At 61.1% G+C, this 57671-nt stretch carries 55 protein-coding genes (2 of these 55 cut by a window edge); 6 read left to right on the forward strand and 49 right to left on the reverse strand.

Annotated features, from left to right (window positions below; translation table 11 throughout):
• The 8 genes from H7C18_RS05355 to pdhA form a co-directional block, all read right to left on the reverse strand.
• Positions 1–450: the start of a glutamate synthase subunit beta gene (locus tag H7C18_RS05355; protein WP_185127992.1), read on the reverse strand. Its footprint begins 1041 nt before the window's first position; the window shows 450 of its 1491 coding nt (coding positions 1–450); it begins with the start codon at positions 448–450; its stop codon lies beyond the left edge, outside the window.
• A 179-nt stretch (positions 451–629) separates the two neighbouring features.
• A complete protein-coding gene (locus H7C18_RS05360; protein ID WP_185127993.1) occupies positions 630–1121 on the reverse strand; it encodes a dihydrofolate reductase in 492 nt (163 codons plus the stop codon).
• 126 nt (positions 1122–1247) lie between these two features.
• Positions 1248–2042, reverse strand: a complete 795-nt coding sequence (gene thyA, locus H7C18_RS05365) for a thymidylate synthase (protein WP_185127994.1) — start codon at positions 2040–2042, stop codon at positions 1248–1250.
• Between the two features lie 54 nt (positions 2043–2096).
• A complete protein-coding gene (locus H7C18_RS05370; RefSeq protein WP_185127995.1) occupies positions 2097–2582 on the reverse strand; it encodes an acyl-CoA thioesterase in 486 nt (161 codons plus the stop codon).
• An 89-nt stretch (positions 2583–2671) separates the two neighbouring features.
• On the reverse strand, positions 2672–4093 hold the full coding sequence (lpdA, locus tag H7C18_RS05375; RefSeq protein ID WP_185127996.1) for a dihydrolipoyl dehydrogenase: 1422 nt from the start codon (positions 4091–4093) through the stop codon (positions 2672–2674).
• A gap of 3 nt (positions 4094–4096) precedes the next feature.
• Positions 4097–5422: a 2-oxo acid dehydrogenase subunit E2 gene (locus H7C18_RS05380; protein ID WP_185127997.1), complete on the reverse strand. Its 1326-nt coding sequence runs from the start codon at positions 5420–5422 to the stop codon at positions 4097–4099.
• An 18-nt stretch (positions 5423–5440) separates the two neighbouring features.
• Entirely contained in the window at positions 5441–6418 is a 978-nt protein-coding gene (locus tag H7C18_RS05385) for an alpha-ketoacid dehydrogenase subunit beta (RefSeq protein ID WP_185127998.1), read from the reverse strand.
• Positions 6419–6535: 117 nt separating this feature from the next.
• On the reverse strand, positions 6536–7639 hold the full coding sequence (pdhA, locus tag H7C18_RS05390; RefSeq protein WP_185127999.1) for a pyruvate dehydrogenase (acetyl-transferring) E1 component subunit alpha: 1104 nt from the start codon (positions 7637–7639) through the stop codon (positions 6536–6538).
• A 360-nt stretch (positions 7640–7999) separates the two neighbouring features.
• Here pdhA and H7C18_RS05395 point away from each other — a divergent pair, with 360 nt between their 5' ends.
• Positions 8000–8746, forward strand: coding sequence for an alpha/beta hydrolase (locus H7C18_RS05395; protein WP_185128000.1), 747 nt, complete (start codon positions 8000–8002; stop codon positions 8744–8746).
• A gap of 81 nt (positions 8747–8827) precedes the next feature.
• Here the strand turns inward: H7C18_RS05395 and H7C18_RS05400 are convergent, their stop codons facing one another.
• Genes H7C18_RS05400 through H7C18_RS05410 form a run of 3 tightly spaced genes read right to left on the reverse strand, consistent with a single transcriptional unit; the run spans position 8828 to position 10938 of the window.
• Positions 8828–9802, reverse strand: a complete 975-nt coding sequence (locus H7C18_RS05400) for a phosphotransferase family protein (RefSeq protein WP_185128001.1) — start codon at positions 9800–9802, stop codon at positions 8828–8830.
• Positions 9803–9825: 23 nt separating this feature from the next.
• On the reverse strand, positions 9826–10293 hold the full coding sequence (locus tag H7C18_RS05405; RefSeq protein ID WP_185128002.1) for a low molecular weight protein-tyrosine-phosphatase: 468 nt from the start codon (positions 10291–10293) through the stop codon (positions 9826–9828).
• 3 nt (positions 10294–10296) lie between these two features.
• Entirely contained in the window at positions 10297–10938 is a 642-nt protein-coding gene (locus tag H7C18_RS05410; protein ID WP_420481838.1) for a trimeric intracellular cation channel family protein, read from the reverse strand.
• A 145-nt stretch (positions 10939–11083) separates the two neighbouring features.
• On the opposite strand from H7C18_RS05410, the gene H7C18_RS05415 reads away from it, so the two are divergent.
• Positions 11084–11743 (forward strand): thiamine diphosphokinase, encoded by a 660-nt coding sequence (locus H7C18_RS05415; RefSeq protein WP_185128003.1) that lies wholly within the window; start codon positions 11084–11086, stop codon positions 11741–11743.
• Between the two features lie 46 nt (positions 11744–11789).
• On the opposite strand, the gene H7C18_RS05420 is transcribed toward H7C18_RS05415, so the two are convergent.
• The 18 genes from H7C18_RS05420 to H7C18_RS05505 form a co-directional block, all read right to left on the reverse strand.
• A complete protein-coding gene (locus tag H7C18_RS05420; RefSeq protein WP_185128004.1) occupies positions 11790–12563 on the reverse strand; it encodes an MBL fold metallo-hydrolase in 774 nt (257 codons plus the stop codon).
• A gap of 10 nt (positions 12564–12573) precedes the next feature.
• Positions 12574–13248 carry a GNAT family N-acetyltransferase gene (locus tag H7C18_RS05425; RefSeq protein WP_185128215.1) on the reverse strand — a complete coding sequence of 225 codons (675 nt, stop codon included), beginning with the start codon at positions 13246–13248 and terminating at the stop codon, positions 12574–12576.
• Between the two features lie 35 nt (positions 13249–13283).
• Positions 13284–13940 carry a GNAT family N-acetyltransferase gene (locus H7C18_RS05430; protein ID WP_185128005.1) on the reverse strand — a complete coding sequence of 219 codons (657 nt, stop codon included), beginning with the start codon at positions 13938–13940 and terminating at the stop codon, positions 13284–13286.
• A gap of 28 nt (positions 13941–13968) precedes the next feature.
• Complete coding sequence (locus H7C18_RS05435) at positions 13969–14829, reverse strand: carbon-nitrogen hydrolase family protein (protein WP_185128006.1); 861 nt, start codon at positions 14827–14829, stop codon at positions 13969–13971.
• Between the two features lie 57 nt (positions 14830–14886).
• Entirely contained in the window at positions 14887–16248 is a 1362-nt protein-coding gene (locus H7C18_RS05440) for a sensor histidine kinase (protein WP_185128007.1), read from the reverse strand.
• Positions 16245–16940, reverse strand: coding sequence for a response regulator transcription factor (locus H7C18_RS05445; RefSeq protein ID WP_185128008.1), 696 nt, complete (start codon positions 16938–16940; stop codon positions 16245–16247). Before H7C18_RS05445 ends, H7C18_RS05440 begins: the two co-directional genes overlap by 4 nt.
• A 427-nt stretch (positions 16941–17367) precedes the next feature.
• Positions 17368–18948, reverse strand: coding sequence for a serine/threonine-protein kinase (locus H7C18_RS05450; RefSeq protein ID WP_185128009.1), 1581 nt, complete (start codon positions 18946–18948; stop codon positions 17368–17370).
• A gap of 157 nt (positions 18949–19105) precedes the next feature.
• Positions 19106–20131: a 23S rRNA (cytidine(2498)-2'-O)-methyltransferase RlmM gene (locus tag H7C18_RS05455; protein ID WP_185128010.1), complete on the reverse strand. Its 1026-nt coding sequence runs from the start codon at positions 20129–20131 to the stop codon at positions 19106–19108.
• Positions 20128–20907, reverse strand: coding sequence for an ABC transporter ATP-binding protein (locus tag H7C18_RS05460; protein ID WP_185128011.1), 780 nt, complete (start codon positions 20905–20907; stop codon positions 20128–20130). The genes H7C18_RS05455 and H7C18_RS05460 overlap by 4 nt, the downstream gene beginning before the upstream one ends.
• A 54-nt stretch (positions 20908–20961) precedes the next feature.
• A complete protein-coding gene (locus H7C18_RS05465) occupies positions 20962–21279 on the reverse strand; it encodes a thioredoxin family protein (protein ID WP_185128012.1) in 318 nt (105 codons plus the stop codon).
• Positions 21276–21620: a cyclic-phosphate processing receiver domain-containing protein gene (locus H7C18_RS05470; protein WP_185128013.1), complete on the reverse strand. Its 345-nt coding sequence runs from the start codon at positions 21618–21620 to the stop codon at positions 21276–21278. The genes H7C18_RS05465 and H7C18_RS05470 overlap by 4 nt, the downstream gene beginning before the upstream one ends.
• Complete coding sequence (locus tag H7C18_RS05475) at positions 21617–22459, reverse strand: deoxyribonuclease IV (protein ID WP_185128014.1); 843 nt, start codon at positions 22457–22459, stop codon at positions 21617–21619. The genes H7C18_RS05470 and H7C18_RS05475 overlap by 4 nt, the downstream gene beginning before the upstream one ends.
• 2 nt (positions 22460–22461) lie before the next feature.
• Positions 22462–23286 (reverse strand): Fpg/Nei family DNA glycosylase, encoded by an 825-nt coding sequence (locus H7C18_RS05480; protein WP_185128015.1) that lies wholly within the window; start codon positions 23284–23286, stop codon positions 22462–22464.
• 35 nt (positions 23287–23321) lie between these two features.
• Positions 23322–24152 (reverse strand): HAD-IIA family hydrolase, encoded by an 831-nt coding sequence (locus tag H7C18_RS05485; RefSeq protein ID WP_185128016.1) that lies wholly within the window; start codon positions 24150–24152, stop codon positions 23322–23324.
• A 368-nt stretch (positions 24153–24520) separates the two neighbouring features.
• Complete coding sequence (locus tag H7C18_RS05490; protein ID WP_185128017.1) at positions 24521–25903, reverse strand: ribonuclease H-like domain-containing protein; 1383 nt, start codon at positions 25901–25903, stop codon at positions 24521–24523.
• Positions 25904–25963: 60 nt separating this feature from the next.
• Positions 25964–28213: a DEAD/DEAH box helicase gene (locus H7C18_RS05495; RefSeq protein ID WP_185128018.1), complete on the reverse strand. Its 2250-nt coding sequence runs from the start codon at positions 28211–28213 to the stop codon at positions 25964–25966.
• Between the two features lie 702 nt (positions 28214–28915).
• Positions 28916–32011: a hypothetical protein gene (locus H7C18_RS05500; protein ID WP_185128019.1), complete on the reverse strand. Its 3096-nt coding sequence runs from the start codon at positions 32009–32011 to the stop codon at positions 28916–28918.
• Between the two features lie 170 nt (positions 32012–32181).
• Positions 32182–33159, reverse strand: coding sequence for a metal-dependent hydrolase (locus H7C18_RS05505; protein ID WP_185128020.1), 978 nt, complete (start codon positions 33157–33159; stop codon positions 32182–32184).
• 179 nt (positions 33160–33338) lie between these two features.
• On the opposite strand from H7C18_RS05505, the gene tlp reads away from it, so the two are divergent.
• Positions 33339–33548, forward strand: coding sequence for a small acid-soluble spore protein Tlp (gene tlp, locus H7C18_RS05510; protein ID WP_185128021.1), 210 nt, complete (start codon positions 33339–33341; stop codon positions 33546–33548).
• A gap of 165 nt (positions 33549–33713) precedes the next feature.
• Here the strand turns inward: tlp and metH are convergent, their stop codons facing one another.
• Positions 33714–37166: a methionine synthase gene (metH, locus tag H7C18_RS05515; protein WP_185128022.1), complete on the reverse strand. Its 3453-nt coding sequence runs from the start codon at positions 37164–37166 to the stop codon at positions 33714–33716.
• A gap of 157 nt (positions 37167–37323) precedes the next feature.
• Here metH and H7C18_RS05520 point away from each other — a divergent pair, with 157 nt between their 5' ends.
• Positions 37324–37863 (forward strand): cupin domain-containing protein, encoded by a 540-nt coding sequence (locus tag H7C18_RS05520; RefSeq protein ID WP_185128023.1) that lies wholly within the window; start codon positions 37324–37326, stop codon positions 37861–37863.
• 76 nt (positions 37864–37939) lie between these two features.
• On the opposite strand, the gene H7C18_RS05525 is transcribed toward H7C18_RS05520, so the two are convergent.
• The 4 genes from H7C18_RS05525 to H7C18_RS05540 form a co-directional block, all read right to left on the reverse strand.
• Positions 37940–38740, reverse strand: a complete 801-nt coding sequence (locus tag H7C18_RS05525; RefSeq protein WP_185128024.1) for an HAD family hydrolase — start codon at positions 38738–38740, stop codon at positions 37940–37942.
• A 31-nt stretch (positions 38741–38771) separates the two neighbouring features.
• On the reverse strand, positions 38772–39290 hold the full coding sequence (locus H7C18_RS05530) for a hypothetical protein (RefSeq protein ID WP_185128025.1): 519 nt from the start codon (positions 39288–39290) through the stop codon (positions 38772–38774).
• Between the two features lie 72 nt (positions 39291–39362).
• The gene (locus H7C18_RS05535) at positions 39363–39548 is read right to left on the reverse strand and encodes a DUF896 domain-containing protein (protein WP_185128026.1); all 186 of its coding nucleotides are present in this window, start codon (positions 39546–39548) and stop codon (positions 39363–39365) included.
• 175 nt (positions 39549–39723) lie between these two features.
• Positions 39724–40146, reverse strand: coding sequence for a LysM peptidoglycan-binding domain-containing protein (locus H7C18_RS05540; RefSeq protein WP_185128027.1), 423 nt, complete (start codon positions 40144–40146; stop codon positions 39724–39726).
• Between the two features lie 169 nt (positions 40147–40315).
• Between H7C18_RS05540 and lexA the strand changes: the two genes are divergently transcribed.
• Together lexA and H7C18_RS05550 are read left to right on the forward strand one after the other, a co-directional pair.
• On the forward strand, positions 40316–40939 hold the full coding sequence (gene lexA / locus H7C18_RS05545) for a transcriptional repressor LexA (RefSeq protein WP_185128028.1): 624 nt from the start codon (positions 40316–40318) through the stop codon (positions 40937–40939).
• Positions 40940–41297: 358 nt separating this feature from the next.
• On the forward strand, positions 41298–41474 hold the full coding sequence (locus H7C18_RS05550) for a hypothetical protein (protein WP_185128029.1): 177 nt from the start codon (positions 41298–41300) through the stop codon (positions 41472–41474).
• A 57-nt stretch (positions 41475–41531) separates the two neighbouring features.
• Here H7C18_RS05550 and glnA read toward each other — a convergent pair whose 3' ends face one another.
• The 15 genes from glnA to mutS form a co-directional block, all read right to left on the reverse strand.
• Positions 41532–42866 carry a type I glutamate--ammonia ligase gene (gene glnA / locus H7C18_RS05555; protein WP_185128030.1) on the reverse strand — a complete coding sequence of 445 codons (1335 nt, stop codon included), beginning with the start codon at positions 42864–42866 and terminating at the stop codon, positions 41532–41534.
• A gap of 34 nt (positions 42867–42900) precedes the next feature.
• A complete protein-coding gene (locus H7C18_RS05560; RefSeq protein WP_185128031.1) occupies positions 42901–43320 on the reverse strand; it encodes a MerR family transcriptional regulator in 420 nt (139 codons plus the stop codon).
• Between the two features lie 110 nt (positions 43321–43430).
• Positions 43431–44684, reverse strand: coding sequence for a methionine gamma-lyase family protein (locus tag H7C18_RS05565; protein ID WP_185128032.1), 1254 nt, complete (start codon positions 44682–44684; stop codon positions 43431–43433).
• Positions 44681–46006 (reverse strand): GTPase HflX, encoded by a 1326-nt coding sequence (gene hflX, locus H7C18_RS05570; RefSeq protein WP_185128033.1) that lies wholly within the window; start codon positions 46004–46006, stop codon positions 44681–44683. Before hflX ends, H7C18_RS05565 begins: the two co-directional genes overlap by 4 nt.
• A 62-nt stretch (positions 46007–46068) precedes the next feature.
• Positions 46069–47091: an AAA family ATPase gene (locus H7C18_RS05575; RefSeq protein ID WP_185128034.1), complete on the reverse strand. Its 1023-nt coding sequence runs from the start codon at positions 47089–47091 to the stop codon at positions 46069–46071.
• Positions 47092–47155: 64 nt separating this feature from the next.
• Complete coding sequence (locus tag H7C18_RS05580; RefSeq protein ID WP_185128035.1) at positions 47156–47776, reverse strand: YdcF family protein; 621 nt, start codon at positions 47774–47776, stop codon at positions 47156–47158.
• Between the two features lie 6 nt (positions 47777–47782).
• On the reverse strand, positions 47783–48343 hold the full coding sequence (locus tag H7C18_RS05585; RefSeq protein WP_185128036.1) for a ribonuclease FAU-1 family protein: 561 nt from the start codon (positions 48341–48343) through the stop codon (positions 47783–47785).
• A gap of 109 nt (positions 48344–48452) precedes the next feature.
• Entirely contained in the window at positions 48453–48893 is a 441-nt protein-coding gene (locus H7C18_RS05590; RefSeq protein WP_185128037.1) for a GNAT family N-acetyltransferase, read from the reverse strand.
• A gap of 128 nt (positions 48894–49021) precedes the next feature.
• Positions 49022–51568 carry a PBP1A family penicillin-binding protein gene (locus H7C18_RS05595; RefSeq protein WP_337912956.1) on the reverse strand — a complete coding sequence of 849 codons (2547 nt, stop codon included), beginning with the start codon at positions 51566–51568 and terminating at the stop codon, positions 49022–49024.
• A gap of 248 nt (positions 51569–51816) precedes the next feature.
• Positions 51817–52059, reverse strand: coding sequence for an RNA chaperone Hfq (gene hfq, locus H7C18_RS05600; RefSeq protein WP_185128039.1), 243 nt, complete (start codon positions 52057–52059; stop codon positions 51817–51819).
• Positions 52060–52085: 26 nt separating this feature from the next.
• Complete coding sequence (miaA, locus tag H7C18_RS05605; RefSeq protein ID WP_185128040.1) at positions 52086–53090, reverse strand: tRNA (adenosine(37)-N6)-dimethylallyltransferase MiaA; 1005 nt, start codon at positions 53088–53090, stop codon at positions 52086–52088.
• Positions 53087–53863 (reverse strand): class I SAM-dependent methyltransferase, encoded by a 777-nt coding sequence (locus H7C18_RS05610; RefSeq protein WP_337913024.1) that lies wholly within the window; start codon positions 53861–53863, stop codon positions 53087–53089. Before H7C18_RS05610 ends, miaA begins: the two co-directional genes overlap by 4 nt.
• Positions 53864–53865: 2 nt before the next feature.
• The gene (gene mutL / locus H7C18_RS05615; RefSeq protein ID WP_185128042.1) at positions 53866–55890 is read right to left on the reverse strand and encodes a DNA mismatch repair endonuclease MutL; all 2025 of its coding nucleotides are present in this window, start codon (positions 55888–55890) and stop codon (positions 53866–53868) included.
• Between the two features lie 28 nt (positions 55891–55918).
• Complete coding sequence (locus H7C18_RS05620; protein WP_238357503.1) at positions 55919–57307, reverse strand: S41 family peptidase; 1389 nt, start codon at positions 57305–57307, stop codon at positions 55919–55921.
• 44 nt (positions 57308–57351) lie between these two features.
• Positions 57352–57671, reverse strand: the final stretch of a protein-coding gene (gene mutS / locus H7C18_RS05625; protein WP_185128044.1) for a DNA mismatch repair protein MutS. It continues 2326 nt past the right edge of the window; the window shows 320 of its 2646 coding nt (coding positions 2327–2646); the start codon falls outside the window, past its right edge; it ends in the stop codon at positions 57352–57354.

Here is a 57671-nt window from a genome sequence, read left to right on the forward strand (position 1 = left end):
TCGCGTCTTCGGCGGCTGCGGCACGACCCAGCCTTCCTGGAAGGCGCGGTCGATGATCGCTTGTTCGATCGTTTTGATCGTGACCGGATCGCCGATCAAGCCGACTGTACAGGACCCTTCGCAAGGTGCCGGACAGACGCGTCCCGTAAATTCGGGAAAGTTATTCGTCTTGGACAGACGCTCGTAAGCTTCCTTCCACAGTCCCCGATAGATCAGGTTGTTCCACTCGGGAATCAGGTTGTTGATCGGGCAGCCGGAGGCGTTCCCCGCCAGCTCGATGCCCGTATGGCAATAAGGCGTGCCGCAGTCCATGCAGCGGGCGCCTTGGGTTCTCAATTGTTCTTCGGAGAACATCCGGTGGAACTCGTTCCAGTCCTTGATGCGCTCCAACGGATCGCGGTCGCTCGGCAGCTCCCGCTGATATTCCATAAATCCCGTAGGCGTCGACATCTTCATTTCCCCCATCTGTCGGTGTTCCGCTCTTGCGGCTTGCAGCATTCCCGGCCGATCTGCTCCGTCCGAGAACGGAAGCCATCGATTTGCACCCTGTTTCAGCGATATTTAGTCATGCTACCAGACTGGACGGCTGTCCAGAATGGATTATCTTCTCAATTGTTTGCACGATTCGTCTACGGACGACGGCGTTCGTACACGCAAAAATAGTAATCGACGTCATTCTTCTCGTCGCGGATACCGGGTTTTCGCGAGACGAGTACCCATTCGCTCTTGCCGAATTCGGGGAAGTACGCGTCGCCCTCGTAAGCCCGTTCGATCTCGGTCAGCAGAATGCGGTCGGCGACCGGCAGCATCAGCGCGTAGATCTCCGCTCCGCCAATGACCATGATCTCTTCGCCCGCCAGCTCCGAGACCGCTTCTTCAGCCGACCGGACGAGCCGGCAGCCTTCCGGCGCTTCCTTCATCGTGCGGGACAAAATCACGTTGGCGCGATCCTTAAGCGGCCGGCTCCCGAACGACTCGAACGTCTTGCGCCCCATCAGCACGGTCTTGCCGATCGTTTGCGCTTTGAAATAAGCCATCTCCGCCGGCAGCTTCCACGGCAACGCGTTGCCGGCGCCGATGACCCCGTTCGCTCCGGCAGCGGCAATAAGCGTAATGGTCATGAATTCGATCCCAACCTTGTCGATTTCGTAGTTCCATCATACCATATCGGGTCAACCGGTGACTACCGAACGATCCGTCTCTTCTTGCTGGAATTGTTCGGAGAATGGCCGTTCGACACCGAATATTCACACGGCGACGGGCGCTTTGATGGACGGATGATGCTCATACCCGACGAAGTCGAAATCTTCGTATCGATAGTCGAAGATCGACTCGGGCCGCCGCTTGATGACAAGCTTCGGAAGCGGCAGCGGATTCCGCGTCAGCTGGAGCTTCACCTGCTCGAGATGATTGCGGTAAATATGGACGTCGCCGCCGGACCAGATGAATTCGCCGGGCTCCAGATCGCACTGCTGCGCCACCATATGGGTGAGCAGCGCGTAGGACGCGATATTGAAGGGCAAGCCGAGGAACGAATCCACCGATCGCATGGTCAGCATGCAGCTCAACTTGCCGCCGGCTACGTAAAATTGAAAGGCATAGTGGCACGGCGGAAGCTTCATCCGCTCGATCTCCGCGACGTTCCATGCGCTGACCAGATGACGCCGGGAATCGGGATTCCGCTTGATCGCTTCGACCACCTGGGCGATCTGGTCGATCGTCCGCCCGTCCGGCGTTTCCCAGGCGCGCCATTGCGAGCCGTAAACCGGGCCAAGATCGCCGTTCTCGTCGGCCCATTCGTCCCAGATCGAGACTCCGTTCTCCTTGAGATAGCGGATATTCGTCTCGCCGCTGAGAAACCACAGCAGCTCATGGACGACGGACTTCAAATGAATCCGCTTCGTCGTCACGAGCGGAAACCCTTCGGACAGATCATATCGAAGCTGCCGTCCGAACACGCTGATCGTGCCGGTACCGGTGCGGTCTTCTTTTTCCATGCCATGATCCAGGATGTCCTGAAGCAAATCCAAATAATTGCGCATCGCGAACACCCCTTTATGTCGTCGGTTTACAAAACATTGTATCATCCGCAAGCTTCATCTGTCGACGAAATAACGCTGAGTCCGCCGCTGCGTCCTCCGTTCGTAGCGTTCCGGAGCGGTCTCGTGCAGCTTGCGCTCCACATCCGTCTCGGGAAGCACGGCAGGCACCGCTCTCGGCTTGCCGTCCGCGCCGACGGCGACGAACGTCACGAAGCAAGTCGTCGCCGTCCGCCGCTCCCCCGTCTCGGGATTTTCGGCGCGCACGACGCAGACGACTTCCATCGAAGTCCGCCGCGTCCAGGTGACGAACGCTTCCAGCTCGATCGTCTCGCCCATTCGGATCGGCGAGATAAAATCAAAGCTGTCCGCCGACGCGGTCACGACTCTGCTGCCGCAGTGGCGCATCGCCGCGACGACGCAGATTTCGTCGATCTGCTTCATCAGGTTGCCGCCGAACATCGTCCCGTGGTAGTTCGTCTCGCCCGGAAATACCAGCATCGTCTGGATCGATCGCGATCGGCTGGCCGGTTTGGCATCCATAAGCTGCGCCCCCTCTCTTTGATGTCCCTCTTAAAAAAAGCATCCTGACCCTAGGGCGGTCAGGATGCCGGAATGCGTTCTGGCGTTGCTTATCTCTTCGGCGCGACAGTGTGGATCGGATGGCCCATGGCCAGCTCCGCCGTATCCATCGCGATCTCGCCGAGCGTCGGATGCGCATGGATCGTCAGCGCGATGTCTTCGATCGTCGCGCCCATCTCGATCGCCAATCCCAGCTCGGCGATCATGTTGGAGGCTTCCACGCCGGCGATTTGAGCTCCGAGCACGAGTCCGTTGTCCGCGTCATGGACGAGCTTCATGAAGCCGTCCGCGCCGTCGAGCGTTACCGCACGGCCGTTGCCGCCGAACGGGAACTTGCTGACCTTGACGTTAAGGCCCTTGTCTTTGGCTTCCTTCTCGGTGTAGCCGACGCTTGCGCATTCCGGATCGGAGAACGCCACGGCCGGGATGCACTTGTAATCGACTTTGGACGGCAGTCCGGCGATCGCTTCGGCGGCCACTTTCGCTTCATAAGAAGCTTTGTGCGCCAGCGCGGCGCCCGGTACGATGTCGCCGATGGCGAAAATGTGCTTGATGTTCGTACGGCATTGTTCGTCCACTTCGATCAGTCCGCGTTCGCCGACTTTGACGCCGATCAGATCGAGTCCGAGCTCGCCGTCCGTGTTCGGACGACGGCCGACCGTCACGAGCAGGTACTCGGCCGTGACCGTCTTCGTCTCGCCGCCCGCTTCATAGGTAACCGTCACGTCTTTGTCCGTCTGCTCGGCGCTCTTGGCCAGCGCGCCGGTAACGATCTCGACGTTGTTCTTCTTCAGCTTCTTCACGACCAGCTGGCTCATATCCTTGTCGAAGCCCGGCAGAATCGTGTCCGCGCCTTCGAGGATCGTCAGTTGGGTGCCGAACTTCGCGTACATCTGGCCGAGCTCGGCGCCGATGTAGCCGCCGCCGATGACGATCAGGCTCTTCGGCACTTCCGGAAGCGACAGCGCTTCGGTCGACGACAGGATGCGGCCGCCGAACGGGAAGGCTTTAAGCTCGATCGGCCGGGAGCCGGTCGCAATGATGCAGTTCTTGAAGCGATAACGCGGCGCTTCCTGATCGTTGAACAGGCGCGCTTCGTTCTCGTTGATGAACATCACTTCGCCGTGGAACATTTCGACTTTGTTCGCCTTCAGCAGCATTTCGACGCCGCCGGTCATCTTGTTCACGACGGAGCCTTTATATTCTTGCACCTTGCCGAAGTCGACAGCCACCTTCTCGGCGGACAGGCCGTACTTGTCGGCATGCAGCATTTCTTCGTAATGATGGGCGGCATTGATCAGCGCCTTGGACGGAATACAGCCGACGTTCAAGCAGACGCCGCCGAATTTGCCTTTGTCCGCGATGATGACCTTCTGGCCGAGCTGAGCCGCGCGGATGGCCGCGACATAACCGCCGGGACCCGCACCGATGACGAGTGTATCAATATCGAGAGAAGCGTCTCCTACGACCATGTCTTATACCTCCATGACGAGCAGCTCGGGATCGGCGAGCAGCTGTTTAATGTAGTTCAAGAAGTTCTGAGCGGTTGCGCCGTCGACGATGCGGTGATCGAAGCTGAGCGACAGAGCCATGACCGAAGCGGCGACGATCTCGCCGTTCTTGACGACCGCCTTCTCGGAGATGCGGCCGGTGCCGAGAATGGCCACTTCCGGGAAGTTAATGAGCGGCGTGAAGAACATGCCGCCGGCGGAGCCGATGTTCGTGATCGAGATCGTGCTGCCCTTGATCTCGTTCGGGGCCAGCTTGCCGTCGCGGCCGCGGGCCGCGAGATCCCGGATCTCGTTCGCGATCGTCCAAATGTTCTTGCGGTCCGCGTCGAACACGACCGGTACGAGCAAGCCGTTGTCGGTGTCGGTGGCGATGCCGATGTTGTAATACTTCTTATACACCAGTTCGTTGGCCGCTTCGTCGATCGTCGCGTTGAGCGCCGGGAATTCGCGGCAGGCCGCGACGAGCGCCTTGACGATGAACGGCAGGTACGTCAGCTTGACGCCCTTCTTCTCCGCGAATGCTTTGGACCGGCTGCGCAGCGCGACGAGCGCGGTTACGTCCACTTCGTCAAGCAGCGTCACGTGCGGAGCGGTGTAAGCCGACTTGACCATCGCGTTCGCGATCGCCTTGCGAATGCCCTTGAACGGCACGCGCTCTTCGACGCCGGGGCCCGCTTGCACGGCCTGCGCCGCCGGCTTGGCAGCGGCTTGAGCTTGTCCGGCGGAAGGCGCCGCATCCGATGCCTCAGCCTTCGCGGGAGCGCCGCCGCCTGCATAAGCAAGCACGTCCTCGCGGGTGATGCGTCCGTTCTTGCCGGTGCCGCTCACTTCGGCGATGGCGACGCCTTTCTCGCGGGCGAACTTGCGCACGCTTGGCGTCGCGAGCACGAGCGCGCCCGGCTTCGCCGATTCGGACGCTGCCGGTGCCGGCGCGGCGGCGGCACCGGATTCAGCCGCCGGAGCCTGCGCGGGCTGGCCTTGCGTATCGGCGCCGCCCGTGGCAGCTCCGCCGTGTGCCGGCTCGGCGTCATGGCCTTCCGGCAGCTCGCCTTCGGCCTCGATGACGGCGACGACTTCGCCTACGCGCATCGTCTGGCCGTCCTTGGCGAGCACTTCCAGCACCTTGCCGTTGACCGGGCAAGGTACTTCCACGATCGCTTTATCGTTCTGGACTTCCATAATGATATCTTCGTCTGTTACCGCCTGACCCGGCGCGATGTGCATTTTGACGATTTCGCCTTCGTGCAGTCCTTCGCCGAGTTCCGGGAACCGATATTCGAATCGAGCCACGTCGAAACCTCCTGTCTATTAGAACTGCATCACTTGATTGACGGTTTTCACGATGCGGGCCGGCGTCGGCAGCCAGGCGTCTTCGATCTGCGCGAACGGGTATACCGTGTCCGGAGCCGCGCAGCGAAGCACCGGCGCTTCCAGGTGCAGAATCGCCTTCTCGTTGATCTGGGCGACGACTTCCGCAGCGGCGCCGGAAGACTTCTGCGCTTCCTGAACGACGATCGCGCGGTTCGTCTTCTGGATCGACGCGACGATCGTGTCGATATCAAGCGGCATGAGCGTGCGCAGGTCGATGACCTCGGCCTTGACGCCGTTCTTCTCCAGCTCGTCCGCCGCTTTGAGCGCGGTGTGAACCATCAGGCCGTAAGCGATAATCGTGACGTCCGTGCCTTCGCGAACGACTTTCGCCTTGCCGATCGGCACGGTGTAGTCCCCTTCGGGCACTTCGTCGCGGAATGCGCGGTATAAGTTCAAATGCTCCATGAAGAAGACCGGGTCGTTGTCGCGGATGGCCGAGATCAGCAGCCCTTTGGCATCGTAAGGGTTGGAAGGAACGATCACCTTGAGGCCCGGCGTCTGCATGGCCAGCCCTTCGAGCGAATCCGTATGAAGCTCCGCCGCCTTGACGCCGCCGCCGAACGGGGTGCGAAAGACGATCGGCGCGTTGTAGCGGCCGCCGGAACGGTAGCGCATCCGGGCCGCTTGAACGAACATCTGGTCGAGCGCTTCGTAGATAAAGCCGACGAATTGGATTTCCGCGATCGGACGGAAGCCTTGCGTGCCGAGACCGACCGCCATGCCGCCGATTGCCGACTCGGCCAGCGGGGTGTCGAATACCCGGTTCGGCCCGAATTCGGCCTGAAGCCCTTCCGTGGCCCGGAACACGCCGCCGGCATGACCGACGTCCTCGCCGAAGATCAGCACGTTCGGATCGCGCTTCAGCTCGGTCCGCATCGCGTCTTTAATGGCTTCGATCATATTCATTTGTGCCATGCTGCTAACTCTCTCCCATCATTGGATTATGAGCGGTAACCGGAGAACTTCCCCGAAGGCTTCCCCGGCAGCGGCCGTAAGTCGCGCAATGGCGAGCTGCCGCTTCGGGGAAAGCTTTTATTGGAAATCGGCTTTTTGTTCTTCCAGATGCGGCGGCGTGTTCTCGAACATGCTGTCGATCAGGCCGGCCACGGTCATTTTCTCGGTTTGTTCGGCTTTCTTGATATGCTCGTTCACGGCCGCCTTCGCTTCTTCCTTGACGCGGGCCGTATCGTCTTCCGTCCAAAGGCCTTTCGATTCCAGGTACTTGCCGAAGCGGACGAGCGGATCCTTGAGGCTCCACTCCTGCTCTTCTTCCTTGGTGCGGTATTTGGACGTGTCGTCCGACATGGAGTGCGGGCGGAACCGGTACGTCAGTCCTTCGATCAGCGTCGCGCCGCCGCCTTCGCGGGCGATCTCCGCCGCTTCGCGGACCGCCGCGATGACGGCGAGCACGTCCATTCCGTCGACTTGAACGCCGCGAACGCCCGCCGCGAGCGCCTTATGAGCGATCGACTGGGCGCCCGTTTGCTTCGCGTAAGGCGTCGTAATGGCATAGCCGTTATTTTGCACGAAATAAATGACCGGCAGCTTGAACGAACCCGCGTAGTTGAGGCTCTCGTAGAAGTCGCCTTCCGAAGAACCGCCGTCGCCCGTATACGTAATCGCGACGCGCTTCTCGTTCTTCAGCTTGAAGCCCATGGCGATGCCCATCGCATGCAGCACTTGGGCGCCGATGATGATCTGCGGCATCAACACGTTGACGCCTTCCGGAATTTGTCCGCCATGCTGGTGGCCGCGCGAATACAGAAAAGCCTGATACAGCGGAAGGCCGTGCCAAACGATCTGCGGCATATCGCGATAACCGGGGCAAACAAAGTCGTCCTTGTTCAGGGCGAATTCGCTGCCGACCATCGTGCCTTCCTGTCCGGATACCGGAGCATAGAAGCCCAGACGGCCCTGGCGCCCGAGATTGATGGCGCGATCGTCCCAGGTGCGGGTATAGACCATGCGGTACATGATTTCCTTAAGCTCGTCGTCGGAAAGTTCCGGCAGCTTCTCGGAATTGACGACTTCTCCTTCCGGAGACAATACTTGCAAAGGTACGACATCTTCCGAGCGCACTTCGTACGGATAAGATTGAACCGGCTTTACCGGAGCGTCCAAAGAACCTTTACTCATTTCGCTCACCTCGTCTGGAATTGTGGAAGAGGGCTTTCTGTTATAGAATTATTATAGCGCTGTATGACTGGATTGGTCAAAGAAAAATAGCTGATTTTCTTGATTTTGCTCCTCATTTTTCTGTTGAATGTTTATAGTACAGCGATTAAAGATATGTAACACACAGTAATACAATCGCCGATGAAAACGCTCCGAATCCGAATCCTGCCAAGGATTTATCCGAACCTTCGGCGCGATCGAACCGGTCTTCGGCGAGATTTGCCGGCGGTCTGCGGGCATGCCCGCTCCGCCCTTCCCTATGGTGTACCCATGAGCTTCGTCCTCCATACCCTACCGATCGGATGAAAGGAAGTCATCGTCATGAGCGAATCTTCATTGTACAAACGCACGATTATCCGTCACGAAGTGCCCAGCCGCCACCTCGCGGAAGGAGTCCGCTCCTTGCGCGTCTATTTGCCGCCGGGCTACGACGAGAGCCGCCGTTACTCCGCTGTATACTGCCAGGACGGCGAAGATTTTTTCAACTTCGGACGGATCGCCACGATCGCCCAGAAGCTCATTCTGGAGCAAAACTGGGAGCCTTTCGTCATCGTCGGCGTCGACGTGGACAAGGCGCACCGGACAGCCGAATATATGCCGGGCGGCGAACGGCACGAAGCGTATGTACGCTTTTTCAATGACGAGATGGTTCCGTTCGTGGAGGCCCGCACCTCCCTCCGGCAGGCGGCGGAAGACCGCCTGCTGGCCGGCGACTCGCTGGGCGGCGCCGTCAGCCTGTCGATCGCGCTGGACCGGCCGGACCGGTTCTCGCGAATCCTCTCGCTGTCGGGCGCGTTCTACGACGGCTCCATCGCCCAAATCCAGGCGGCCAAAGATTTGTCGAGCTTGTCCCTGTGGATGGTTGTCGGCCTTCAGGAGCACGCCTACGAGACCGACCACGGCCGATTCAACTTCGTGCAGTTGAACCGGATGGCGCGCAAGCTTCTGGAAGCCCGCGGCGCTTACGTCGATTACCGGGAGAAGGACGGCGAGCATAAGTGGGGGTTCTGGCAAGGCGAACTGCCGGAAGCGCTCGGCGCGTTTCTCGGTCCGGATGCCCATATGTAACCCGTCAAAACGAGAAGCCCCGCATCCGCCGTTCAAGCGGATACGGGGCTTTTTGATTCCGGGCGTTTTTTCGTCGTTCGGTTACCCCATAGCTTCCTGCTCGAGGCGACGGACCGAAGCCGAGATCAACCGGATCAGATCGGCCTCTTTGTTCGGCTTGCTCTCTTCGTCGCCCAGCATCTGAAGCAAGTTGGCCAGATCGCGAAGAGCTCCTTCTACTTCCCACGAGGGAGGCAGCCGTTCGCCCGAACCTTCTTCGTACCCGGCGGCGAACGCCTTTTTGCTCTCCGCATCGAACAGGTGCGCATAACGAAACAATTGGCCCCAATCCCCGGCCGGATGGCTGGCCATCGCGAACTCCCAATCGATGACGGCGGCGACCCGCCCGTCCCGGACGATCAGGTTCGTCGGCCGAAAATCGCCGTGCACCAGACGGGCGGTTCTCCGGTCCATTCCGTCCAGCAGGGGACGGCAGCTCTCGGCCAGCTTCAAGATCCGCTCGCTCCGCTCGTCTCCCAACCGCTTGCGGGCCCGATCGTTCAAGAACATCGGATACCATTCGCGGAGCGGCGAGATCGGCTCGCTCACGTTCAGCCGTTCGTCGAGAAAACCGTGCCGCTCGAACCGAACGGAATGAATCGCCGCCAACGTTCGTCCCAGCTCGCGGGCCAATGCGGGAACCGGGGCTTGGCCGTCCCGGACGATCCGCTCCAGCAAGGTTTGTCCCTCTACGAACTCATAGATCCCGTAAGCCCGGTCGTCTTTGTCCCCGCGATCGCCTGCCGCAAGCATCCGCTGCATGGGAACCCGATCCTCCAGAAGCTTTCGAAGCGCGGCTTCTTTCCGCCAGCCGTCGTCTCCCGGCACGAACAGCCGCAGCAGCAAAACGGAGCCGCTTCCTCTCAACCGGACCCGGTAGTTCGTGTTCCGCTTTCCTTCGGCCATCGGCACGAGCTCGTCCACCCGCAGCGACCGGTCGATCGCTTCAAGCCGTTCGTTCACTTCGGCTTCCGTCAGGGCCCGGAACGGATAAGTGCGCTCCCAATGCTCGTCCATGGCAAGCTTCCTCCCAATCCGGATCAGCGGACCCGATGCTCGACCTGTTCGGCCAGCCGCTCGCAGCCCGCAGTCACCATCTCGTATACTTCTTCGAAGTTGCCCGTAAAAAAAGGATCCGGAACGTCTTCGACGCCAAGCTCCGGCACGAGCGACAGGAAGCGGATCACCTCGGCGCGGGCGTCCTCCCCGATCACGGCGCGAATATCGCTCTCGTTGCGCCGGTCCATCGCCACGATCAAGTCGAACTTCTCTCCGTCTTCCTCCGTGATGCAGCTTGCGGTTAAGCCGTCCCAAGAGATCTCGTGCCGGTCGAGAATTTTCCGGGTGCCTTCATGAGGCGGCTTGCCGATATGCCAGTTCCCGGTTCCCGCCGACGCGACGCGAACTTGGGATTCCAGCCCCCGTTCGCGAATCTTGGCGCGAAAAACCGCTTCGGCCATCGGCGAACGGCAAATATTGCCCAAACAGACGAACATAACGGAATACATCGATTATTCCTCTCCTTTTTCCGGCCGTCCCTGGTTTGACCTGAGCGAGCGGCGGGGAAGCTTCCACTTGAATTGCACGGACAGCATCCGAAACACCACGATGAACGCGAACAGCGTGAGCAGCTCCCACGTGCTGCCGAAACGGCCGTAGCCGATGGCGAATCCCGCGGCCAGCGCCCACACCGCATAAATCTCGTCGCGAAGGACGAGCGGCTTGCGGCCCGCCATCATGTCGCGGATCATGCCTCCTCCGATGCCGGTCAGCATGGCGGCTACCATAACCGCGTTGAGCGGAAGCTTCGCATCCACCGCGAACAGCGCCCCCTGAATCGCGAACGCGGACAGGCCGATGGCGTCGAAGAACGCCTCGGTTTTTTTCCAATGGTGAATCCAGGCGATCGGCAAAAAGAAGACGACGAGTATCGACACGCTTGCGGTGTTCAAATAGAGGCTCTGACTCCACAGGGTCGTCACCGGCGCCCCGATGAGCAAGTTGCGCACGACGCCGCCCCCGAACGCGGTCACCAGCCCGAGCACGATCACCCCGAGAATGTCGTATTCTTCCTCCATCGCCACGATCGCGCCGCTGACCGCGAACGCGATCGTGCCGATAAGACTGAATAAATGAAACACGTCCAGGTTCAACTCGCCGCCTCCGATTGCTCGCGCTTAAGAAGTTTCAACAAATTATTCCTATTGTAGGGGGGAAAATCGGGGCGCGCAACTGCTTTTTTGAGCTGCGGACGTTATACTTTAGGAAGAACAAGCCGACAGGAGGACATGGGCAAGCATGACGAACGAACAGCGAAAAAGAGCAAGCATCTATACGGGGGGGACGCTCGGCGAATGGGCCCTCCCGCCCGAAGGTGCCGACGATTTCTTTATCGGCGCCGACCGGGGAGCGCTGTTTCTCGTCGAGCACGGCATCGCGCCCGACCTTGCGGTCGGCGATTTCGATTCGATCGAGCCCGGGCAGCTCGGCCTCGTCAAAGCGGCGGCGCGGGAAACGCTGGCGTTCGACGCCGTGGACAAGGATTGGACGGATACCGAGCTCGCGCTGCGAGAAGCGATCGGCCGGGGATTTCATGACATCGTCCTGTATGGCGGACTCGGCACTCGGTTCGATCACAGCCTGGCGAACGTTCACCTGCTGGAACTGGCGGACGCTTCCGGCTGCCGTGCGACGCTGGCGGACGCGCATAACGAGATTCGCCTTCTGACCGGGCCGGCCGTTTGCGCTCTCGAGGCGGACCCTCGTTACCCCTACGTATCGCTGCTTCCTCTGTCGCCGGCCGCATCCGGCATTACGCTGCGAGGCTTCGCCTATCCGCTGACGGACGCCGCCTTGCGCATCGGCATGTCGCTCGGCGTGAGCAATCAACTCTCCGCGAGAGCGGGCGAGATCGAACTGCGCGAAGGAAAGCTGCTTGTCATTCGCAGCCGCGACTAGCCCGGCAAGCCGTAAAGGACAAAGACGTTCGGGCGCCCCCGAACGTCTACAGCTTGACGGTCAATCCCTCTTCCGAGAAACGCACGCCCGCGGGCAGTCCGTAATCCCGCCGCGCATCGATATCGTGAGACAGATGAGTCAGAATCGTCTCTCCGGCTCCGACTTCGGCCGCCAGCAGCAGCCCTTCTTTGACGTCGTAAACCGATCTCGTGTCCATGGGGAAAGGCTCCTCGTAAAAACTCGTGCCGAGCACCAGCAGCCCGACGCCCCGCAGGGGACTCTTCTGCTCTTCGGGCAGGTTGATCGAATCCGAGCAGTACGCCCAGGCGAACCCGTCCCTGCGCCGCTCGAAACGGTACGAGTACGAATAGCCGTTCTTGCCGTGATTCACCCTCCACGGCCGAATGGTCCATTCGCCGTACGCCATGCCCTCGTCGTTCGCTTTCATGGCGAGACGGCTCTCCAGCCAAGGGAATCGGACGCGAATTTCCGCAAGCACCTCGGCCGGCCCGAATACTTCGGCCGTCATGTCCAGCCAGCGGCAGGCGTCCGCCCATTCGGGCATTCCGCCGATATGGTCGAAATGCGCATGCGTGAGCAAACCGCGTTCCACCCGGCGAATGCCCCTCTTCTCCATCTGACGGCGCCAATCCGGCCCGCAATCCAGCAGCAGCGGAGGTTCCCCTTCTTCTTCCAGCCAAAGGGAAGAGCGAAGCCGTGCGTTTCGCCCGCCCGTCCGGGCCTCCTCGCATACCTCGCAACCGCAGTATACCCGCGGCGTTCCCATCGCATCGCCGTTTCCCAGAAACGTAATCTTCATCCCGGACCTCTTAGATCGGAAGCAAAGCGACCGACTCGCGGGCTTCCAGCTTCTTCATCATCTCTTCCCATTCGGCCGGCTTGTTCGGAAGCGCGGCGTAGTACCAACGTAAGAAACCGGCCGGCAGCGACGCCGGCAAAGACGCCGTCTCGTCGTCGGCGGGGCGAAAGCAGAAGTCCAGGCCGCGAACGGCTTTGCCTTCGTGGTCCCACGACGGGTGGACGTAATCGAGATCCAGCTTCCGAAAGCCCAGATGGGACAGCACTTCGCGGCGAACCGCCGGGTGCATCGGAAGAACGCCGCGAACCGAGAGCGAGCCCGCCGCATCCTCCGGGTTGTAGATTTCCGCGAACATGCCGAGCGATTCCGCGCCCGACGCCGCGGCGAGCTCGCGCAGATGCTTCTCCCGCTGCTTCAGCAAGAATCTCCCGATGCCGAGGCCCGAGCGGCCGATAATCGTAAAGTCGGTCATTTCCACCCGAAATTCGGGCACATACCGGTATTCGGTGGCGCCGACCACCGCGCCGTCGCTAACGGCGACAAACACTTGGATGCCCGGGTCGCGCAGAGGCTCTTCCCAAAGCTTGAACGCAAGCACCTCTTCGGGCGGGAAAACCTCCTGCATCAGACGGTGCATTTGCGCAAATAACGGATCTTCGATCGAAGTCAGTTTGCGGTATTCCAGCATTCGAATGCTCCTTCCGAGTTTTTGGGACCGGCTTACGCGAACGGATTGCGCCACTCCATCAGCGCCGCGCAGCCCAACGAATCTTCATCCTCCAGGTAGTTCCGGGCGACGCCGACGGGCACCCTTCCGCACCGCAGCAAGAACGTCAAGACGGGATCGCTCAGCTCTCCCTTCTTCACCTCTTCCAGATAAGCCTCCGGCGTCAACCGGTCGGCATGAGCCTTGTAGCCGGGCATGCGCCCTCCGCCGAGCAGCCTTCGACAGCCCAGGTGCACGACCGTCTCGTACATGGACTGCATGAGCCATTGGCCGAGCCCGAACTTGCGGTATTCGGGACGGACGCAAATATCGACGACATAAACCGTGTCTCCGTCCGGCTCGTGATTGCGTATGTAGCCGCCGTCGGTGACGGTCTCCCAGTCATGCCGCTCCCCTTCGGGAAGCGTCCGTCTCAGGGCGGTCATCGAGCCGGCGATCTTTCCGTCGATCTCCGCGCACAGCGCCCCTTCGGGAAAGCGGGCCACATGCTCGGCCAACTGCCGCTCGTTCCACCAGAGTTCCGGCGGGAAAGGGGGCGGGAAGCTTGCCGCCTGCACCGCGATCAACTCGGCGAAATCCTCCGCCCCGTAATTGCGAATGACCGCCGGGACCATCGTTCTGCCGTCGGTCGCGAACCATCGCTTGTACATCGAAGCCCTCCCCTTCCGGCCGGCAGGATCAGTTCCAGTCCGGGTACAGATCGGTACGCCGGTCTCGCCAAGTGGTGACGGAGCCGGCCCGGCGAACCTCCTCCAGAAGCGACAGGTCGAGGTCGGCCGTGATGAGCATGTCCGCGTTGATCTCTCCTTCGCATACGATGCCGCGCGGAGGGAACGGGATGTCGTTCGGCGCGATCACGGCCGCTTGCCCGTAATTGGCACGCATAAAATCGACGCGCCGCAGAGACCCGACCGCTCCCGTCGTCACGATGTATACCTGATTCTCGACGGCCCTGGCGTGGCAGCAGTAACGAACGCGATAGAAGCCATGGCGGTCGTCCGTGCACGAGGGGCAGAAAATGACGTCCGCTCCTTGGGCCCGCACCATGCGGACGATTTCCGGAAACTCGATATCGTAGCAGGTGAGCAGGGCGATCTTCCCGTATTCGGTCTCGAACACGTTGACACTCTCGCCCGCCGAAACGTTCCATCCTTCCCGTTCGGACGGGGTGATGTGCAGCTTATCCTGGGTGAACCGGCGTCCGTCCGGAGCGAACAAGTACGCGGTGTTGCGCAGCCCGCCGCTCTCCGAGCGGGTGACGTGCGTACCGGCCAGCACGTACATTTCATATTCTCGGGCCAACCCGTCGAATAGCTGCTCGTACGCTTCCGTATAGTCGGCGAGCCGCTCGATCGGCTGCCCCCTTCCGGTCGTGTCTCCGATCGCCAGCAGCGGCGTCGTGACGAACTCCGGCAGCAGCACGAACTTCGCTCCGTATTCCGACGCGTTGCGGACGTAATGGACCGCCTGTTCGCGAAATTCCGCGAAGCTGTCGGCGTCGCGCAGCTCGAACTGCACGGCGGATATCCTCATTTTCATGACCGTCATCGTCCTCCGATCGTTTGGCCGGCCGAAAGCCGCCGAAGCGGCCCGGCGTCAACCGTACTGCAAATTGCGGGGGAATTGGATCGACACCGTCGTTCCGTTGCCCGGCTTGCTGAACACTTCGACCGAGCCTTCGTGAAGGTCGACGATCTTCTTCGCGATCGAGAGCCCGAGACCGCTGCCGCCCGTCGAACGGTGGCGCGCTTCGTCCACCCGGTAAAATCGCTCGAACATAAAAGGAATTTCGCTCTCCGGCACGCCGATCCCGTAGTCGGTTACTTCGATTTTGACGCTGTTCTTCGCCAGCCGAATGCGCACGTCGATCGGCTCCTTGCTGTATTTGATCGCGTTGTCGATCAAAATTTGCAGCAGCTGCCGGATCTTGTCCTTGTCCCCGTACATGGAAACGGTCGACGAAGGGGCGTGGACGCGGATGTCCCGCTGGAACGTCTTGCCCAGCACGGCGGCGAGCTCCTTGACGACCGCCGAGACGTCGAACCGGCTGCGCTGCAGCCAGTTGTCCTGCTCGGCTTCGGCCAGCGTAAGCATCGAGCGGGTCAGCCTCTTGAGCCGCTCGGTCTCCTGGGCGATCGCCTCGACCGCTTCGTCCCTTACCTCCGCGTTGTCGCGCCCCCACCGCTTCAGCATATCCGCATAGCTTCCGATGACGGTAAGCGGCGTTTTCAGCTCATGGGAGGCATCGGCGACGAACTGCTTCTGCGTCTCGATGTTGCGGTCGATCCGCTCGATCATCTGGTTGAACGCCCGGATCAGCTGCTGCAGCTCGACCGACTCCTCGCGCCCCATCTTCAGCCGGTGCAGCACGCCGCTTCGGTCGATCTCCCGCATCGTCTGCACCATCTGCGCGATCGGTCCCGTCAGCCTCGACGTGAACCAATACGTGCCGAAGATCGCGAACACGATCGCGCCGATGCTCGTTACGCTGAGGGCGACCAGAAGAATCTGCAGGTAGCTGTCCAGCACCGTCAGCCGCCTCGCCCCTTCGACGACGCCGATGAGCACATCGTTCTGGTAGATCGGCTTTGACAGGAACAGCGCCCGCTGTCCGCCGATGTGAACGGTCTCGCTCCGGGAGACGTTGGAGACGACGGGCGTAATCGACATCAGGTCCTTGTCGATGCCGACGGTGTTGACGACGGTCATATCCTTCGTGACGACGCGCAGCATCTCGTTCGCGTTGTACAAGTCGCTGAGCAGCTTCGGATCGTCGATGTCCGCCAGCTTGTTTTTGCGAAGGGTGTCCAGGACGAGATCGACTTTGTTGGCGATGATCTGCTCTTCGCCGCGCGTCGTGACGCGGATGACGAAGAAGTAGACGAAGATGTTGTACAGCAGCAAAATAAAAATAAGCCAAAATACGGTAAAAAGCGTGTAGCGGGAGCGAAGCGTCATGCGTCAGGCTCCTTCATCATATATCCGACGCCTCTGACCGTGTGCAGAAGCTTGTGCCGGTATCCCTTGTCCATCTTCTGCCGCAAATAACGGATGTAGACGTCGACGACGTTCGTGTCGCCGATATACTCGTAGCCCCAGACGTCGGAAAGAATCTCGTCCCGCGTCTTCTCTTCGTTCTTGTTGCGGGCCAAATAATAAAGCAGCTCGAATTCGCGGGGAGTCAAGTCGATCGTGTGATCCTTGCGGAACACTTTGCGCGTCATCAGTTCGATCGTCAGATCCCCGATGCGAAGCACGTCCTCGCTCTCGCCTTCGCGCGAAGCCTTGAAAATGCGCAACAGGTTCCGCACCCGCGCCAGCAATTCCTCCATGGCGAATGGCTTCGTCACGTAATCGTTCGCTCCGTGCTCGAAGCCGCTGACCTTGTCCGGAACGGTGTCCCGGGCGGTGAGCAGAATGACGGGAACCGCATGGTCGTTCTGCCGGAGTCTCCTGAGCACTTCGATTCCGTTAAGCCCCGGGAGCATCACGTCCAGGAGCACCAGCCCCCACTCCCCTTCCGTCGCCATCTCCAGCCCGGTGCGGCCGTCGCTCGCGCGGCTGACTTCATAACCCTCGTGCTCCAGCTCCAGCTGCAGAACGCGCGCGATGCCGTCCTCGTCTTCGATAATCAAGATGCGTTCGCTCAACTCTATCACCTCTGGTTCGAAAAGTACGTGCCGCCTCGGCGGCCCGTTCCGTTTATCCGATAACGCGGATTTTCCGCGTTACTTCATCTGTCGGGCGCAACTGCGTCCCATTAACGCGGAGATTCCGCGTTATTCTGCCGTTGGAGCGCCTTAGTTCTCCGTTAACGCTATTCCGTCGACGTGGCGCCTGAACTCCAAGTGAAAGCGGTATTGTCGCTTCACACAGGCAGTCTGGCCGCGCTATCCTGAACGCCCGTACCTGCTTCCAGGCTATTGCAGCCGAATCTATCGCCCTATCGAAGGGGCTCCCAATCTGATTCGTCGAATTCTCTTCCGAGCACTCCGCATCGGATCAAATGAACAGACTCCCGCTCTCCATTGTATCATGACTGGCCGGTTCGTTCGACGGGAACGCCTTCCTCTTGCGCTAGATTTCGGCAGATCGGCTTTTGTTCGCATTTTCCCGCTGCAGAAACCGGCCGATTCGAGCGAGTTCCCCGGCATCCGCCGGCACCGGATCGCCCCGCCAAAGCGCTTCGGCCACCTCGCGAGCAGGCAGGCACGGAAGATGCAGCGCCGGTTTCTCCGGCAGCGCGTTCAGCCAGGCTCCCCGGTCGCGGAACGGCATGTCCCGGTTGGCGATCCAGGCCGCCTGCCCTCCCCGGCCGCGGATCCTTGCGATCAGCTCGGCGCAGGCCCGCTGCCTGCGGACGTTCCACTTCGCCGGCAGGCAATCGACGACGACGTACAGGCTGTCCGCATGCGCGGCGAGCCATTCCGCGACGCCGGGCTCTTCCCAGCGGCTGGAGACGTCCAGCAGCGTCAGGCGCGGCCCCAAGCGGCGAAGCCAGCCGGCGAACGCCGGTTCCGGCGCGCGGCGCGCGGCGGCGGACGGATCCAGCGGATAGACGGCGGCCGATCCGACCCGCCAGACCGGTGCAGCGGGCAGCATGCCGGCAGGATCCGCGAACGCCGCCCGGCGGGGCATGCGGTTCCCGCCATCCCAAGCATCGAACAGCTCCGGATCGCCGCCGGGACATTCCGCCAGCGCATGGTCGGCTCGCTGGGCGGACAGCGCGGCGGAAAACACCGCGGAGGCGAACGATCCCCCGGCTCCCGGATAAGCCGAGGCGACCGCGACAATGCGCGAGCCTTCCCCCGAGGAACCGGAGTTCCTTCCCTCCGCGGCGGAAAGACCGTCTTCGCCCGTCAGGGAGCACAGCTCCGCATAGAGCGCGGAAGCGCTGGCGGGCCGGTCGTCCGGACGGACGGACAGCATCCGTTCGAGCAGCTCCTCGAAGCGGGGAGGAACGTCGGCGCCAAGCCGGACCGCGCGCTCCCGGACGATGGCGAAGCTTCCGCCGGACAGCAGGTAGTAGACGAGCGAGCCGAGGCCGAACAGGTCGGTTCGGGCGTCCGACTGCTCGCCCTTCAGCTGCTCCGGCGCGGCGAAGCCCGGCGTTCCGAGCCGGAGCGTGTCGGAGTCGGCGGCGGGGCGGTAGCGGCGGGCGATGCCGAAGTCGACGAGCACCGCCCGGTCGCGGGTATCGACGATCACGTTCGCCGGCTTCAGATCGCGGAAGACGACGGGAGGTTCCTGCGCATGGAGATAGCGAAGCACGTCGCAGAGCTGCAACATGTAGCGCAGCACGGCGGAGAAAGGGATGCTGCGGCCGTGCCGTTCCCAGCGGGAAGCGAGCGATTCTCCGGCGATGTAGTCCATGACGATGCAGGCCAGTCCGTCCTGTCCCGGAGGATAATAATCGACGATACGCGGCAAATGCGGGTGCTGCAGACCTCCCATCATCCTGGCTTCGGCGATGAACGCTTCCCGCTCTTCGGGCAGCGGCTTCGTGAATTTAAGGGCGCGCAGCATGCCTCCCACCCGCGCATCCTCGGCCAGATAGACGCTGCCCATCCCGCCCCGGCCAATCGCTTCGACGATCCGGTAGCGTCCCTCGAACCAGCTTCCCGGCGTAGGGCTTTGGTATGTATTTTCGCGATCCATACTTGTTCTTCTCCTCCGGGGACAGGCGGTTCCGCCTTCCTATAAATTTCGCAAGCCGTTCCCGGTTTGCGTCGATACGCAGAAAAAAAAGTCCCGCGGACGCAGGAAACAGCCGAATGGCCGAAACCTGCGCCCGCGGGATGCTTTCCCGACCGTTCTAACGGTAGCGCGTTGCCCATATTGTAACTTCTTCGCGGTTATGAAACAACTGCTTCACCCGCCGCACTTCCAAAAATCGACCGTATTCCGCCGTCAAGTCGGCGATCGTCTGCAGCGGCTTGCGGTACATGAGCTTCAACGTCACGATCGCCGAGCCCCCGGGCGCGAGGGCGGGCGCCAGCTCTTCGACGATGCCGCACGTATGCCGCGGGTCCCAGCTCATGTCGCAGACGAGCAGGTCGAACGAATCCGGCTTCAGGTCCAATTCGGCCGCGTTCATCCGCAGATGGCGCAGTCCCGGGCGCCCTTCCAGCGCCGGGCTAAGCTCCGCCGGATCGACCGCCGTCACCTGCACTCCCCGGTCGAGCAGCACGCTCGTCCATCCGCCGGGGGCCGCTCCGAGATCGAGCGCGCGCCGGAAGCGGTCCAGCGGCAGCCCGAACGTCCGCTCCGCTTCCAACAGCTTGAACGCCGCGCGCGAGATCAGCCCTTCCTCGCGCCGGAATCGGACCGCGCCTCCGGGCCAGTCGGACAGGTTGTCGGCAGGATCGGACAAGCCGAGGTACAAGCTGCTTCGGGTCGCATACACCGACAAGATCCAGCGCGCGTCCCGCGCCGTCACTTCCGCTCCCAGTTCTCTCAGCGCCGGCGCGAGCGCGTCGCGTCCTTCGGCGGAGCTGAACGGGAACGGACTGTCCTGGGATTTGCGTACTTGAACCGCGACGGACGCGCCTCGCAAGCGGTCGGCGCAGGCATCGGCGAAACGGACCATTGAGGCGGCGACCGCGTCAGCGTCTCCGGACACCTGCACCTCATTATCCACCGGGAACAGATGCCGGAGGAAGATCGGTTCGTCTTGGCGCAGAAGCTTAATCAGCTCCCGGCCGGACAGCGCGCCGGAGTTCAGTTTGAACGTCTCGCCGGGAGCGAGCCCGGAAAGCTTCATGCCGGGAAAGCGCCGGCGCAGCTCCTCCATCGCGTACGGCGCGAAGCCCGGATTGGAAGTCGCGATAAAATCGGTCATCGGGAGGCTCCTTTTCGCACTTGAATCCAGGGCCGTTCGTCCTGCCATTGAAGGGAGAGCGAAACGTCGAAGGCTTCTTGCAGCAAATCCGGCGTCAGCGTCTCGCGCTTCGGCCCGGCCGCGACGATCCGCCCTTCCGCCATCAGCGCCGCGTGGGTGAAGAGCGGCACGATCTCTTCGATATGGTGCGTGACGTACAGCATCGACAGACGGCGCCCGGCCAGCTCCCGCAGCGCTTCGAGATACGCTTCGCGCTCATATAAGTCGAGACCGGCGCAGGGCTCGTCCAGAATGATCAGCCGGGGATCGGCCATCATCGTGCGGGCGAGCAGCACTTTTTTGCGCTCGCCTTGGGACAGCGTGCCGAACGGCTGGTCGGCCATCGGCCCGAAGCCGATTCGATCCAGCTCGGCGTGCGCGCGCTCGCGAATTTCGGGCGCCGCTTCTTCGTAAATGCGCAGATAGGCGTTCGCCCCGCCCGCGACGATCTCCCATACCGGATCGTAGAGCGTGAATTTCTCGATCAGCGATGCGCCGATGTACCCGATCTGCTTGCGAACTTCACGGATGTCCACCGTCCCGTACCGGTTCCCGAGCACGTCGACGGTTCCGGAGGTCGGGAACATATATCCGGCGATCATCTCCAGCACCGTCGTTTTGCCGCAGCCGTTCCGCCCGAGCAGCACCCAGTGCTCTCCTTCGCCGACCTCCAGGTCGACGCCGCGCAGTATGTCGCGCTGCTCGCGGCGCAGCGTTAAGTTTTGCAAATGAATCATGGCCGTTTATCCTCCTAACGAATAAAGCCGAAACGCGAAAACGAACCGTACCGGTCAGCCTTGCGCCAGCGGAGCCAGAAGCGCGTCGAGCTCCACGACCGAGCCGAACCGGTACGTCTTGCTCCACTCTCCCCGATCGTCCCGGAGCAGCAGGCAAGGAACGCTCTCGATACGAAGCAAAGACGCGAGCGCGGGCGCCAGGTTCAAGTCGACGGAAGCGATCCGCAAAGCCGGGCGGGCCGCTTCGACGACGGCGATCATGCGTTTGGCCAGGGCGCACGTTCCGCACAACGGCGTATGGACGAACAGCGCGGGCTCGAGATCCGGCCGGTTCAACTCGGCCTGCCAATCCGCCGCTTCCAGCTCCCTCATCCGCCGCTCGCCCGCCGCGCCGCTTCCCGCAGCACGTCGTCCGTCATCGGGCCGTCGTGCACGTTCAAGCCGGCGGGAGCCGCCTCGCGAAGCGCGCAGACCATCTGCGCCCGGCCCATCATGCTCGACGAATGCACGTACACCCGCTTCGGAAAGCGGCCGGTCGCGATCAGCCCGTGAACGACCGACAGGCCGTTCGGCATGCCGTAGCCCAGCTCGAAGTCGAGCGACAGCACGTCGACTTCTTCCGCCTCGAACAGCAGCAGGCATTCCTCGGCGGAACGGGCCGCCACGAAGCCTCGCGGGCAAGGGCGCACATCGTCCAGATAAACATTGATCAAGCGAACTCCTCCTCCCCGATCCAATCCCGAAGCAAAGCAAGCTGTCCGGCGTGCGTCCCATCCGTGCCGACAGGCGTCTCCAGCAGCAGCGGCGATTCGCGCAGCTCCGGCGTCGACAGCAAACGCCGAAATCCGTCCGCGCCGATGTGGCCTTCGCCGATTCGCGCATGCCGGTCTTTGCGCGAGCCGGACGGATAACGGGAATCGTTCAAATGCACCGCCGTCAGTCCGTCCCAGAACCGCAGCCGATCCGCGCGTTCGCGGAAATCGTCCCAGTCGCCCCCGCTCCATTGCCCGCTGGCGAACAGATGGCACGTATCCAGCACGAATCCGACGGAGCCGGGCTTCGCGCACAGGGAGCGAATCGAAGTCAGCTCTTCCGGCGTCGTGCCCATCGGGCCGTGGTCGCCCGCCATATTTTCCAGCAGCAGCTTCGCCTCTCCATCCCAATCGGCCAGAACGCGATCCATCCAGCCGATGATGCGGCGGTAAGCTTCCAGCGGATCGCTTCCCCGGTCGTGCCCGAAATGCACGACGACTCCAAGCGAGCCGCACGCTTCGGCAATGGCCAGATCGTTGAGCGTGCAGGCAGCCATCGCATCGGCGATCTCGCCTTCCGCCGCCGGATTGACCGGATACGGCCCGTGGGCGACGGAGACGACGCCGTTGCGGAGGCACCAATCGGCGCAGCGGGCCGCATCCGCGGCGTCGAACGATTTGAGCCTCAGGCTTCTCGGATTTTTCGGAAAATACTGAAATGCGTTCCCCCCGAGCCGAACGGCCTCCCGCGCTGCGCCTTCGTACCCTTTGCGCGTGCTGACGTGACAGCCGATTTTCATGATCAGTGTGCCTTTTGGCAGGACGGGCAGTAGAACATCTTGCGGGAGTTGACGATCTCCAGGCGAATCGCCTCGCCGCAGCGGACGCAGGCTTCCCCTTCCCGGTCATATACCCGGCACTTGTTGTCGTAACCGCCCACGAACGTGTCGTCCGCCGTGAACTTATGGTCCATATAGCCTCCGTTCTCCGCCGCCTCTTCCAGCACTTTGCGCATCGAACGATACAATCTCAGCTTCGTCTCCGGTTCCAGCTCCGGTATCGCCGCGGTCGGCTGCACCTCGGCATCGAAGCAGATCTCGTCCGAGTAGCAGTTGCCGACGCCGCTGATCAGCTTCTGGTCGACGAGCGCGGATTTCAGCCTGCCTCTTCGGGTACCGAGCCGCTTCGCGAACGCTTCCGGCGTCAGCCTGGGATCGAATGGATCGGGACCTAGCGGCTTCAGATGCTCCAGAGCGCTTTTCGCGCTGAGGCGGTGGAGATACCCGAGCCGAAGGCCGCCGAAAAACAGCCGGTTGCCGTCTTCGAACGTCAGAACGACCTGATACGAGCCGCTCTCCTTGCCGGCCTCCGGTTCCGTTCCGTAATACAGCCAACCGCCCAGCATCAAGTGCAGGAGCAGCCGGTTGCCGTCATCCAAATGGAACAACAGATGCTTGCCGCGGCGTTCCACGAACAGCACCGTCCGTCCGATGACGGCGGCCTGAAACTCGGCCGTCGGCTCGTTGATCGTCTTCTCCCGGTTCACTTCCGCCGCGGCGATCGTCCGCCCGCAGACAAGCGGGGAGAGCAGCCTGCGGTAAGTGTCCATCTCCGGCCATTCCGGCATCGTGTCTTCATCCCTTCGTCGGTTCGTCTCGCGCCTTACGCGATGACGCTCTTCACATATTGTTCAAGCTCGGCGAGGCCGCGGCAGACCGCGTCCGGCATCGCCCCCGCGTCGTCGCAGCGTTGCCGCCAATCTTCCGCGGAGCATAGTCCGGTAAGCACGAGTACGGCAGGGCTGCCGATCGCCAAACCGGCGGCGATATCGGTGCGCGGATTGTCGCCCACGACCCATGCGTCCTCCGCGGACACTCCGGCGCGCTTAAGCGCAAAATCCATGAGGATCGGCGACGGCTTGCCGACGATCGTCGGCCGGACGCCGGACGCGGCCTCCAGCGCAGCGGCGATGCTGCCCGCGCCGGGAAGCACCCGGCCCGCCACGGGAAGCTGGCGATCCGGATTCGTCACGACGAACGCCGCGCCGTTCGCCAGATGAAGCTGGGCTTCCGCGAGACGGTCGTACGTCAGCTGCCGGTCGATCCCCTGAACGACCAGCTTCGCCGGTCTGCCTTCTTCCCATTCGAACCCCGCTTCACGCATCGCTTCCCGCAGGCCGTGCTCGCCCATTACGTAAACATTGGCGTTCGGATACCGCTCTCTAGCGTATTCGGCGGTCGCCTGGGCCGACGTCGCCACCTGCTCCGGAGCCGCCGGAATGCCGAGGCTCCGCAGATGCTCCGCCACCTGCAACGGCGTTCGCGTCGAATTGTTCGTCACGAACCAGCAAGGAAGGCCGAGCGCTTCCAGCTCCCGAACGAGGCGTCCCGCGCCGGGGACCGGTTCTTCGCCCCGGTACAGCGTGCCGTCCAGATCGAGCAGCAGCGCCTTCGGCTTGCGGAGCGCAGGCGGGTTATGAGGCCACGTTAACATGATGTCACTCGCCTTCGTTCCATATTACGGCTTTTTGGCCATGGTTCCACAATAACGCGTTTGACCTGCCGAAGGCAAGGTCTGACATCGGCCGACAATCTTCTCGATTTCCCTCCACATTTTTATGCCGACGAGAGGAAATTCTCCCTTGATTTCGCGGCTTAGCCGACCCTTCCGACGAAGAATGGGAAAAGCGCCCGCTATCATCGCGGACGAACCGGATCGACGCCGAAAAGAGGCATGAGAACGACAACTTTTCCCCGTCGCTTCCGGCAAGGAGCCTCTTGGCGAGAAAATATCGGAGAAAGTCCCTTTCGTCGAAGCCGGGCCGGAACGGTCTCCCTTCGGCGCCGGAGCCGCTCAAGGCCTCAGAGCCGCCCAGCCTTGCGCCGCAAGCGCTCCACCCGCCGGCGAAGAGCGTCCCGCTCCTCGCGCTCGCGGGCGGACGCGGGCCGCCGCAGCGCCAGCTCCAGCGCGGCTTCGGCGTAGCGGAGCGCCGCAGCGGGATTCTTCTCGCGATGCTCGTAGAACATCGCCAGCTCGACGTGCGCGTCGACCGGCGGAATCGCGGCCAGCTCGGCTTGTTCGGCCGATCGCTCCCAGAAGCGAACCGCTTGCTCCCACTGGCCGAGCCGCTTATAGCGCAGACCCGCCGGCAGCCACCAGCGGGCGGCGGCCGCGTCGTCTCGCGCGGCCAATGCGGCGAACAGCCGCTCCGCTCGGCGCCGCATGCCGTGCTTGTCCAGCCAAGCCGCCGTCCGGTAAAGCTCCTCCGCCCCTTCCGGCAGTTCGTCCGCCCGCGGATCGTCCTCCTCCTCGCCGGACAGCAAGGCGCCGAAATGCGTCGCCAGCGTCACCAGCGTCAGCACGTCCCGCTCGTTGTGGCGGTAGACGCCATCGAGATGGCCGGCGTCGCCGTCGCTCAAAAACCGGACGTAAAGCTCCGGAGCCAGAGATCCCGGCACGTCCTCGCTCCGCTCGACGCCGAGCCGGTCTTCCTCGATCCGGCTCAGGCGGCACGATGCCAGCGTATTCCGCCATAGCGCCCGCGACGGATGAAGAAAGTCGAGATGCCCCGGTTCGACGCCGCTGCGCCGCCATCCGTTCAGAATGAACCGGTTCGCCAGCACCGGCCAATCGAATGTCCGGCCGTTGTAGGTAACGAGATGCGTCCTACCGGCCATCCGGCCTAGCAAGTAGTGAAGCATCGCTTTCTCTTCCCCGGGATGGCGGATGAGCGTCTGTTCGACGGAGATCCGGCGCCATTCCGGCTCGACGACGGCGAAGCCGATCATAAACGGCACGTTGCCCGCTCCGACGCCGAGTCCCGTCGTCTCCGTATCCAGAAAGATCAGCCGCTCCGCCCGGATGGCGTCCGGATGGCCATCTTGCGGCCGGCCGGTTTTGTTCTGCCTTGCCGCGACGGGCTCCAGCGCCGGCGCGTAGCCGACCAATTCGCCCAGTTCGTACAGGCCGTGCCGGTAATCGAACGGATAGTCGATCCGCCGCAGGAGAAAGCTGCCGTGCTCGTTCTCCATCTGCCGCACGCCGAGCATCCCGAAAGCCGGATGCAGATCCGGCTCCTGCCGTTCCGTATTATCGCGATAATCTCGGCTTTCCGGCTTCCCCGCCGCCGAATCGTCCCTTCCCGCCGTTGCAGCCGATCCCGAACCGTGTTCGCCGCTCCCTGCTTCTTCCCCCTTGGCTTGACCTTTAAGCCGCAGCAGACGTTCCCGCAGTCCTCCGCTCATGCCGGATCCTCCGTTCGTTCGCAAATTCATCGCCCGGCCGCCGGATCGGACCCGGACCGATCAGAGGCCGCTCAAAATTTGAATGCTCTTTTGCTTTCCGTTGATTCCGTTCAATTCCATGCCGATGCAAGAAGGGCATCCATCCTTGCATAAGCATTTGCGAATCAGATTCGCGGCCGCGTCCCTCACTTCGTCGAAGCGCTTGTACACGTCCGCGGCCAGACCGATTCCGCCCGGATAATGGTCATGGATAAAAATCGTCGGAAGCCCCGTATGCGCGGCTTTGATTTGCGGCGTCACATGCACGTCTCCCCTGTCGCACATGACAAGCACCGGAACGATATGCTGCAATACGTTCGCGATTCCGAGCAGCAGCTGTTCCAGCGTCTTGGTTCCGATCTCGGGGCCGACTTCTTTGAGCTCCAGCCAAGCGGCGCTTGTATGCAATTCTTCCTCGGGCAGATGAATGGGCCCGGAGCCGATATTTTCGAACGTGGTCAATTTGATTTTCTTGAAAATGGTAGGGATCATATTGACCGCAACGTCTCCATAATGAACGGCGGCCTGGCCCCGGTCGCGCGTCCGGTCGATCTCCAGCACTTTCAGGTTGACGGCCAGGTTCGCATCCGTGTAATATTCGACGTCCACTTCGCGGACATAAGCCTTCTTATGGTCCCAGTCCAGCTTCTCCACCTGGTATTGAACGCCCTCGTGCAGATAGATCGCTTCGTCGTGCAGCAGGGTCATGGCGCTGAACCGGTCCATCTCCCCGATGATCTTGACGGCGGCGACGTTCGATTGGTCGACGATCACGACGTTCTCCTGGGAAGCCGAACGAAGGCTGATTTCGCTTGCCGGGAACGACTGCGCCGACCAGTAGAACGTATCGCCGTTTTTGTGAAGCACCTTTTCCTCTTGCAAATATTCGAGAATGTCCGCAACGTCCAGGGGACCGAATTCCTCCGTTTCCTTGAACGGAAGCTCATAGGCGGCGCAGCGCAAATGATCCACAAGGATCAGCAGATTCTCGGGATTGATCCGGGCGTACTCCGGCGACCGGTCGAAAAAGTATTCCGGATTTTGAACGATATATTGGTCGATCGGCGTCGAATTGGCGACCATGACGATCAGCGCTTCCCCGTGGCGGCGGCCGGCGCGTCCCGCCTGCTGCCAGGTGCTGGCGATACTGCCCGGGTACCCGGTCATGATGCACACCTGGAGCTGGCCGATATCGACGCCCAGTTCCAACGCGTTCGTGCTGACCACGCCCAGGATTTCGCCTTCGCGCAGCCCGCGTTCGATTTCCCGGCGCTGCTTGGGGAGATAACCGCCCCTGTAGCCCCGGATCGACTTCGAGCCGATATCGCTCTTCACCAATTCCTGAAGGTGGCTCAGGATCAATTCGACCCGGACGCGGCTCCGGGCAAAAACGATGGTCTGAATTTTGTTTTTCAAAAATTGTTTGGCCAGATGGTTGACCTCGACCGTCGAGCTCTTGCGAATGTTCAGCGGAGCGTTCACGATCGGCGGATTGTAGAAAACGAAGTGCTTCCGGCCGCGCGGCGCGCCGTTGTCGTCGACGAGCCGCATGGGGCTGCCCGTCAGCTGCTCGGCCAGTTCCTTAGGGTTGGCGATCGTTGCCGACGTACAGACGAGGATCGGGTTGCTTCCGTAAAAGCGGCAGATTCGCTTCAACCGCCGAAGAACGTTCGCAACGTGACTGCCGAACACCCCCCGGTACGTATGCAGCTCGTCGATGACGATAAACCGCAAGTTTTCAAACAGGCTTACCCATTTCGTATGATGAGGAAGGATCCCGGAATGCAGCATATCCGGGTTCGTGATGACGATGTGACCGGCCAATCTTACGATCTGGCGGATTGCGGGCGACGTATCGCCGTCGTATGTATAGCTTTTGATGTCGATGCCTATCTCTTTGATGATCTCGTTCAATTCGCTCTTCTGGTCCTGCGCCAGCGCCTTCGTCGGAAACAAGTAAAGCGCGCGGCTGGCGTCGTCTTCGGCGATCGCCTGGAGGACGGGCAAGTTGTAGCACAGCGTTTTCCCCGAGGCGGTCGGGGTTACGGCTACGACATTCTCTCCTCTTCGAACCGTCTCGTAGGCGGTATGCTGATGCGAATAGAGCTGTTCGATGCCTCTTTTGGCCAGGGCCGCTTGAATTCGGGGGTCGACGCTCTCCGGCATGGGACTCGTTCTCGCCTCTTGCGGTTCGATCTCCTGCCAGTTCGCTACATTCTCGTTCTTTCTTAACTCTTGGATCAGTTCGGAAAGAATCTTCTTTTTAAACATTCCATCACCCTATAATTAAGAACGGTTGTTCCCTATTATAGACTTCCTATCTAAATAAAAAAAGCCCCCGTAAAGGTACAAAAACAATAGCCGCCGATCATCACGGCCTGATGGAATGCGAACCAAAATAGGCGCGCCCTCATAAATTGGTAGGGGCAATTGACTATTCATGAATACGGAGGCTAATAAATTGGGCTTGCAACCTCAAATGCAAATGATGTCGCACCCCGTTCTTTTGGAGGTTCGGCAAACGGCTCCCAATCAGATTTTGATGATTTACGACAGGCGGACGGAGACGGCCTCCGCGACAAATGTCTCGAATTATTGGATCCGAAGCAACGCGGGAGCCATGGGAATCGCGAGCGCAGGGATGGGCGAGGCCTTGTCGGCTCAAAATTCGCTTCGCTCCGATCAGGCTATGATTACGAATGCCGACAACTCCAGGATGAGATACCTCTTGACATTCAGGGTTAATGCGATGGCCGGCGTTCCTTATATCGTGCTTCCCTGTTTTGTAAATGCCGAGGGAATGACCGGTTACGGAGGAGGAAACTGGGGGCCGACGAGCAGAAACGTGTTGATTGGCAGGTAACGGATCCGCTTGTTCGTCATCCGCCCGGAAAAGAAGAGGCGGGACGAAAGCAATGGCGATGCGGACTTCTTCCGCCGCATCGCCATTGCTTTCATTTCTGTCAGCCAGGATTATAACTCGATGACGATGCAATCCTTGTCGCTTTCGGCGTCCGCAGCCGCGGCGAACATTTCGTTGTCGGCCCCCGCCCAGCTTGGAGACGCCGGACGGACTTGGAACGCGCGGAGCCGGTCGTTCGGCGATTTGTCCGTGTAGGCCTCCGCCTTTCCTTCAAACGTCCATTCGATCTTCTTCACCTTGCTCAGATCGACCCCGGCGTTCAGCGGAAGGTTCGCCGGGTCGACGGAGGGCACGCGAACCGACCATACCGATAACAGCCCGGGCATGATGCGGGAGGAACCGTCCCCGACGACGCCGCCCGATTGGGGCTGGAACTTCTCCGTACCGCCCTTGAACGTCACCTCGTACTCGTAGAAGCCGAGCGTCCGGGAGTGAACGAAATCGTGGCGTTCGGCATATCGGTCAAGGAACGCGGAGCCGCCCGACTGCGCATATTCGACGTGGACTCCGCCCTGGGCGTCGCGAGCGCCGGGCAGATGAATCTGGCAGGCGCCGACCGTCAAATGCGCCTTGCCGGCGATTTTCTCCCGGATGAGGGGGTTGTCCAGCGACAGCGGGAATACCGCGTCCCGATGCTCGCGCAGGGCGGCGAACTGCTCGGGGAACGTCTCCTCGTTCAGGATGAACTTTATGTTTCGGTACGGCTGGGCGGGGCTCTCGGACGCATTGAGAACGTTCGTCAGCTTTACGCTGATGTCCGCATGGATCTTGCTCAGCTCCGCGATGTGAATGTCCCGGATTTTGGGGAAGCGGTCCTGGCCCAACGTCAAATATCGAAACGCCTGATATTCCTGATACAGGAAATCGATCAATTCCAATCTGGCTTGGTTGTACAATTCGAAAATATAGCCGTGGAACAGCGGCAGGCTGGCGTCCGCCTTATCCCCGAGCGCCGCGAGCAGACGCTCGTTCTCCGAACGCAGGCGGGCGATTTCGGCCGTCAGCTTCTCGTCCTCCAGATACGACGCCTTGTAAGCCTGCGCCAGCCGCTGGTACTCCTCCGCCACGTTCATATACTCGTAGAACGCGACTCGGTAGCGCTCGGCGTTTTTCGGTACCTTGTCGTATACCGGCTTCAGCAGCTCTTCGAACTGCTCGCGGGACATCGTCAGCAAGGCCGAGTTGTAGCCGAATGACGACTGAACCTGATTCAGCTGCTTCGTCAGATCGATCAGTCCTCCGCCTTGCTTCCAAAGGGCTTGTCCGGAGGACGCCAGCTTCTTGACGGAGCCCAGCGATTTGGACAGCTCTTCTTCCTTCTTCTTCTTTTCCTTGTCGACCGTCTTCTGCGACTTGAACGTTTCGTCGACGACGATCGTCTTCCCCTCGTTGACCAGATTGCTGACGGCGGAAGCGATGGCGCCGCCCGCCTTCAGCGCCCCGACGACGGGCGCGACGTTGGTCGCGATCGCGACTCCGGTGACGACCAGGTCGAGCGTCGCTTTCATCGTGTCCAACTGCAACTCTTTCCGGAGCGCATCGACGAATTCGCCGGCCGTCTTCTCCAACTGCCGCGCCTTGTTCCCGATGGTCGACAGCATGTCGTCCAAAGCGGATTTCTGCTGCTGCTTCTGCGAGAGAAGCTCCTCTTTGCGCAGCCCCATCCGCTCGATCTTCTTCGCGGCGTCGCCCAGCGCGTTCCGGATCAATTTCGCTTGGCTGTCCTGGCTTGACTTGACGCGCAAATAATCCGCGTACAAGGATTCGGCCTGCTGGGCCGCGACGATAAGGTTGAGGCCCATCGACTGATAACGGTCGAGCGGCATCAGCGGAACCCAGTTCCAGGGATGGCCGAAATAATCGAGCCCTTGGCTGAGCTGCGCCACCAGGACCGCCGCCCTGCCGCGCAGCGCGAGCCATTGAAGGGACTCCGCCAGCATGCGTTCCCGGAATGCCGCGAAGTCGGCGTCCGTGCTCTCGCTTTCCCGCAGCTTCGTGAACCAGGCCGCGTCCGGCGTCGTCCTCAGCAGCCAGTCGAGCAGCACGGCCGCCTCCTCGATCTGCTCCTCGCTGGAAGCCAAATAAGCCACGCCGGCTTTATGCAGGGTCAGCGACTTTTGCTCCAGCGAGCCGACCAGTCTCCTGTCGACGGGAAGAAAGTCGCCGTAGAAATGCCGATCGCTTACGGCAGTAGGACGTCCGTCGCCGTTGTTCCCGCAGGCTCCGGCCCTCCCGTCCATCGATGCGGGAGCCGCATGTCCGTCCAGCCCGTCTTTGCCGTTCTGGCCGCCAGGTTCGCGTTCGTCGCTAAGATAATAAGTATAGCGGCTGACGCGCCCGGCCATCACCGACTTCCCTTTCAGCTTGCGGCCGCCGAGTCCGCCATGGCCTCCATTCTGCCCTTTCCCCGGAGAGGCCGCTTCGCCTGCCTTGCCGGCGCGGCTCTCCATGACAATCAAATTCTCCTTCGCCGGAAGGACGAAGGCCGCCACGATGCTCCCCCCGTTGCCTCCGTCGCCGGATTTTCCGGCATTGCCGCCGTTGCCGCCGTGGCTGGCATTGCCGCCCGCGCCCGCGGGATCGTTCGAGAAAAATCCCCGGTTTGCGTCTTCGCCGTTGATGCCGTCGGCGCCTTTTCCGCCATCGCCGCCGTCCTGTCCGCGTCCTCCGCGGCCGCCGTTCGCGATCAGGCGAAGCGGACCGTTCAGCTCGAATCTTTCGGCGGCGAGCGCGATGTCTCCGGCCGATTGTCCCGGCTGGCCGGGGAGACCGTCCTCCCCGTTCGTCCCGTTCTTGGCGGGCTGCTCGGCCGAAATTCCGCTTTCCGCCTTGGCTCCCGGCTTATAATCCCGTTCGGACGCCGGAGCGGCCCCCGACGTATCGATGCTCGCCTCTCCGTCCGACGAGATGATGCGGGCATGGATCGTCACATTTCTGCCGGGAACGCTCAGCGATCCCGACAGACGGACGGTGTCGGCATGAACGACATAATGGACGGACTTATCCGATAGATAATCCGCCGTAAGGGTTAGATCCGCGGCTGTCAAAAAAACGGTGTCGCCTTTTTTTCCCCGTTGAACGTCTGAATACCGCAGCTTGCCTGCCAGCCATTCCTGTTCCGTCTTTTCCTGAGAGCTAGTTGCCATTCCCCTGCCTCCTTAGGCGCATGCGTTCGCGCGGCATCGGCTTCGATTCTTCCGCCGCCAGGAGAATTTTAACAATTCGCGCTAAAAAAACGCTGAAAAATATTCCAGGAATCGACAATTTCGACGCGGCATGTCGCCTTCTGCGCTTTCCCGGGAAAAGAACGGCACCGTTACACGTAAGGCGGCTCCCACGCTTTTTTGTGCCAACCGAGCTTTTGTTCGATCACGTTCAGCTGGCCGTCCAGCCGCACTTCCGCGCGAAAAGGCCAATCCCGTTCTCTCCAGAAGCGCAGATCGGTCCAGACGACGAGATAGCCGCCGTCCGGCTGCGCCTGCCACTTGAAATAGGCTCGCTTGGCGAAACGCAGCAAAGCCTGGACGTGCGGGACGCGGCGGGAAGCGCCGACGCAGGCATGGGCGGTCTCGACCGGCTCTTGCGGCAGTGTCGCGGCCGGGAGAAGGCGGCGGCCGTCCATTTGCCCCATGTGAAAATCTTTGTTCGTCTGGACGACATAATGCCAGCGGAACCATCGGATATCCGGCAGCACGTGAACGGCTATCCAACTCCGAAACCTTCGCTTGATTCGCCGGACGGCGAGCCCGTGGTATCCGATCCTCCATAACGCGTACATGACGGTCGTTCCCCAGGCGAATCCGCAAAGTAAGGCGGCACGGCTTCCCCCGGCTGCAAGCCAGCCGATCAACGCCCCGGCGTGAACGATCAGCAGGAACGGTTCGGTCAGGCAGAGCGCATCCAGATGAAGCCAGCCTCGCTTGAACGGCAGCAGGCATTGAACGCCGTATGCGTTGGTCAGGTCGAACGCGACGTGCAGCACGACGGCCAGCAGCGTCCAGGCGGTCAAAAGCCAAACCTGAGTCCAGCATCCGAACGCCAAAGCCGTCAACGGCCCGATCGCCAGCGCCCAAAGCGCCAACGCGGGCAGCGAATGACTCCATCTGCGGTGTTGGCGGAAGTAGGCATCCGACCCGCCGAACCGGAATACGACGTCGAAGTCCGGCGCATGCGAACCGATCAGGGCGACGCACAGAATGGCTCCGGATAAAGAAGGATCCGATTGCACGGACGGAATCCAATGAGCGAGTCCGGCGAGCGTGGCGCCGAACAAAAGATGCGACCCCGTGTCCATGTCTTTCCCGCCTTCCTTTCGAAAATTCGTCATGCGCGGCATGATAAGAACCCCGCGAAACCCGGAAACGACCTTCGCGTTTGCGCACGACGGATAGAAACAGCGGCAAGGTGCCATCCTATCGAACGGGAATGCGGCGGCGATCGCTTCCCGATTCGACCCAAAAGGAGCATTCGAACATGGCTAAACCCGACGACCGCTCGGACAACGCGGAACATCTTCGCAACGCCATCCACAATACGGAAGAGAACTTGCAGGAAGCCGAGTCTTATCTGGACGAGCATGCCGACGAGATCGGCTCGGAGGAGTCCGAGACGATCTCCGACAAGAACGCCAGAAGGCGCAACAGCATCAAGCGCTTCAAGCAGGAGATCCAGGACGAGACCTGAGCCTGCCGGACGAGCATAGCCGCATGGGACAACAAACAGCGGGCCGGGGGCCCGCTGTTTGCTTTTGTCGCCGAAGGAACGGCTCTTATTCGAAATGTATGCGGGACGATGCGATTCCATCCCTCCGACCGGATTTCGGCCTTCCGTCGCACTTCTTTAATGTCATTAACTTTTATCCACGTTAAAATACTGCGCTTCCGGATGCGCGAATACCATGGCCGATACCGACGCTTCCGGTTCCATCATAAAGCCTTCCGTCAGCTGAACGCCGATGTCTTCGGGCTTCATCAAGGCGAACAGCGGACCCTGATCCTCCAGATCGGGGCAGGCGGGGTAGCCGAACGATACCCGAATGCCTTGGTAGCGGGCGCCGAACCGCTGCTTCATCGTCATCTCCGCCGGATCGGGGAAGCCCCAGTTGTCGCGCATGATCTGGTGCACCCGCTCCGCCATTCCTTCCGCCACTTCCAGCGCGGTGGACAGCAGCGCATGCGAGCGAAGATAATCCCCCTGCTCTTTCCATCGCTCGGCTTGTTCTCTGGCGCCTTGTCCGGCCGTGACGACGAGGAATCCGACCGAATCCATGATTCCGCTCTCGACGGACTTCAGGAAATCCGCCAAGCAAAGGAAAGGCTCCACGGCTTGCCTCGGGAACGTAAACCGATGAAGCACTCGGGACCGGTCCTCCGGGTCGTAGATCAGAATGTCGTCGCCTTCCGACTGTGCCGGGAAAAACCGGTACATCGCCTGCGGACGAAGCCAGCCTCGCTGCTGGGCTTCCCCCATCATCTCCTCGACGGTCGCTTTCAACTGCATGGTTTTCTCGTCCCCGGCGGCGAGCAGATCCTCGACTTTCCCTTTGACGCCCAGATGGTGGCCGAGCAGCATCTGCATGTTCACATACGGCATGACGTGTGCCATCGGATAGTCCCGCAGCACATGGCGCTCGTAATCCGGCGGTACGAACACGGGTGCGTCCGTCGAAATGCTCGAGCGGCGTGCGCGTGTAAGCGTCGGCAGTTCCTTCTTTCCTTCCGGCTCCAGCGTCAGCGTCGCCAGCGCGGCCCGATGCTCCCGCTCGATCTCGGTTCGGTGCGCGGGATCGCTTAGCTTGTTCGCCAGATCGAGCCCGTCCATGGCGTCTTTGGCGTACAGCACGACGCCGTCGTATTCCGGAGCGATTCTCGTCTTCGTGAACTTGCGCGTCAGCGCCGCGCCGCCGACGAGTATCGGGGCGTCGATGCCGGCGCTGCGCAAGTCCTGCGCGGTAAGCACCATCTGCTGCGCGGACTTGACGAGCAGCCCAGACAGGCCGATCGCGTCCGGCTTCTCGGCACGGTAAGCTTCGATCAATTGGTCCGGCGGCACCTTGATGCCGAGATTGACGATTTTGTATCCGTTGTTGGACAGGATGATCTCGACGAGGTTCTTGCCGATGTCATGGACGTCCCCTTTGACGGTGGCGAGCATGATTTTGCCTTTGACGGCGGAATCGGCTTTCTCCATGTGCGGTTCCAGATGAGCAACCGACGCCTTCATCACCTCGGCGCTCTGGAGCACCTCGGCGACGATCAGCTCGTTGTTGTTGAAAAGACGTCCGACTTCCGACATTCCGTCCATCAGCGGCCCGTTGATGATCTCCAGCGGCCCGTACTTGGTCAGCGCTTCGTCCAGGTCGGCGAGCAGGCCTTCCTTGCTGCCTTCCACGACATAATTCGCCAACCGCTCTTCCAGCGACAGGTTGTCGGCCTTGACTTTCTTCTCGACCTTCTTATCGCGAAAAGCGGCCACGAACGCAGCCAGCGTCTCGTCGTTCGTCTCGTACAGCAGCTGCTCGGCGAGCTTGCGCTCATGCTCCGGAATCGACGCGTACCGCTCCAGCTTCTCCGTGTTGACGATTGCGTAATCGAGGCCGGCCTTCGTGCATTCGTACAGAAATACGGAGTTCAGCACCTCGCGCCCGGCGTCCGGCAAACCGAAGGAGATGTTGCTGATCCCGAGAATCGTCTGGCATGCGGGCAACGCTTCCTTGATCAGACGGATCCCTTCGATCGTCTCCTTCGCGGAACCGATATACTGCTCGTCGCCGGTGCCGACCGGGAACACGAGCGGGTCGAAGATCAAATCCTCCGCTTTCAAGCCGTATTTGCCCGTCAGCAAATCGTGCGAACGCTTGGCCACCTCAAGCTTGTCCCGGCGGGCGATCGCTTGCCCCCTCTCGTCGATCGTGCCGACGACGACGGCGGCGCCATAGCGATGAAGGATCGGGACGACCTTCTCGAACTTCTCTTCCCCGTCCTCCAGGTTGATCGAATTGATGATCGATTTGCCCTGAATATACTTGAGCGCGAGATCGATTACGGACGGGTCGGTCGTGTCGATCATGAGCGGCGCTTTTACTTTCTTCGTGACGAAGTCCAGGAACTTCTTCATGTCGTCGGTCTCGTCGCGGTCGGGGTCCTGCACGCACACGTCGATGACGTGCGCTCCGTTCTTCACTTGAGCGCGGGCGATCTCGGAAGCTTCTTCGTACTTGCCCTCGGCGATCAGACGCTTGAACTTGCGGGAGCCGAGCACGTTGGTCCGTTCCCCGACCATATAAGGACGGCTCTCGTTCTCGATATAGACCGTCTCGATGCCGGATACCGCCGGCGGATGGCTGCCGTCCGGCTTGCGCGGAGGCACGTCCGAGAGCGCCTTGGCCATCGCGGCGATATGGGCCGGCGTCGTGCCGCAGCAGCCGCCGGCAATGTTGAGCCAGCCCTGCTCGGCGAACGCCCGCAGCTTCTTCGCCAGCGATTCCGGCGACTCGTGGTAATGCCCGTTCTCGTCCGGCAGCCCTGCGTTCGGGTAGCAGCTTACCGCCGTATTCGCGAGGCCCGACAGCGTGCGGATATGATCCCGCATGAATTCCGGTCCGGTCGCGCAATTCAGGCCGATCGACACCGGATGGAGATGCTCTAGCGAGACGTAGAACGATTCGATGTTCTGCCCGGCGAGCGTCGTTCCCATCGGCTCGATCGTGCCGCTGATCATGACGGGAAGCTTGCGGCCTGTCCGCTCGAAAGCCATCCTCACGCCGATGCCCGCGGCCTTCACGTTCAGCGTATCCTGGCACGTCTCGATCAGAATCGCATCCACGCCGCCTTCGATCAAGGCGAGGACTTGTTCGCGATAGTCTTCGACCAGTTGATCGAACGTGACGCCGCCCGTTACCGACAGCGTCTTCGTCGTCGGACCGAGCGCGCCCGCCGCATAGCGCGGCTTCTCCGGCGTCGAGTACCGATCGCAAGCCTCTCGAGCCAGCTTCGCCGCCGCCAGGTTGATCTCCCGCGCTTTCTCCGGAATGTCGTATTCCGCCAGCACGACCGCCGTCGCGCCGAACGTGTTCGTCTCAATAATGTCGGAACCCGCTTCCAGATAGGCTTCGTGAATGCCGCGAATGACGTCGGGACGCGTCAGAACGAGCATCTCGTTGCAGCCTTCCAGCGCTTCTCCGCCGAAGTCATCCGCCGTCAGACCGGCCTGCTGAATCATCGTTCCCATTGCGCCGTCGAGAATGAGAATGCGCTTCTGAAGCTCCTCTTGCAAAGAAGGTTTCGTATACGTTAAAGTCATGATTAGACGCCTCATCCTTCGTCAAAAAAATCGTTAACCTCTATATTACCAGAATCGGAAAAAGACGAAAAGATGGGATTCGCCTTTCAGTCGACAGTGAAGTTCAATTGCGGTATAATTTATTCAGGAATTCTTATGGGGAAAGAGGGATTAATCCATGGCGAAAATCAAAGTACGCAACACCGGCGAATGGATCGAAGGAGAAGAGAACGTCCGGTCCTTCCTGGAAAAGCAAACGGTTCTGTATGAGCACTGGGATCCGACGAAGCTCCCCGAGCGTCTGCAGGAGAACTTCGACCTGTCCGCCGAGGACAAGAACGAGATTTTGTCGACGTTCGGCGACGAGATCAAGGATCTGGCTCAGCGCCGCGGCTACCGTACGTGGGATATCGTCGTCCTGACCGAGCAAACGCCGAATATAGAAGAGCTGCTTAAGAAATTCGAGCAAGTCCACACGCATACGGAAGACGAAGTTCGCGCCATTACGGCCGGCGAAGGCATCTTCATTATCAAAGGAGACGATTCCGTCGGCTACTTCGACGTCGTCCTCTCCCCCGGCGATGTCATATCGGTTCCGGAAGGCAATCCGCACTTCTTCACGCTGACCGACGCCCGCAAAGTCGTCGCCGTTCGCCTGTTCATCGAGACGGAAGGCTGGATCGCCCATCCGTTCGAAGATCCGGCATTCGTGAAGTAATTCGTAATTGGGTCGAACGAAAGCCCCCGTTCCCGGCCGCGGCCGGAATCGGGGGCTTTTTTTACGCGCGATCGACTTAGGCGTTCAGTTTGCGAAGCAGCGGCGGCAGCTCCTTCAGATCGGCGATCTCGAAGCTGGGCTCGGCCGAGCCTTCCGGCCGCTCTGCTCCGTGACGGTTGATCCATACCGACTTCATGCCGACGCCATTGGCGCCCTGAATATCGGTCGTCAGCTTGTCGCCGACCATAATCCCTTGATCGGGCGCAATGCCCAGCTTGTCCAACGCAAACCGGAACAGGCGCGGGGAAGGCTTGCCTTCTCCGAAGTGGCCGGAAATCACGATATGGTCGAAGTAAGGGATGAGTGCCGGCGCGCCGTCAAGCTTCTCCTGCTGCAAATCCGGAGAACCGTTCGTGAGCAGCAGCAGGCTGTAGGAGCCGCGCAGCTCGTCCAGTACCTCGAACGTCTCGTCGTAGACGAGCGGCAAGCTTCGCCGCTGTGCCGGAAACAGCTCGCCGAGACGTTCGCCGAGCGCCGGATCGTTCACGCCGAGAGCGGCCAACCCGCTTGTCCAAGCGTCGCGGCGATACGTCGGCGCAAGCTGCTGGAGCTTGCGGAACATCGGATGCTCGCCTTGCGTGAAGTTCCCCCACAACCCTTCGAAAGGATTGATGCCGATCATTTTCGTAAAATCGAACGTTTCATAGCTCTCATAAAGCTTGCGCGCTTCCCGGCGAACCGCTTCTTCCAGCGCCGCGGCATCGACGCCGGCTGCTTCCGCGCCGGCGCGGCAAGTATTTTCGAACGCCTGCCGAATGCTGCGCTCGTCCCACAGCAGGGTATCGTCCAGATCAAACAAAACGGCTTGAATGGTCATGTGCTGGCTCCTCTTCCCTTTCGAACCTTCTCTATTTGGTTTTGTGCTCCCATTCAATATGATGCAGAGCCGCGAATGCCTGAAGCCGCTGCCCCATCTCCTCGATCGGATAACGGTTCATCGCCCGGGAGAACACCCAGTTGCCGCCCTTCACCGACTCGACGATCACGTAGCCCGGCTGTTGAACGAGCTTGCGGATCTCGGGGGGCTTCAGCCGTTTGTAACCGGAAAACCGCCGCGTCTCCAAATAATCTTTGCCCACGACGAGATATGGCCGGCGAAAATAATAAAAGACGGCGAGCAGCAAGTAACAGGCGATCGTCACCCAGAAGACGCCGGCCTGCTGCTTGAAGTCTTCGGACCACGGCTGCGAGATGAAGATGAACAGCAGCGTCAGCAGCACCAGCAGGACGGGAACGACATAGCTTCTTCCCCGAAACCGGTCGATGTGCGCCGCTGGCGCCGAAATCGCCGATTTCCCTTCCTTTTTGCGTTTTTTGTTCAGTTGTTTCGAATTGCGCTCGACCATGCGTTCCCAAGACCGCGACATGGTGGACCTCCCTTTTGAATGGGGCGTTGGACGCCGAGAATAACGATGGATGGTGCCCGGAAAAGCAAATGTTTACTGCTTCGGCTGCGGAGGCTCGTCGGTAAACTCGATGCTGTCGAGCTGTTGGCGAAACGCGCTGCGGAACCGCGTCAAATATTTGCGGCGAAGCCGCTCGCGTTCGGCCGTCTCGGCTTCCGTCAAACCGACCGTTTTATGTTTACGGGCGAGTTCGTTGATCCTCGCTACCAATGAATCCATCTTTGTGCTCCCTCCCCCCGCTCTTCCAAACCATCTTCTACTTTGACATTTTCGACCGGGCATTGTCAAGGCGCGCCGGCACGCGAAAAAGGACCGGCAAGAACGTCTCCCGGTCCTTCCTATGCGAATCGGCTGCCATGAATGGAGCTTCACGAAAACAGAACATATGTTTCGATTACGGAAGAACGTTCGCCGGAATGACGAGCCGCTCGCCGCTATCGATCTCCGAAGAGGACATGTTGTTGCGGTCCATGATGCGGTAAACCGCTTCTCGCGTGTCCAGGCCGTCCCGCTTGACCTTGCTCGCGATCCCCCACAACGTATCGCCGGAGACGGCCGTTACCGTCTTCTCGCCTTCCCCTACGGCGGCAGGAGCCGCTCCATCGGCGTACGTTCTCATGAGCGAGAAACCGACGAACAGCAGCAGCAGCGCGCCGGCGAAAAAAAGCAACCTCGCCGACTTCCAGCCTTGCCTGCTCTTCAGGGACGGCGATCCGCCGGCGACGGCATTGCCATTCTTATTCTTCTTATTCTCAACGTGTCCGTTCCGACGTTCCGGCAGTTCCGAACCCGATCCGAGCACCCATGCATGTACCATTTGTCTCACGCTCCAAACATTTGTTCTGGTATGATCATAGCACGAACATATGTTTGAATCAATCCTTTTTTCGAACATTCGTTCCCCGAGAACGAATGTTTGTGCGAACTCCGGTTCTGTGTTATAATTTGTCATCATGAATTCTTTTCCTAATAGGAGGTTGCGCGGCGTGTCCAAGATGTCGAATCGCCAAACCGCGATATTGGAATTTATCAAAGCCGAAGTCAGGGAGAAAGGGTACCCGCCTTCCGTGCGCGAGATCGGGGAAGCCGTCGGGCTCGCGTCGAGCTCTACCGTTCACGGGCATCTCGACCGGCTGGAGAAGAAGGGTCTCATCCGCCGCGACCCCACGAAACCCCGGGCCATCGAGATTTTGGGAGACGAGAACGAATCCGTCTCGCATTATAGCTTCTCCGTTCGCAAGGTGCCTCTGGTCGGCAAAGTAACGGCCGGCATGCCGATCACGGCGACGGAGAACATCGAAGAGTATTATCCGCTTCCGGAACATATGGTTGGCGACCATCAGGTATTCATGCTCTCCGTCGTCGGCGAAAGCATGATCGAGGCCGGCATTCGAAGCGGCGATTTCGTCATCGTCAGACAGCAGCAGACCGCGAACAACGGCGATATCGTCGTCGCCATGACCGAAGACGACGAGGCGACCGTCAAGACGTTCTATAAGGAGAAGGACCACATCCGGCTTCAGCCGGAGAACAGCGCCATGGAGCCGATCCGCCTCAAGAAGGTGAGCATCCTGGGCAAAGTGATCGGCCTGATCCGCAGCATCCGTTAGCATTCTCCATTAAGACGCAGAACAAAGGATCGCCCGGCCGGGGACAAGCTCCCCTTTCGGACGATCCTTTTCGTATGCGGCCCTTTATGCTTCGAAAGCTCCGGCGCGATCCCGCGGGCGACGAGATCCCGCGGCTTCAGGCAGGCTGAACGCCAGCGCGGTCAGGAAAACAATCCGGCCGCCCATACGACAACTCGATTCGAACCCTCCAACTCCCAAGTCTCTCTATTATAATTTGTTTCCTTTTACATAGAATCGAAAATTTCGACTTAGTCGCTTTGTCGCGGTCGCGGAATAATGGAGGCAAAGGTGCCACATAATAACGCTTAACGATCGAGGAAGGAGTTGGAAAACGGCTATGCTCAAGAAGAACGGAGATGTCGAATCGTTTACGGAGGCGTCCTCCCCTACGCCGACCGGTCAAGAAGACGTCACTCCGACCGACATGCTCAGCGAAGCGGTAAAAGAAACTGTGGACCGGATCGAGGAATTGTTCGGCGGCCACCCCGAGGAAAAGTTCGAAGACGGTCAATAAACGACAGGACGACAAAATCCCCGGCGCGAATGACGCCGGGGATTTCCGTCTGCCCTCTTAGTACATCGACAAATATTGATCCCGTTCCCACTGGTGAACTTGGGTTCGGTACATATCCCACTCGATTTCCTTCATCTCGTAGAAGTGGGTCAGCGCGTGATCGCCCAGCGCGTCGCAGATCGTCTCGTCGCGAAGCATCTCCGACAACGCTTCGATCAGGTTGACCGGCAGGCTCGGAATGCCGGCGTCGATCCGCTCCTCTTCGGTCATCACGTAGATGTTGCGGTCGACCGGAGCCGGCAGAGGCGTCTTCGAGCGAATGCCGTCCAAGCCGGCTTTGAGCATGACGGCCAGCGTCAGGTACGGATTGGCGGCCGGGTCCGGATTGCGTACTTCCACCCGGGTGCTGAGTCCGCGGGAAGCCGGAATGCGGATCATCGGGCTGCGATTGCTGGCCGACCATGCGACGTAGCACGGAGCTTCGTAGCCGGGGACAAGCCGCTTGTACGAGTTGACGGTCGGGTTCGTAATGGCGGCCATGCCGCGCGCGTGCTTCAGGATACCTGCCATATATTGACGGGCGACGGCGCTTAAGCCCAGCTTGTCGTTCTCATCGTAGAACGCGTTCTCGCTTCCGCGGAACAGCGACTGATGGCAGTGCATGCCCGAGCCGTTCACGCCGAACAGCGGCTTCGGCATGAACGTCGCATGCAGGCCATGCTGGCGGGCGATCGTCTTGACAACCAGCTTGAACGTTTGGATCTGGTCGGCCGCGCGCACCGCGTCCGCATATTTGAAGTCGATCTCATGCTGACCCGGCGCCACTTCGTGGTGGGACGCTTCGATCTCGAAGCCCATCTCTTCCAGCGTGAGCACGATATCGCGGCGGCAATTCTCGCCCAGATCGGTCGGAGCCAGGTCGAAGTATCCGCCCTGGTCGTTCAATTCCGTCGTCGGATTGCCCTTGTCGTCGGTCTTGAACAGGAAAAACTCCGGCTCCGGACCGACGTTCATCGCGGTGTAACCCATCTCTGCGGCTTCTTCCAGCGCCCTCTTCAGAATGCCGCGGGGATCGCCGGCGAACGGCGTGCCGTCCGGCATGTATATATCGCAGATCAGGCGGGCGACCTTGTCCTCCGTCACCCAAGGGAACACGACCCACGTGCTGAGATCCGGGTACAAGTACATATCGGATTCTTCAATCCGCACGTAGCCTTCGATGGAAGAACCGTCGAACATCATCTTGTTGTCCAACGCCTTCTCCAGCTGGCTCACCGGGATTTCGACGTTTTTGATAATGCCCATCAAATCCGTGAATTGCAGACGAATAAACCGAACGTTCTCTTCCTTGGCGATTCGCAGAATGTCTTCGCGCGTGTAATTCGAGTTCATGGGCTACCTCCTTGGTATTAGGGGCGACAAGACCTTATTTGTTGTTGAAAAAACGCGACAGCTCCCCTTGAATCAGAGAGACTCTTCCCATCCGCTTGTCAACCATCAGTTCCTGCTTCAGCAAGCGGTGCAGCTGTTTCTCCGACAGCTCACGCCGCCGCACTTCCGATTGCTCGTTCATGATCGTGCCTTCGCTGGCGCCTTCGCCGACCGGATTCATCACCTGCTTGATTCCGGCGATGTTGACGCCCTTCTCGATCAGCGCCTTGATCTCCAGCAGCCGCTCCACATCGTTGAAAGAGAAGAGCCGCTGGTTCCCCGCGGTCCGGGCCGGCTGGATCAGCTCATGCTGTTCGTAATAACGGATTTGCCGGGCCGTCAGGTCGGTCAGTTTCATGACGATGCCGATCGGGAACAGCGCCATATTCCTGCGAATTTCATCTCCTGCAGCCATACTTGATCAACCTTTCATCGGACCATCCTTATTTGAAACCACTTCCATTGTAGCTTCGTTCCATAAAAGTGTCAAGGAATGTGAGGTTTGATGACGGTTTATTTGAGCGGTCACAGGAGATCCTGCTGCTTCAGATCGAGCAAAGCCTGCCGCACCGCGAATTTCACGTGGGCAAAGGTTAGTCCGCCCTGCATGAACGCGATGTAAGGTTCGCGGATCGGCGCGTCGGCGGACAGCTCCAGGCTGCCGCCCTGGACGAACGTTCCTGCCGCCATAATGACCGGCGATTCGTAGCCGGGCATGTCCCACGGCTCGGGAACGACATGGGCGTCGACGGCCGCCGCCTTCTGGATCGCTTGTACGAACGCGATCAAATGAGCCGCCGAGTCGAAACGTACGGCCTGGATCAGATCCGTCCGGGGATCCCGCCAGCCCGGATGCGTCTCGAAGCCGAGTTCCTCAAAGACGCTTGCCGCGAAAATGCTCCCTTTGACCGCTTGTCCGACCAGATGAGGCGCAAGGAAAAGCCCTTGGAAAATCAGCCGGGTCGTGCCCAGCATCGCCCCGACCTCGCCTCCGATTCCCGGCGCGGTCAGCCGGTAGGCGGCCAGCTCGACCAGCTCTTTGCGGCCGGCGATATATCCGCCGCTCGTCGCAAGCCCTCCGCCCGGGTTCTTGATCAGGGAGCCGGCGATCAGATCGACCCCGACCTCCGTCGGTTCCCGCTCTTCCGTAAATTCCCCGTAGCAATTGTCCGCGAATACGATCGCGTCCGGCTTCAAGCGCTTCAACCGCTCCGCCATCTCCGCGATCTCGCCGACCGTGAACGACGGCCGCCAGTCGTACCCTCGCGACCGCTGGATGGCGAACACTCGCGTGCGGCCGGTGACCGCCGCCGCGACCGCGTCCCAATCGACCGCGCCTGCGGCGGTGAGCGGCACTTCCTTCGAGCGGATTCCCCAGTCGGCCAGCGAGCCGGTTCCGTCCCCGGGCTTGCCGATGACCTTGTGCAGCGTGTCATAAGGCCGTCCGGTCACGAACAAGATCTCGTCCCCGGGACGCAGCACGCCGAATAGCGCCGTGCCGATCGTATGCGTCCCCGAGACGAGATGCGGCCGGACGAGCGCCGCTTCCGCGCCGAACACGTCGGCGTAAACCTCGTCGAGCACCTCCCGCCCCCGGTCGTTGTAACCGTAGCCGGTGGAAGCCGCAAAATGAAAATCGCTGACCTTGCGTTTCCGGAACGCCTCCAGCACTTTCCACTGGTTGCGCTCCGCGATTGTGTCCGTCTCGGCCAGGCGTGCCGAGGCTTTGCGCTCCGCCGCCTCGGCCAGACTCTCCCAGTTGCCGTCCCATCTCTTCATAACCGTTCCGTCTCCATTCCTTCCGGCACGGGGCCCGCCTCCGTCTGGTAAGGCAAGAGCGGACCGCCGAATTGGGCCATATCGGCCGGGTTAAGCCTAAGCGTCAGGAGCAGCCAATCGTCTTCCGACTTTTGCTCCATTACGTCTCCCACGCGGTAAGCAAGCGCGGCCAGGTCTCCGCGCGCCGCCGGAATTCTCAAGCGGCTGACCTCTCCGAGCAGCTTGTCCTCGATCCGGCGCAACAGGTTGTCCATGTCCCGGCTGCTGAAGGCGCTGACGCGAATGGCGTCCGGTCCGCCGGCCAGCAGCGGCAGGGACGTCGCCGAGGCGGCGTCGATCTTGTTGTAGACGAGCAGCGTCGGCTTCCCGGCCGCCCCCAGCTCGCCGAGCACCTGCTGTACGACTTCCTGCTGCCGATCCCGCATCGGCGAAGAGGAATCGACGACGTGAAGCAGCAAATCCGCCTCATTCGCTTCCTCGAGCGTGGCGCGGAAGGCGGCAACCAGATCGTGGGGCAAGTTCTGGATAAAGCCGACCGTGTCGGTCAGCATCACTTCCTTGCCGCTCGGCAGCCTCAGCGTCCGGGACGTCGGATCCAGCGTGGCGAACAGCTTGTCTTCGGCAAGCACGTCCGCGGCCGTCAGCTGGCGCAGCAGCGTCGACTTGCCGGCATTCGTGTAGCCGACCAGAGCGACCTGCACCGCGCCGGTCTTTTTCCTCCGCTCGCGATGCAGGCTGCGATGAGCCGTGACACTTTCCAATTGCCGCTTCAGCTCGGAGATACGGCGGCGGATATGGCGGCGGTCGGTCTCCAGCTTCGTCTCGCCGGGGCCTCTCGTCCCGATGCCGCCGCCGAGCCGCGACAAGTTCTTCCCTTGTCCCGACAGCCTCGGGAGCAAGTACGTAAGCTGCGCCAGCTCGACCTGCAGAATGCCCTCCCTCGTCTTGGCCCGGCCGGCGAAAATATCGAGAATGAGCTGGGTGCGGTCGATGATCTTCGCATCCAGCTCCTCCTCCAGGTTGCGCACTTGCGCGCCGGACAGCTCCTGGTCGAAGATCGCGGTTGCAATGCCCCGCTCGCGGATCATTTCCTTCAGTTCTTGCGCTTTGCCCTTCCCGACGAACCATTTCGAATCGGGAACGTCCCGGTTCTGCATGACCGTGCCGTCGACTTCGACGCCGGCCGTCTCGGCGAGCTGAACGAGCTCGGCGAGCGAAAGCTCCGGGTCCGCGCCCGCCCGGCGGGACTCGTCGGTCACCAGACTGACGAGAATCGCTTTCTCGGCGGGGCCGTCCCCGGTCTCATACGCGCTTGGTCTCATAGGTGTCTTTCCGTTCCTCCGTCCTGATGAAAAAATCGTGGATCCGTTTAGGCGCCGGAGGTTCATCCCTGCGCCATGCCGCCCATTCCCGCAAAGGAATTCGAGGATACGTTCGCCGCCGAACTTCCGCGCAAATCTTCCGGGCGAAGAGCCATCAGCTCCTGCCTTCCGGGAGACGCCTCCGGGTATTGCGTCATCAGCCGCACCGCCTGGCTGCGAATGGCTCTCTCCAGCAAGTTGCGGATAAAGCGGGCGTTGCTGAAGTGAAAGGGAGACTCCCCTTTCTCCTGCATGACCATCTGCCGAATTCGGCCGAGCGACGCCGGAAGCCAGACGTATTCCCGGTCCTTCGCCATGCCTTCGGCGATCTGAACGAGCTGGTCCAGCGTATAGTCCGGAAATTCCATCTGGATCGGGAAGCGCGACGGCAGCCCCGGATTGGTCATGAGGAAAAAATCGATCTCCATCGTATAGCCTGCCAAAATGAGCACGAATTGATTTTTGTAATCCTCCATCGCCTTGACGAGGGTGTCGATCGCTTCCTTGCCGAAATCTTTCTCCCCGCCGCGGGCCAAGCTGTACGCCTCGTCGACGAACAGAACGCCGCCGAGCGCCTTCTTGACCAAGTCCCGCGTCTTCTGCGCCGTGTGGCCGATATACTCGCCGACCAGATCGGCCCGTTCGACTTCGACCAGATGGCCTTTGGTCAACAGCCCCATGCCCTGGAACAGCTTCGCCAGAAGACGGGCCACCGTGGTCTTCCCGGTTCCCGGGTTGCCTTTGAAAATCATATGGTACACATGGGCTTCGCTGCGCAATCCCGCATCGCCGCGAAGCTGAGCGATCTGCAGCAGCGCGTAAATTTCGTAGACCAGTTCCTTGACGCTCTCCAGGCCGACCATCCGGTCCAGCTCGCGCTGCCATTCCAGCCACGGCCCGCTCGCCGGCAACGTCCGGTTCGGCTCCGCCGCGGCCGCCGGTGCCGGACTTGCCGTATCGGACGCCCGCAGAACGACATTGATCTGCCGCGAAGGCCTCGCGGCCGCCGCGCTCCGGCCAGGCGCTATTCCCGCTCTCTCGTTCAAAGCGCATCCCTCCGCTGCCGCATCAGTCGGCGAATTCGCCGCCATAACAATCTATTCGGACGAATCAGCCGGCATGCAACAACCACTTGTCGGCGAGCCACTTCGTATAGGCGAGCACTTCCCGCGAGCGATGATAAAAAAGATTTAACACCTGGGTATCCGCAGCGCTGACCTGAACGGGGGCGTACCCAAGCGTCTTGGCGATGTCCGCGGATCGGGAGCCGTGGAACCGATGCGTAACGATGATGGCGGTGCTCCAGCCGTTCTGCTCCATGATCTCCCGGCTGAACTTCAAATTCTCGTAGGTGCTTCTCGCTTGGGTCTCCGGCACGATCGAATCTTCCGGAACGCCTCGGGCAAGCAAGTAGTCGCGCATGCCTTCCGCTTCGCTCAGCTTTGCCCCGCCCGCGTCTACGCCGCCCGTAACGAGAATCCGGTCGAACTTTCCGTCCCGGTACAATGCCAGTGCCCGGTCCAGCCTTTCCTGCAGCGCGGGACTCGGCTTATCGTTCCACAGCGAGGCGCCCAGCACGATGCCGACGTCCGCGTGGCTCAGCTCGTTTTCCGGCTTCCCGTGATATTGACAAACGATTATGTATAAAACCAGGCACCAGGCGGCAAGGGCCGCGGCTCCCCCGACCGCGCACCGGCCGATCGTACGGACAATGCGTCTCCTCTTCCGCATGTCCGCTTAATTCGTGCCTGCCGCCCAGCCCAGCTGCTGCAGGAGCGCTTTCCGATGCCGGAGGCTCAGATCGAAGTAAGGGAATTTTTTTTGGCGGATCAGCGCGAGCAGCCTTTCGGCTGTTTTCTGCGCCATCGCGCTATCCCGCGGCGTAATGTGGCCTTCGTCCAGCGCTTCTTCGAGCTCGTCTTCGTCGAGCAGCAGCGTCTCGCCTGTCGGCAGAACGACGATGTCCAGATACAGATCGTCGAACCAGGGGACCTGCTGATCGGTCAGCCCCTGCGTTTTGCAAATGTCGATGTACCATTGCACCACTTCACCGCGGTCATCGAACATCGTCGTGACGACGAAGTGCTCGCCCCGGGGGAAATGCTGCATCCACAAGTAGCCTTTGTCCGCCAGGCACATCCTTCGCCCGTTGTATTCCTTCCAGAGCGGATCCCTCAGCTCGTGAATCCGATACAGGGTCACAAATCCGCGAAACTGCGGCTCGTCGAACGGAATGCAAGCGTAGCTTTTCTTTAATATGCGGCGCCAGTTGGCCCGATCGGAAAATTTACGTTTCATGGCAGTTCGTCTCCGCAATTTGATTTACACAAAGCTTACCACAACTTACCGCTTCTCCACCAGCGAAGATAAGACTTGCCGTCTAAGACCGCGGCCGCAGCCGACTCCTTCAGTCCCATATTTTGTCCATTCGGACGTGGGGAATGCCCGCATCCAGGAACGTCTCGCCCGTCTGTGCGCGGTAGCCGAGCTTGCGGTAGAACGGCTCGGCCGTTCTCTGGGCGTCCAGCACGACTCCGGAGCATCCCCGTTCGCGCGCGTCGCGCTCCATCTCGTTCATCAGCAGCCGGCCGACCGATTTTCCCCGCCAAGGAGCAAGCACGGCGATGCGCTGAAATTTGGCCAGCCCTTCTTCGTAGGGGCGCCAACGGCCGGCCGCGACCGGCGAACGGCCGTCGCGAACGAGGAAATGGCGGCAGCTGTCCGGCGAAGCGTCGAACTCGTCCCATTCCAGATCGGCGGGAACGCCTTGCTCTTCCACGAACACCTTTCTGCGGATTTCCAGAACCTCCCCCAATTCTTCCTCGGTCGCTACCCGAATGCAATTCATCGAAACACGTCCTTCCCTATCATGTTCTTTATTTCTCGTCATACGCAAAAGGGAACAAGCCTTAGCTTGCTCCCTGCGTTGAATCGACATCAATTTCGAACTGCCTGTCGGCGGAAAAGCCGAGCTCATTATCCGGCATCCTTCAAATGACCTCGTCCTTTGCCTTTGCCGAACCCGAGCGTCGCGCCTGTCGTATCGTCCGGCGACGGGCTCGCTCCAGCGTCCAGCCCGGGAGATTGGCTCGGGTCCTGGACGCCGCCGTCACCTCTGGGCGGCGGCGTCTGCGAGCCGTCGGGAGGAGGCGTCTGCGAGCCGTCAGGCGGCGGCGTCTGCGAGCCGTCGGGCGGCGGCGTTTGCGAGCCATCGGGCGGCGGCGTTTGCGAGCCATCGGGCGGCGGCGTCTGCGAGCCGTCGGGCGGCAGCGTCTGCGAGCCGTCGGGCGGCGGTGACTGCGAGCCGTCGGGCGGCGGCGTCTGCGTTTCGTCGGGCGGCGGCGACACCATGTCCGACGTCACCGTGACCGATACTTGCGACGAAGGCGCGCTTTCTGTTTGATTGGTTGCATTATAAGCGGTCACGTAGTACGTGTACGTCATATCCGGCAGAATCGACAAGTCGGAGAAGTTCGGCTCCGCGCTTTCCGCCAATTGCTTGAAGTCGGCGTCTTCGCCGCCTTTGCGGTAAATCTTGTACGTGATCCCTTCCGGAGAGGGAGCCCAGTTCAGTTCGACCGACACTTGAACCGGGTCGTAGCTGGCCATCAATCCTTGAATTGGATCCGGAGCTTTGGCCTGCTCCTCTTGCTGGTCGACGCCGTCCGGCTTGGGGAACGATTGCTTCTTCTGCCCCTTGAGCGCGGCGGACATAACCTTCGAGAACAGCGCGGCGGCTTGGCCGCTGCTCTTCTTCACGTAATGATCCTTGTCCGTCTGGTCGTAGCCCATCCAGACGGCCGCGGTCCATTCCGGCGTGTACCCGACGAACCAGATGTCCCGGTTACCGCTCGATTTCACGCCGGGGATGCCGAGCTGCGTCGTGCCCGTCTTGCCGGCGACCGTGCGTCCGCTGATCTTCGCCTTCACCCCGGTGCCTTCGGTGACGACGCTCTTCAAGGCTTCCGTGACGTAATACGCCGTCTTCTCGCTCATGACCTGTTTTGCCTTCGACTTGTACTCGTAAATGCTTTTGCCCTCGCTGTTCGTGATCTTCAGGATGCTGTGTTCATCCTGCAGCGTGCCTCCGTTCGCGAATGCGCCGTACGCGCGCGCCATCTGCAGCGGCGATACGCCGTCCGTCAGACCGCCGAGCGCGATCGCCAGATTGCGGTCGGCCGGGCTAAGCTGAATGCCGAGCTTGGAGGCGAAATCGATGCCCTTCTGCACGCCGATCTGGTTTAGCAGCCAGACGGCCGGCTGGTTCCGCGAATCGGTCAGCGCCTCGGTCACCGTCGTCGTGCCGAGATAGCCTTCGCCGCTGTCGTTCGACGGGCAATATTTGCCGTTGTCGTAGCACACCTTCTGGTCCTGCACCTGCGACCACGGGAACCAGTCGCCCGTCTCGAACGCCGGGCCGTACACGGCGATCGGCTTGAACGACGAACCCGCCTGGCGCTGCTTGTCGACGCGGTTCCAGTTCCCGCTCTGGTAATCGCGCCCGCCGATCATCGCCTTCAGTTCCCCGTTGTGCTGATCCATGATCACCATCGACCCTTGGATCGGCTTGTCGTCCTTGCTCTTCTCAAAATTATTGTCGTCCGCGAACACGCTCTCCAGCGCCTTCTGCGCGTTGACATCGATCGTCGTGTAGATCGTGTAGCCGCCGGTCAGCAGTTGCTCTTCACTGTAGCCGGTTACCTGTTCGGCTTCTTGCTTCACGTAATCAATGAACGTCGCATATTTTGAAGCGCTCGCCTTGGTCGACGCCGGCGGCGTGTACTTCCAGGCGGCCGCCTCCTGCTCTTCCTGCTCCGTAATCAGTCCCTGTTCTTTCATTACCGAGAGCACGACGCCTCTGCGCTCAAGCGACTTCTCCGGGTTGGAGACCGGATTATAGGTGTTTTGCGCCTTCGGAATGCCGACCAAAATCGCGATCTGGGCGGTGTTCAAATCGTTCAGATCGTCGATGTTGAAATAATATTTAGCCGCGGATTTGATTCCCAATTGACCGTGGCCAAAGTCGATCAGATTCAAGTAAAGCTCGAGAATCTCGTCCTTCGACTTGTGATTTTCCATCGCAAGCGCGATAGACGCTTCCGTGCCTTTGCGGAAAAACGTCTTGTCCGCGTTCAAAAATAGTCTGCGGGCCACTTGCTGCGTAATGGTGCTGGCTCCTTCCGCCTTCCGCCGCTCTACGATATCCGTTACGAGCGCCCGGCCGATGCCCCAAATGTCGACCCCGCCATGCTCGTAGAACCGCTTGTCCTCGACCGCGACGAACGCTTGCTGCACCTTTTTGGGAATCTCGCTGATCGAGACATACTCCCGGTTGCCGCCCGCCACCGACAGCGTCTTCAGCTCGTTGCCGGACGCGTCTACGATCAAGGACGATTTCCCTATATTGGTGAGTTTGTCAAAATTCTGGCTTAAAATCCGTTCACCGTTCAAAATGACGAGCAAATATCCGACAACCGCGCAGACGACCGCGAACAGCAGGACGAAACCGAGCCATAGAAACACTCTGACTCTTCTGCGCTTTCTCGACTTCCGCGGCCGTTTCCCGCTTTTCTGCGGAGCTTTGGTATTCTCCTTCGATCGCATGGAATCTCCCCTTTGCAAATCCTGATCTCTCTCTCTTGGTAAAGTGCCTCCAACTGATCCCTTCAAAAGAAGAACAACCCGTCGTCGGGTTGCTCGAGTGGCCGGTCTATTTTGTTAGACGCTAGGTGGGGGTGAAAAGTTTCAGAAAACGACCGGATACGGACGCCTTAAGCGTCCGAGCCGGCGTCCTGCTGCTGCAAGGATACGTTGCGCTGCGGCGTGAACGTGCTGATGGCATGCTTGTATACCATCTGCTGGCGCCCCTCGCTGTCGATGACGATCGTGAAGTTGTCGAATGCGCGAACCACACCGCGGATCTGGAAGCCGTTGGTCAGGTAGACCGTGACCGGAATGCTATCCTTGCGCAGTTGGTTCAGGAACGTATCCTGGATGTTAATGGACTTATTCATTACGTGTAACCCCCATCGCCTATGGATTATGAACAAATATATTCAAGATCGAAAGGAAACTTTCCTGCTATTATAGCACAGATCTCCGCGAAAAGATCGGTGTTTTTTGTGCCTGGAGCCGTATCCACCCAATTCAGCTCGTCCATGCGGCGAAACCAGGAAAGCTGCCGCTTGGCGAAATGCCTCGTGTCCCGTTTGAGCAGCGTCACCGCCGAATCGTAATCCGTCTTGCCGGCCAAGTAAGCCGCGATCTCCTTGTACCCGAGCGCCTGCATCGAGGAAGCATCGGGGGAGAGTCCCTCCGCCAGCAGCCGCGCCACCTCCTTCACGAGTCCGTCTTCCAGCATTTGGTCCACTCTGACGTCGATGCGCCGGTACAGTTCGGCCCGGTCCATCGTCAAGCCGATCAGGCAGAGCCGGTATGGCGATATCTTGCCGTCGGATCGGGACTGGTTCTGCAGCTCCGACAGCGGACGGCCCGTCGTCTCATAGATTTCGAGAGCGCGGATGATTCTGCGTCCGTCGTTCGGATGAAGCTTGGCGGCGGACGCCGGATCGACGGCAGCCAGCTTGTCGTGCAGCGCCTGCGCGCCTTGCTCCCGCGCGAACTCGCTCATTCGCTCGCGAAAGCTTTCGTCGCCGCCGAATTCCTGAAATCGGTAGCCGTAGCAGACCGATTCGACGTACAGCCCTGTCCCTCCGACGATAAACGGCACCTTGCCCCGCGACCGGATCTCGGGGATGAGCCGCTCGCACTCGGCCTGGAAATCGGCGACGGAGAACGGTTCGTTCGGATCGCGGACGTCGATCAGATGGTGGACGATGCCCCGTCTCTCTTCCGGAGGCAGCTTGGCCGTGCCGATGTCCATTCCGCGGTACACTTGCATCGAGTCGCCGCTGATGATCTCGCAGCCGAACTTCTCGGCGATCCGCAGGCTGAGCTCGGTCTTGCCGACGGCCGTCGGACCGACGAGCGCCAGAAGCGGCGGACGGCCGTCGGCCGCGGCGGCCGTTTGGACGTTGTCGTTCATGTAAGGCGAATCACTCCGTAAGCGACCGAGGTCCCGCCGCCCCGGCACCGTTCGAAGCCGAGGCGGGCGAACTCCCCGCTGTCGCGATGTTCTTTGAGCACGACCGCTTTGCGGGCGACGCGGCGCGCCTGCTCCACCGCCTCGGGCACCAGCGGCGTCGCTTCGGCCACGGACCGGAGCGGCTGCAGCGATGCGGAAGACAGCACGGGCTTCGAGAACATCGGATCGAAGAAGACGATATCGAAGCTGCGGTCCGGCTGCTCTCGCAGGTAAGTCAAATGGTCCGTTCGGCGCATCTCGATCCGGCGCATCGCCTCGTTCAGTTCGGGCACCTCGCTGCGGTACCGTTGAAGCCCCTCCCGGACGATCAGGTGAAGCAGCCCCGAAGCTTCCAGCGCAACGACGCGCCCCTCGGACCCGGCCGCATAGGACAGAACGATGGCGTCGGAGCCGAGTCCCGCCGTGCAATCCAGCACGGAATCTCCGGGCAGTACGTCCGAAGCGGCGATCAGCGCATCCCGGTCGCCGGTCAGCATCCGCTTTACCCGCACGAGCGCCATGCTCGGATGGAAAAACAGCGGCGGACCCTCGATGCCGGCGAAACGCATCTCTTCCTCGCCGACGACCAGTACGCCGTCCGCCGCGTCCGCCCTTCGCCGCGCGAGCCCGCGGATCGTATCGCGGCGGCGCGGAACGAAGGCGCATCCGAGTTCGGCCGCGATCCGGCCCGCCTCGCGCTCGGCCCGAGCCGACGGCTTCTCGGGCGTCGTCACGATCAATTCATCACCCTCTTGAACATTTTCTCCAGTTCGTAGGTGGTGAAGCTGACGACGATCGGCCTTCCGTGCGGACACGTATACGGCTGCCGGCACTCGGCCAACCGCCGCAGCAGCGTCTCGCCCGCTTCCCGCGTCAGCGCCTGGTTCGCTTTGATCGACGCCTTGCAGGAGCAGAGCACCGACGCCTTCTCCCGCAGCTTGCGCAGATCGACGCCCTTCTCGCCGAGCACCCACTCCGCCATTTCGCGCACGATGTCGGCTTCTTCGCCTTCCGGAAGCCAGTGAGGCACCGCCCGTATGATAAAGGTATTGCCCCCGAACTCCTCCAGGTATACGCCGACTTGTTCGAACAATGCGAGCCGCTGGCGAAGAGCGGCGCTTTCGTCCGGCGCGAAGCCGAGCGTGACCGGAAGCAGCAGCTCCTGGCTCGCTTCCTCCGGACGCCCGAATTTCTCGTAATAAAATTCGTAATGGATCCGCTCGTGCGCCGCATGCTGGTCGATCAAGTAAAGTCCGGTCTCGTTCTGAGCGACGAGATAGGTACCGTGCAGTTGTCCGATCCAATGCAGCTCCGGAAACTCGGCGGGAGGCGCCTCCTGGGACGGCGCGGCATAAGCCGCCTGCCATACGCGCTCCGGCACCCTCATGCCGGCGCCCGGCCGGGCAAGCGGCGGTTCGGCCGCCGGAGCGCGCGGAGCCGCCTGCTGGCCGCCGCCCGCCGCTTCGAGGCGAGGCTGGACGGACGGCCTGCCGGGAGCCTCTCCCGCAGGCGAAGCGTCCGCGGCCGGACCGGATCCTGCCGCATAGCCGAGCGCCGGCGGCGCTTCGCGCAAGAGGCTCTCGAACGACGCGGCCGCTTCTTTCTCCGCGATCGGTTCGCCGGAAGGCTCGCGCCGCAGGTTCGCCATCGGCTTGTCGGCCGGAGAAGCCTGCGCCCGTTCCTCGAGCGGAGGCATTTGGAACCGGATCTGATCCTGAACCCATGTCTGCGCCGGCTTCGGAGCCCGTACGGCGGCCCCGGACGGAATATACGCCTGGGAACCCAACGCTTCGCGCACCGACTGCTCGATAAACGCGCGCAGCTCGTTTTCCTTGCTGAACCGGACTTCCAGCTTCGCCGGATGCACGTTCACGTCCACCAGCGACGGATGCATGCGCAGGCTGATGACGCTTAACGGAAAACGGTGAAGCGGCAGCAGCGTGTGATACGCCTGCAGCAGCGGCTGCACGACCGCCTGGCTGCGAACGTAACGGCCGTTGACAAGCAGCGTGATCGCGTTGCGGTTCGAGCGCGTCTCCACCGGCAGAGCGGTCAAGCCTGCGATCGAGTAGTCCGGATGATCGGCCGACAGCTCGACCATCGCTTTGGCGGCCGCCGTTCCGTAGACGGCGGCGACGACCCGGCGCAGATCGCCGTTGCCCGGCGTCCGCAGCAGCGTCGTGCCGTTATGCGAGAACGTGAACGCGATGTCCGGTCTGGCCAGCGCCTGGCGATACATGACGTCGGACAGATGCCCGAGCTCCGTCTGCACCGTCTTCATATACTTCAACCGGGCCGGCGTGTTGTAAAACAGCTCCCGGATCGTCATGTCGGTACCACGCGCAGAGGCGGCGTCTTCCTCCCGCTTGATCTCGCCGCCCTCGATCTCGAGCAAACGGCCGAGACCGCTGGCGTCGGCCGAGCTGACGCACTTCACTTTGGCGACGGCGGCGATGCTCGGCAGCGCCTCGCCGCGGAAGCCGAGCGTCGCGATCTGGAACAGATCCTTGGCGGTCGAGATCTTGCTCGTGGCATGTCTCTGGAACGCGGTCCGCAGATCGTCCGGCTCGATGCCGCAGCCGTTGTCCGCGATGCGCAGCAGCGCCAGACCGCCGTCCTCCGCCGTCACGTCGACGGTCGTCGCGCCGGCGTCCACGGCGTTCTCGATCATTTCCTTCAGCACGGATGCGGGCCTCTCGACGACTTCGCCCGCGGCGATCTGGTTCGCCAGATGCTCGTCCAACAATCGAATGACGCCCATAGAGATCCGCCTCCTTCTTACAAGTCGATCACTGGTTTTTCAGGTTCAAAACAATCGTTCCCGCCGAATCCGACCACGCGATTGCCGGAACCCATTGAGCCAGCTGCTTGACGTCCACGTAGCTGACGCCGTTCTCCACCTGCAGGCTCGGTCCCGCGACCGGGATCCGGACGATTTGTCCGCCGCGTGCGAACAGGATCGTTCGGGTCGCCGCGTCGTACTGGACCGTCGCTCCGGAGAACGCGGCGGCCAGCCTCAGATTCAAGAAGGGCTTTCCGCTTGCGCGAACGACCGCGGATTGCCCGGTTCGCACGCCGTTCACGGTCACGGAGCCTTTGCCCGCCGTCAACGTCAGCGATTGGCCGCCGGCCGCTCGGTAGGCCGCGATCAGCTGCTCGGCGGCTCCGTGCACGACCTGGTCCGGCGTCAAGCCTTTATGATCGACCTTGTGCCCGTTCGGCGTGTAATATTCTTCGATCGTCACCTTCAGCACGCCGCCCGACGGGACGTTCAAGATTTGTTGAACGACGCCTTTGCCGTACGTCTTCGTGCCGATCAGCTTGGCCGCCCCGTAATCCTGAAGCGCGCCGGACAGCAGCTCGGAGGCGCTCGCCGTATTTCCGTTGACGAGCACGTAGATCGGGTAGCTCTTGGCCGTGCCTTGCAGCTCCAGCGGATGATCCTTGCCGTCCCGATCGGTCATGTGCGCGAGCACGCCGCTGGCGACGAAGTCCTGGGCGATCTTCTGCGCCTGGTCGATATAGCCGCCGCCGTTGTCGCGCAGATCGATGATCAGCGAGCACAGCCCAATCTTTTCCAGCTTCGCCAGCTCATCGCCAAACTTGGCGGCCGCATCGCTGCTGAACGCGCTCAGGGTCAAATAGCCGATACCGCCCGGCATCATGGAGGACGTCGCGATCGGAAGCTGCACGTCGGACCGGGCAAGCTTCACCGTAAGCCGCGCCCCGTCGCGATTCAGAACCACGGTGACGCTCGTTCCCGCCTGTCCGATGAGCAGGCCGTTCAAGTCCGAAAAGGATTTGCCCTGGACGCTCTGGCCGCCGATCGAGACGATCCGGTCTCCCGGCTTGACGCCGGCTTTGGCGGCCGGACCGGAAGGAATGACGTCCTGAACGTAAGACAACCCCGAGTCCTCGGTCAGCACGATGCCGACGCCGACATAGGTCTGCTCCATATAGTCCTGGAAATCTTTCCATTGGTCGGCTGTGAAATATTCGGTGTACGGATCGTGCAGCGAATCGACCATTCCCTGGATGGCCGCGTCGTTCAATTCGTCGTCGGTCGGCTTGCTCAGATGATACTCTTCCAGCAGCTTCCTGACTTCTTCCGTCTGTGTCGTGCTCGAAGCATCGGCCGCATACGCCGTACCGGCGAGAAAAGAAGACAATAAGACCATGGTCAATGCTCGGCGCACCGTGCGCGGGTGAACGGACAAAGGTATCAGATCGGATCCCTACTCTCTAGTAAAAGATTGCGAGCATCGTTCAGCCACTCCATCGCCTGAAGCGGCGTCATTCGCAAAACGTCGAGCTTGCGGAGCTTGTCCGCGATTTTATCCGCCTGGGTCGCGGCCGGCTTGCGGGGCTTGTCCGCTTGCGCGGACGAAGCCACCTCGAACATCGCCAGCTGCACGATTCCGGGGGCGGGCTCTTCCGGAGCCGGGCTCTCCTCGCGGACCGCCGACCGGGGCGGCTCCGCGTTTTCGGCTGCCGCGGCCGATTCCAGCAAGGAGTACGCGCGGTTGACGATGGAGGAAGGCA

Origin of the sequence: Cohnella zeiphila (assembly GCF_014212055.1) — a bacterium.
Taxonomy (GTDB): Bacteria; Bacillota; Bacilli; order Paenibacillales; family Paenibacillaceae; genus Cohnella; species Cohnella zeiphila.

Excerpts from the sequence above, each read along its gene's own strand:
- H7C18_RS05435 (WP_185128006.1), bottom strand. The coding sequence starts at position 14,829 with ATGAAAATGAGGATATCCGCCGTGCAGTTCGAGCTGCGCGACGCCGAC.
- H7C18_RS05455 (WP_185128010.1), bottom strand. The coding sequence starts at position 20,131 with ATGACCGATTTTATCGCGACTTCCAATCCGGGCTTCGCGCCGTACGCG.
- tlp (WP_185128021.1), top strand. The coding sequence starts at position 33,339 with ATGGCTAAACCCGACGACCGCTCGGACAACGCGGAACATCTTCGCAAC.
- H7C18_RS05430 (WP_185128005.1), bottom strand. The coding sequence starts at position 13,940 with ATGTACAAGCGATGGTTCGCGACCGACGGCAGAACGATGGTCCCGGCG.
- H7C18_RS05540 (WP_185128027.1), bottom strand. The coding sequence starts at position 40,146 with ATGGTACATGCATGGGTGCTCGGATCGGGTTCGGAACTGCCGGAACGT.
- H7C18_RS05520 (WP_185128023.1), top strand. The coding sequence starts at position 37,324 with ATGGCGAAAATCAAAGTACGCAACACCGGCGAATGGATCGAAGGAGAA.
- H7C18_RS05405 (WP_185128002.1), bottom strand. The coding sequence starts at position 10,293 with ATGTATTCCGTTATGTTCGTCTGTTTGGGCAATATTTGCCGTTCGCCG.
- hfq (WP_185128039.1), bottom strand. The coding sequence starts at position 52,059 with ATGAATAAGTCCATTAACATCCAGGATACGTTCCTGAACCAACTGCGC.
- H7C18_RS05525 (WP_185128024.1), bottom strand. The coding sequence starts at position 38,740 with ATGACCATTCAAGCCGTTTTGTTTGATCTGGACGATACCCTGCTGTGG.
- H7C18_RS05400 (WP_185128001.1), bottom strand. The coding sequence starts at position 9,802 with ATGGACGAGCATTGGGAGCGCACTTATCCGTTCCGGGCCCTGACGGAA.
- H7C18_RS05460 (WP_185128011.1), bottom strand. The coding sequence starts at position 20,907 with ATGATTCATTTGCAAAACTTAACGCTGCGCCGCGAGCAGCGCGACATA.
- H7C18_RS05450 (WP_185128009.1), bottom strand. The coding sequence starts at position 18,948 with ATGGATCGCGAAAATACATACCAAAGCCCTACGCCGGGAAGCTGGTTC.
- H7C18_RS05590 (WP_185128037.1), bottom strand. The coding sequence starts at position 48,893 with ATGAATTGCATTCGGGTAGCGACCGAGGAAGAATTGGGGGAGGTTCTG.
- H7C18_RS05480 (WP_185128015.1), bottom strand. The coding sequence starts at position 23,286 with ATGCCGGAATGGCCGGAGATGGACACTTACCGCAGGCTGCTCTCCCCG.
- mutL (WP_185128042.1), bottom strand. The coding sequence starts at position 55,890 with ATGGGCGTCATTCGATTGTTGGACGAGCATCTGGCGAACCAGATCGCC.
- H7C18_RS05530 (WP_185128025.1), bottom strand. The coding sequence starts at position 39,290 with ATGTCGCGGTCTTGGGAACGCATGGTCGAGCGCAATTCGAAACAACTG.
- H7C18_RS05475 (WP_185128014.1), bottom strand. The coding sequence starts at position 22,459 with ATGAAAATCGGCTGTCACGTCAGCACGCGCAAAGGGTACGAAGGCGCA.
- H7C18_RS05585 (WP_185128036.1), bottom strand. The coding sequence starts at position 48,343 with ATGAAACGTAAATTTTCCGATCGGGCCAACTGGCGCCGCATATTAAAG.
- H7C18_RS05495 (WP_185128018.1), bottom strand. The coding sequence starts at position 28,213 with ATGTTTAAAAAGAAGATTCTTTCCGAACTGATCCAAGAGTTAAGAAAG.
- H7C18_RS05360 (WP_185127993.1), bottom strand. The coding sequence starts at position 1,121 with ATGACCATTACGCTTATTGCCGCTGCCGGAGCGAACGGGGTCATCGGC.
- H7C18_RS05580 (WP_185128035.1), bottom strand. The coding sequence starts at position 47,776 with ATGCGGAAGAGGAGACGCATTGTCCGTACGATCGGCCGGTGCGCGGTC.
- H7C18_RS05500 (WP_185128019.1), bottom strand. The coding sequence starts at position 32,011 with ATGGCAACTAGCTCTCAGGAAAAGACGGAACAGGAATGGCTGGCAGGC.
- H7C18_RS05415 (WP_185128003.1), top strand. The coding sequence starts at position 11,084 with ATGACGAACGAACAGCGAAAAAGAGCAAGCATCTATACGGGGGGGACG.
- H7C18_RS05535 (WP_185128026.1), bottom strand. The coding sequence starts at position 39,548 with ATGGATTCATTGGTAGCGAGGATCAACGAACTCGCCCGTAAACATAAA.
- metH (WP_185128022.1), bottom strand. The coding sequence starts at position 37,166 with ATGACTTTAACGTATACGAAACCTTCTTTGCAAGAGGAGCTTCAGAAG.
- H7C18_RS05490 (WP_185128017.1), bottom strand. The coding sequence starts at position 25,903 with ATGAGCGGAGGACTGCGGGAACGTCTGCTGCGGCTTAAAGGTCAAGCC.
- H7C18_RS05440 (WP_185128007.1), bottom strand. The coding sequence starts at position 16,248 with ATGACGCTTCGCTCCCGCTACACGCTTTTTACCGTATTTTGGCTTATT.
- H7C18_RS05565 (WP_185128032.1), bottom strand. The coding sequence starts at position 44,684 with ATGAAGAGATGGGACGGCAACTGGGAGAGTCTGGCCGAGGCGGCGGAG.
- glnA (WP_185128030.1), bottom strand. The coding sequence starts at position 42,866 with ATGAACTCGAATTACACGCGCGAAGACATTCTGCGAATCGCCAAGGAA.
- H7C18_RS05485 (WP_185128016.1), bottom strand. The coding sequence starts at position 24,152 with ATGTTAACGTGGCCTCATAACCCGCCTGCGCTCCGCAAGCCGAAGGCG.
- H7C18_RS05370 (WP_185127995.1), bottom strand. The coding sequence starts at position 2,582 with ATGGATGCCAAACCGGCCAGCCGATCGCGATCGATCCAGACGATGCTG.
- H7C18_RS05395 (WP_185128000.1), top strand. The coding sequence starts at position 8,000 with ATGAGCGAATCTTCATTGTACAAACGCACGATTATCCGTCACGAAGTG.
- hflX (WP_185128033.1), bottom strand. The coding sequence starts at position 46,006 with ATGAGACCAAGCGCGTATGAGACCGGGGACGGCCCCGCCGAGAAAGCG.
- lpdA (WP_185127996.1), bottom strand. The coding sequence starts at position 4,093 with ATGGTCGTAGGAGACGCTTCTCTCGATATTGATACACTCGTCATCGGT.
- thyA (WP_185127994.1), bottom strand. The coding sequence starts at position 2,042 with ATGCGCAATTATTTGGATTTGCTTCAGGACATCCTGGATCATGGCATG.
- H7C18_RS05620 (WP_238357503.1), bottom strand. The coding sequence starts at position 57,307 with ATGGTCTTATTGTCTTCTTTTCTCGCCGGTACGGCGTATGCGGCCGAT.
- pdhA (WP_185127999.1), bottom strand. The coding sequence starts at position 7,639 with ATGAGTAAAGGTTCTTTGGACGCTCCGGTAAAGCCGGTTCAATCTTAT.
- miaA (WP_185128040.1), bottom strand. The coding sequence starts at position 53,090 with ATGAACGACAACGTCCAAACGGCCGCCGCGGCCGACGGCCGTCCGCCG.
- H7C18_RS05550 (WP_185128029.1), top strand. The coding sequence starts at position 41,298 with ATGCTCAAGAAGAACGGAGATGTCGAATCGTTTACGGAGGCGTCCTCC.
- H7C18_RS05505 (WP_185128020.1), bottom strand. The coding sequence starts at position 33,159 with ATGGACACGGGGTCGCATCTTTTGTTCGGCGCCACGCTCGCCGGACTC.
- H7C18_RS05420 (WP_185128004.1), bottom strand. The coding sequence starts at position 12,563 with ATGAAGATTACGTTTCTGGGAAACGGCGATGCGATGGGAACGCCGCGG.
- H7C18_RS05385 (WP_185127998.1), bottom strand. The coding sequence starts at position 6,418 with ATGGCACAAATGAATATGATCGAAGCCATTAAAGACGCGATGCGGACC.
- H7C18_RS05465 (WP_185128012.1), bottom strand. The coding sequence starts at position 21,279 with ATGAGGGAGCTGGAAGCGGCGGATTGGCAGGCCGAGTTGAACCGGCCG.
- H7C18_RS05560 (WP_185128031.1), bottom strand. The coding sequence starts at position 43,320 with ATGGCTGCAGGAGATGAAATTCGCAGGAATATGGCGCTGTTCCCGATC.